General features: G+C 66.2%; 57 protein-coding genes and 1 pseudogene (2 of these 58 cut by a window edge). 17 read left to right on the top strand and 41 right to left on the bottom strand.

What is annotated here, in order from left to right; genetic code table 11:
* Positions 1–679: the 5' portion of a type I glyceraldehyde-3-phosphate dehydrogenase gene (gene gap / locus M1248_RS23040; RefSeq protein ID WP_317149818.1), read on the bottom strand. The gene continues 344 nt to the left of window position 1, outside the view; 679 of the gene's 1023 nt are visible here — the first part of the coding sequence; the start codon lies at positions 677–679; its stop codon lies beyond the left edge, outside the window.
* 196 nt (positions 680–875) lie between these two features.
* Here gap and M1248_RS23035 point away from each other — a divergent pair, with 196 nt between their 5' ends.
* On the top strand, positions 876–1157 hold the full coding sequence (locus M1248_RS23035) for a hypothetical protein (RefSeq protein ID WP_163727378.1): 282 nt from the start codon (positions 876–878) through the stop codon (positions 1155–1157).
* Positions 1158–1170: 13 nt separating this feature from the next.
* On the opposite strand, the gene M1248_RS23030 is transcribed toward M1248_RS23035, so the two are convergent.
* The 6 genes from M1248_RS23030 to uvrC form a co-directional block, all read right to left on the bottom strand.
* Entirely contained in the window at positions 1171–1881 is a 711-nt protein-coding gene (locus M1248_RS23030; RefSeq protein WP_317149817.1) for an ABC transporter substrate-binding protein, read from the bottom strand.
* Positions 1882–1969: 88 nt separating this feature from the next.
* Complete coding sequence (locus M1248_RS23025) at positions 1970–4615, bottom strand: adenylate/guanylate cyclase domain-containing protein (protein WP_410506724.1); 2646 nt, start codon at positions 4613–4615, stop codon at positions 1970–1972.
* Positions 4616–4710: 95 nt separating this feature from the next.
* Positions 4711–5688: a DNA-binding protein WhiA gene (gene whiA, locus M1248_RS23020; RefSeq protein WP_083123731.1), complete on the bottom strand. Its 978-nt coding sequence runs from the start codon at positions 5686–5688 to the stop codon at positions 4711–4713.
* Positions 5685–6707 (bottom strand): uridine diphosphate-N-acetylglucosamine-binding protein YvcK, encoded by a 1023-nt coding sequence (locus tag M1248_RS23015; RefSeq protein ID WP_163727369.1) that lies wholly within the window; start codon positions 6705–6707, stop codon positions 5685–5687. The genes whiA and M1248_RS23015 overlap by 4 nt, the downstream gene beginning before the upstream one ends.
* The gene (rapZ, locus tag M1248_RS23010; RefSeq protein ID WP_163737044.1) at positions 6704–7615 is read right to left on the bottom strand and encodes an RNase adapter RapZ; all 912 of its coding nucleotides are present in this window, start codon (positions 7613–7615) and stop codon (positions 6704–6706) included. The genes M1248_RS23015 and rapZ overlap by 4 nt, the downstream gene beginning before the upstream one ends.
* An 11-nt stretch (positions 7616–7626) precedes the next feature.
* Positions 7627–9609, bottom strand: a complete 1983-nt coding sequence (gene uvrC / locus M1248_RS23005; RefSeq protein ID WP_317149816.1) for an excinuclease ABC subunit UvrC — start codon at positions 9607–9609, stop codon at positions 7627–7629.
* Between the two features lie 53 nt (positions 9610–9662).
* On the opposite strand from uvrC, the gene M1248_RS23000 reads away from it, so the two are divergent.
* Positions 9663–11612, top strand: coding sequence for a gamma-glutamyltransferase family protein (locus M1248_RS23000; protein ID WP_317149815.1), 1950 nt, complete (start codon positions 9663–9665; stop codon positions 11610–11612).
* On the top strand, positions 11609–12079 hold the full coding sequence (locus M1248_RS22995) for a GNAT family N-acetyltransferase (RefSeq protein ID WP_163727363.1): 471 nt from the start codon (positions 11609–11611) through the stop codon (positions 12077–12079). Before M1248_RS23000 ends, M1248_RS22995 begins: the two co-directional genes overlap by 4 nt.
* Here M1248_RS22995 and M1248_RS22990 read toward each other — a convergent pair.
* The 4 genes from M1248_RS22990 to M1248_RS22975 form a co-directional block, all read right to left on the bottom strand.
* Entirely contained in the window at positions 12066–12515 is a 450-nt protein-coding gene (locus tag M1248_RS22990) for a PH domain-containing protein (RefSeq protein ID WP_163727361.1), read from the bottom strand. The genes M1248_RS22995 and M1248_RS22990 overlap by 14 nt on opposite strands.
* The gene (gene ribH / locus M1248_RS22985; protein WP_163727360.1) at positions 12512–12997 is read right to left on the bottom strand and encodes a 6,7-dimethyl-8-ribityllumazine synthase; all 486 of its coding nucleotides are present in this window, start codon (positions 12995–12997) and stop codon (positions 12512–12514) included. The genes M1248_RS22990 and ribH overlap by 4 nt, the downstream gene beginning before the upstream one ends.
* 22 nt (positions 12998–13019) lie before the next feature.
* Positions 13020–14351: a bifunctional 3,4-dihydroxy-2-butanone-4-phosphate synthase/GTP cyclohydrolase II gene (locus tag M1248_RS22980; RefSeq protein ID WP_163727357.1), complete on the bottom strand. Its 1332-nt coding sequence runs from the start codon at positions 14349–14351 to the stop codon at positions 13020–13022.
* Between the two features lie 62 nt (positions 14352–14413).
* On the bottom strand, positions 14414–15034 hold the full coding sequence (locus M1248_RS22975) for a riboflavin synthase (protein ID WP_163727354.1): 621 nt from the start codon (positions 15032–15034) through the stop codon (positions 14414–14416).
* Positions 15035–15144: 110 nt separating this feature from the next.
* Between M1248_RS22975 and M1248_RS22970 the strand changes: the two genes are divergently transcribed.
* Complete coding sequence (locus tag M1248_RS22970) at positions 15145–15837, top strand: LppX_LprAFG lipoprotein (protein WP_317149814.1); 693 nt, start codon at positions 15145–15147, stop codon at positions 15835–15837.
* Positions 15837–17540 (top strand): MFS transporter, encoded by a 1704-nt coding sequence (locus tag M1248_RS22965; protein WP_163727348.1) that lies wholly within the window; start codon positions 15837–15839, stop codon positions 17538–17540. Before M1248_RS22970 ends, M1248_RS22965 begins: the two co-directional genes overlap by 1 nt.
* A gap of 6 nt (positions 17541–17546) precedes the next feature.
* On the opposite strand, the gene M1248_RS22960 is transcribed toward M1248_RS22965, so the two are convergent.
* Positions 17547–17699, bottom strand: coding sequence for a hypothetical protein (locus M1248_RS22960; RefSeq protein WP_317149813.1), 153 nt, complete (start codon positions 17697–17699; stop codon positions 17547–17549).
* A gap of 182 nt (positions 17700–17881) precedes the next feature.
* Between M1248_RS22960 and M1248_RS22955 the strand changes: the two genes are divergently transcribed.
* Genes M1248_RS22955 through M1248_RS22945 form a run of 3 tightly spaced genes read left to right on the top strand, consistent with a single transcriptional unit; the run spans position 17882 to position 20585 of the window.
* Positions 17882–18445, top strand: coding sequence for a type 1 glutamine amidotransferase domain-containing protein (locus tag M1248_RS22955; RefSeq protein ID WP_317149812.1), 564 nt, complete (start codon positions 17882–17884; stop codon positions 18443–18445).
* 45 nt (positions 18446–18490) lie between these two features.
* Positions 18491–19540 (top strand): ABC transporter permease, encoded by a 1050-nt coding sequence (locus M1248_RS22950; protein WP_163727345.1) that lies wholly within the window; start codon positions 18491–18493, stop codon positions 19538–19540.
* A gap of 4 nt (positions 19541–19544) precedes the next feature.
* Positions 19545–20585, top strand: a complete 1041-nt coding sequence (locus tag M1248_RS22945; RefSeq protein WP_163727341.1) for an ATP-binding cassette domain-containing protein — start codon at positions 19545–19547, stop codon at positions 20583–20585.
* On the opposite strand, the gene ribD is transcribed toward M1248_RS22945, so the two are convergent.
* The 8 genes from ribD to M1248_RS22905 are packed head-to-tail and all read right to left on the bottom strand — an operon-like array spanning position 20582 to position 29755.
* Positions 20582–21583 (bottom strand): bifunctional diaminohydroxyphosphoribosylaminopyrimidine deaminase/5-amino-6-(5-phosphoribosylamino)uracil reductase RibD, encoded by a 1002-nt coding sequence (gene ribD / locus M1248_RS22940; RefSeq protein WP_163727338.1) that lies wholly within the window; start codon positions 21581–21583, stop codon positions 20582–20584. The two genes, M1248_RS22945 and ribD, sit on opposite strands and share 4 nt — an antisense overlap.
* Positions 21580–22257 (bottom strand): ribulose-phosphate 3-epimerase, encoded by a 678-nt coding sequence (gene rpe / locus M1248_RS22935; protein WP_163727335.1) that lies wholly within the window; start codon positions 22255–22257, stop codon positions 21580–21582. The genes ribD and rpe overlap by 4 nt, the downstream gene beginning before the upstream one ends.
* A 4-nt stretch (positions 22258–22261) precedes the next feature.
* The gene (locus M1248_RS22930) at positions 22262–23635 is read right to left on the bottom strand and encodes an RsmB/NOP family class I SAM-dependent RNA methyltransferase (protein WP_317149811.1); all 1374 of its coding nucleotides are present in this window, start codon (positions 23633–23635) and stop codon (positions 22262–22264) included.
* Positions 23632–24561, bottom strand: coding sequence for a methionyl-tRNA formyltransferase (fmt, locus tag M1248_RS22925; protein ID WP_317149810.1), 930 nt, complete (start codon positions 24559–24561; stop codon positions 23632–23634). Before fmt ends, M1248_RS22930 begins: the two co-directional genes overlap by 4 nt.
* Before the next feature lie 34 nt (positions 24562–24595).
* Complete coding sequence (locus M1248_RS22920) at positions 24596–25132, bottom strand: LemA family protein (RefSeq protein WP_163727326.1); 537 nt, start codon at positions 25130–25132, stop codon at positions 24596–24598.
* Complete coding sequence (locus M1248_RS22915) at positions 25126–26943, bottom strand: DUF2207 domain-containing protein (protein ID WP_410506723.1); 1818 nt, start codon at positions 26941–26943, stop codon at positions 25126–25128. The genes M1248_RS22920 and M1248_RS22915 overlap by 7 nt, the downstream gene beginning before the upstream one ends.
* 37 nt (positions 26944–26980) lie before the next feature.
* The gene (locus tag M1248_RS22910; RefSeq protein ID WP_317149825.1) at positions 26981–28927 is read right to left on the bottom strand and encodes a primosomal protein N'; all 1947 of its coding nucleotides are present in this window, start codon (positions 28925–28927) and stop codon (positions 26981–26983) included.
* A gap of 54 nt (positions 28928–28981) precedes the next feature.
* Entirely contained in the window at positions 28982–29755 is a 774-nt protein-coding gene (locus tag M1248_RS22905; RefSeq protein ID WP_410506722.1) for a lysoplasmalogenase, read from the bottom strand.
* A gap of 50 nt (positions 29756–29805) precedes the next feature.
* On the opposite strand from M1248_RS22905, the gene M1248_RS22900 reads away from it, so the two are divergent.
* The 4 genes and pseudogenes from M1248_RS22900 (at position 29806) to M1248_RS22885 (ending at position 32280) form a co-directional block, all read left to right on the top strand.
* Positions 29806–30006 (top strand): hypothetical protein, encoded by a 201-nt coding sequence (locus tag M1248_RS22900; RefSeq protein WP_317149809.1) that lies wholly within the window; start codon positions 29806–29808, stop codon positions 30004–30006.
* A 143-nt stretch (positions 30007–30149) separates the two neighbouring features.
* Positions 30150–30346: pseudogene (locus tag M1248_RS22895) on the top strand (cytochrome P450); the annotation flags it as partial.
* Complete coding sequence (locus M1248_RS22890) at positions 30343–31824, top strand: NAD(P)/FAD-dependent oxidoreductase (protein WP_317149808.1); 1482 nt, start codon at positions 30343–30345, stop codon at positions 31822–31824. The pseudogene M1248_RS22895 and the gene M1248_RS22890, both read left to right, overlap by 4 nt.
* 99 nt (positions 31825–31923) lie before the next feature.
* Positions 31924–32280: a hypothetical protein gene (locus M1248_RS22885; RefSeq protein WP_317149807.1), complete on the top strand. Its 357-nt coding sequence runs from the start codon at positions 31924–31926 to the stop codon at positions 32278–32280.
* On the opposite strand, the gene metK is transcribed toward M1248_RS22885, so the two are convergent.
* The 5 genes from metK to mihF all read right to left on the bottom strand — a co-directional run bounded on the left by metK (position 32277) and on the right by mihF (position 36169).
* Entirely contained in the window at positions 32277–33485 is a 1209-nt protein-coding gene (gene metK, locus M1248_RS22880) for a methionine adenosyltransferase (protein ID WP_083123462.1), read from the bottom strand. The genes M1248_RS22885 and metK overlap by 4 nt on opposite strands.
* Positions 33486–33614: 129 nt before the next feature.
* Positions 33615–34868 (bottom strand): bifunctional phosphopantothenoylcysteine decarboxylase/phosphopantothenate--cysteine ligase CoaBC, encoded by a 1254-nt coding sequence (gene coaBC / locus M1248_RS22875; RefSeq protein WP_163727311.1) that lies wholly within the window; start codon positions 34866–34868, stop codon positions 33615–33617.
* A gap of 40 nt (positions 34869–34908) precedes the next feature.
* Positions 34909–35223: a DNA-directed RNA polymerase subunit omega gene (rpoZ, locus tag M1248_RS22870; RefSeq protein ID WP_163727306.1), complete on the bottom strand. Its 315-nt coding sequence runs from the start codon at positions 35221–35223 to the stop codon at positions 34909–34911.
* Between the two features lie 19 nt (positions 35224–35242).
* Entirely contained in the window at positions 35243–35839 is a 597-nt protein-coding gene (gmk, locus tag M1248_RS22865) for a guanylate kinase (protein WP_163727303.1), read from the bottom strand.
* 15 nt (positions 35840–35854) lie between these two features.
* Positions 35855–36169, bottom strand: coding sequence for an integration host factor, actinobacterial type (mihF, locus tag M1248_RS22860; protein ID WP_006244838.1), 315 nt, complete (start codon positions 36167–36169; stop codon positions 35855–35857).
* 546 nt (positions 36170–36715) lie between these two features.
* On the opposite strand from mihF, the gene M1248_RS22855 reads away from it, so the two are divergent.
* Positions 36716–37714: a DUF2330 domain-containing protein gene (locus M1248_RS22855; protein WP_317149806.1), complete on the top strand. Its 999-nt coding sequence runs from the start codon at positions 36716–36718 to the stop codon at positions 37712–37714.
* Here M1248_RS22855 and M1248_RS22850 read toward each other — a convergent pair.
* Genes M1248_RS22850 through pyrR form a run of 8 tightly spaced genes read right to left on the bottom strand, consistent with a single transcriptional unit; the run spans position 37711 to position 46891 of the window.
* Complete coding sequence (locus tag M1248_RS22850) at positions 37711–38199, bottom strand: hypothetical protein (protein ID WP_317149805.1); 489 nt, start codon at positions 38197–38199, stop codon at positions 37711–37713. The two genes, M1248_RS22855 and M1248_RS22850, sit on opposite strands and share 4 nt — an antisense overlap.
* Positions 38196–39014 (bottom strand): orotidine-5'-phosphate decarboxylase, encoded by an 819-nt coding sequence (gene pyrF / locus M1248_RS22845; protein ID WP_163727293.1) that lies wholly within the window; start codon positions 39012–39014, stop codon positions 38196–38198. Before pyrF ends, M1248_RS22850 begins: the two co-directional genes overlap by 4 nt.
* A complete protein-coding gene (gene carB, locus M1248_RS22840) occupies positions 39011–42349 on the bottom strand; it encodes a carbamoyl-phosphate synthase large subunit (protein ID WP_317149804.1) in 3339 nt (1112 codons plus the stop codon). The genes pyrF and carB overlap by 4 nt, the downstream gene beginning before the upstream one ends.
* Positions 42349–43485, bottom strand: a complete 1137-nt coding sequence (carA, locus tag M1248_RS22835) for a glutamine-hydrolyzing carbamoyl-phosphate synthase small subunit (protein ID WP_163727287.1) — start codon at positions 43483–43485, stop codon at positions 42349–42351. Before carA ends, carB begins: the two co-directional genes overlap by 1 nt.
* The gene (locus M1248_RS22830) at positions 43482–44018 is read right to left on the bottom strand and encodes a transporter (protein WP_317149803.1); all 537 of its coding nucleotides are present in this window, start codon (positions 44016–44018) and stop codon (positions 43482–43484) included. The genes carA and M1248_RS22830 overlap by 4 nt, the downstream gene beginning before the upstream one ends.
* Before the next feature lie 31 nt (positions 44019–44049).
* Entirely contained in the window at positions 44050–45342 is a 1293-nt protein-coding gene (locus M1248_RS22825) for a dihydroorotase (RefSeq protein ID WP_317149802.1), read from the bottom strand.
* Positions 45339–46322, bottom strand: coding sequence for an aspartate carbamoyltransferase catalytic subunit (locus M1248_RS22820; RefSeq protein WP_163727282.1), 984 nt, complete (start codon positions 46320–46322; stop codon positions 45339–45341). Before M1248_RS22820 ends, M1248_RS22825 begins: the two co-directional genes overlap by 4 nt.
* Complete coding sequence (pyrR, locus tag M1248_RS22815; RefSeq protein WP_286201636.1) at positions 46319–46891, bottom strand: bifunctional pyr operon transcriptional regulator/uracil phosphoribosyltransferase PyrR; 573 nt, start codon at positions 46889–46891, stop codon at positions 46319–46321. The genes M1248_RS22820 and pyrR overlap by 4 nt, the downstream gene beginning before the upstream one ends.
* A gap of 134 nt (positions 46892–47025) precedes the next feature.
* Between pyrR and M1248_RS22810 the strand changes: the two genes are divergently transcribed.
* On the top strand, positions 47026–48231 hold the full coding sequence (locus tag M1248_RS22810; protein ID WP_163727276.1) for a serine hydrolase domain-containing protein: 1206 nt from the start codon (positions 47026–47028) through the stop codon (positions 48229–48231).
* A 15-nt stretch (positions 48232–48246) separates the two neighbouring features.
* The gene (locus M1248_RS22805; RefSeq protein WP_317149801.1) at positions 48247–49452 is read left to right on the top strand and encodes an FAD-dependent monooxygenase; all 1206 of its coding nucleotides are present in this window, start codon (positions 48247–48249) and stop codon (positions 49450–49452) included.
* A 7-nt stretch (positions 49453–49459) separates the two neighbouring features.
* Here M1248_RS22805 and M1248_RS22800 read toward each other — a convergent pair whose 3' ends face one another.
* The 4 genes from M1248_RS22800 to M1248_RS22785 are packed head-to-tail and all read right to left on the bottom strand — an operon-like array spanning position 49460 to position 52253.
* On the bottom strand, positions 49460–50014 hold the full coding sequence (locus M1248_RS22800; RefSeq protein ID WP_163727270.1) for a hypothetical protein: 555 nt from the start codon (positions 50012–50014) through the stop codon (positions 49460–49462).
* On the bottom strand, positions 50015–50584 hold the full coding sequence (gene nusB / locus M1248_RS22795) for a transcription antitermination factor NusB (protein WP_232076087.1): 570 nt from the start codon (positions 50582–50584) through the stop codon (positions 50015–50017).
* Positions 50577–51140: an elongation factor P gene (gene efp / locus M1248_RS22790; protein WP_163727267.1), complete on the bottom strand. Its 564-nt coding sequence runs from the start codon at positions 51138–51140 to the stop codon at positions 50577–50579. Before efp ends, nusB begins: the two co-directional genes overlap by 8 nt.
* 18 nt (positions 51141–51158) lie before the next feature.
* Entirely contained in the window at positions 51159–52253 is a 1095-nt protein-coding gene (locus tag M1248_RS22785) for a M24 family metallopeptidase (RefSeq protein WP_163727263.1), read from the bottom strand.
* Positions 52254–52286: 33 nt separating this feature from the next.
* Between M1248_RS22785 and M1248_RS22780 the strand changes: the two genes are divergently transcribed.
* On the top strand, positions 52287–52835 hold the full coding sequence (locus tag M1248_RS22780) for a B-4DMT family transporter (RefSeq protein ID WP_163727260.1): 549 nt from the start codon (positions 52287–52289) through the stop codon (positions 52833–52835).
* A 40-nt stretch (positions 52836–52875) separates the two neighbouring features.
* A complete protein-coding gene (locus M1248_RS22775) occupies positions 52876–53775 on the top strand; it encodes a hypothetical protein (RefSeq protein ID WP_163727257.1) in 900 nt (299 codons plus the stop codon).
* Here M1248_RS22775 and M1248_RS22770 read toward each other — a convergent pair.
* The 4 genes in view from M1248_RS22770 to M1248_RS22755 are tightly spaced (each overlapping or abutting the next) and all read right to left on the bottom strand, a layout consistent with a single transcriptional unit that may run on beyond the window.
* Positions 53772–54455 (bottom strand): 3-oxoacid CoA-transferase subunit B, encoded by a 684-nt coding sequence (locus M1248_RS22770; RefSeq protein WP_317149823.1) that lies wholly within the window; start codon positions 54453–54455, stop codon positions 53772–53774. The genes M1248_RS22775 and M1248_RS22770 overlap by 4 nt on opposite strands.
* Positions 54455–55150 (bottom strand): 3-oxoacid CoA-transferase subunit A, encoded by a 696-nt coding sequence (locus tag M1248_RS22765; RefSeq protein ID WP_317149800.1) that lies wholly within the window; start codon positions 55148–55150, stop codon positions 54455–54457. The genes M1248_RS22770 and M1248_RS22765 overlap by 1 nt, the downstream gene beginning before the upstream one ends.
* On the bottom strand, positions 55147–56331 hold the full coding sequence (gene pcaC, locus M1248_RS22760; protein ID WP_317149799.1) for a 4-carboxymuconolactone decarboxylase: 1185 nt from the start codon (positions 56329–56331) through the stop codon (positions 55147–55149). Before pcaC ends, M1248_RS22765 begins: the two co-directional genes overlap by 4 nt.
* A protein-coding gene (locus M1248_RS22755; protein ID WP_317149798.1) for a lyase family protein crosses the window boundary here: on the bottom strand, positions 56328–56362 show its 3' portion. 1168 nt of this gene lie beyond the right edge of the window; only the last 35 of its 1203 coding nucleotides appear in the window; the start codon falls outside the window, past its right edge; its stop codon occupies positions 56328–56330. The genes pcaC and M1248_RS22755 overlap by 4 nt, the downstream gene beginning before the upstream one ends.

Genomic DNA, 56362 nt, shown 5'->3' with positions numbered 1-56362 from the left:
GCACCAGGCCGATGGCCTTCGCGGCGCCGGTCGAGGTGGGCACGATGTTCAGCGCGGCGGCGCGGGCGCGGCGCAGATCCTTGTGCGGGCCGTCCTGCAGGTTCTGGTCCTGGGTGTAGGCGTGGATCGTGGTCATCAGGCCCTTGACGATGCCGAACTCGTCGTTGAGCACCTTGGCCAGCGGCCCGAGGCAGTTCGTGGTGCAGGACGCGTTGGAGATGATGTTCTGGCTGCCGTCGTACTTGTCGTCGTTGACCCCGAGCACGATGGTGATGTCCTCATCACTGGCGGGTGCGGAGATGATGACCTTCTTGGCGCCGGCATCGAGGTGGCCCTGCGCCTTGGCGCGGGCGGTGAAGATGCCGGTCGACTCGACCACGACATCGACACCGAGGTCACCCCAGGGCAGCGCGGCCGGCCCTTCCTTGACCTCCAGGGCCTTGATCTTGGTGCTGCCGATCACGATGGTGTCCTCACCCTCGAGGCTGATCGCCTCGGGGTAGCGACCCAGGATCGAATCGAACTTCAGCAGGTGCGCCAGGCTCGCGTTGTCGGTGAGGTCGTTGACCGCGATGATCTCGACGTCGGTGCTCTTACCCTCGGCCTTCTGCGCCGCCAAGGCCCGATAGAAGTTGCGCCCGATACGGCCGAACCCGTTAACGCCAACCCGGATGGTCACCTGAATCTCCCTTTTTCGCCCTGATACTCAACGGCCAGCCTAGTGGTGTGATTGGCGCCACGCGCGGCCTGGTCAGATTGGTGACGTCGGGCAACGATGCTGGTGACCTAGGTCCCTGCCGTTCGGCACGGGTCGCGGTGATCATGGCCATATCGCCTGCACGACGACAGGCGGAAACCGCGCCGAAGGTAGGCACATGACGGCGACCGAGGGAATTCCCGGCGGCGACACACAGGTGTTGACGCAACCCGTTCAAAACACCCACGCCCGGATGCGCCAAGCGCACTTGGTCGCCGCCGCGCGGCATCGATGTGAAGCCAAAGCACACGATCAGGCCGTGCGGACACACCGCGCCGCCGCAGCGGCGGGTATCGGCGACGTTGCCACGCACCGCCGAGCGGTGCGGGTGTATGAGGCCGCCCGTGACGAGCACCTCCGCGCCGCCGCGTTGGCGGAGCGGATGGCGGGCGACCCATAGCCGGTCGCCATCGTCAGTGCACCGCCAGATTCTGGTCGGCGTACGGATTGCCCAGCCATTTCCCGCGGATGCGCTGCAGTGTGCCGTCCTCCTCCAACTCGGCCTGCGCGACGGTGAGGCGGCCGAGGAGCGTCTGGTCACCGAGCGCGACGGCGATGGCGATGTTCTCGACCGAGATGCCACGTTGCACGACTTCGACGCCGGGTATCGGCTTGACGAGCTCGTTGAGCACGGGCGCGAGCTTCATGAACGCGTCGCATTCACCGGTCGTCAGGTCGGCCAGCGCCGAGCGGATCGAGCCGTAGTCGTAGACGCGGACGGCGGCGGCCTTGCCCTGGGCGACCAGCCGCTCGGCGATGGGTTGGCTGGTGTTGCCCTGTTGTACGCCGATGGTCAGGCCCTCGAGGTCGTCGATGGAGGTGACGTGCGGCAGTCTTCTGGTGTCGACGGCCAGCGACTGTCCGGAGATGAGATACGGCGGGACGAACTGCGCCTTCTTCTCGCGTTCGGGTGTGACGGTGGTGCCGGCGGTGACGCAGTCGTACCTGGCGCCGAGTCCGTCAAAGATGCCGTTGAAGTCGACGCCCTCGTAGGCGATGAATTGGACTGTCGCACCGATCTTCTCGGCAATAGCCGTCATCAGGTCGATGTCTAGCCCGGTGTCGTCCGGCATGCCGTTGAACGGCGGATCGGGAAAGGCCGCACCGACTCTCAGGGTTTCCATGCCGTCACATCCTCCAACTTCCGCCGAACGTGGGTTACCCGCACGCTCCGCGCTTCGAACACGTGCGTCAATCCCACACTCGGCCCACTCATGTTGAACGCTCGAGTGTGGTTCGCAACTCCTCGACCTTTTCGAGGGCGTAGGTGGCGATGGCCGCGGTGGTCATGGACGCGCCTTGACGCGCTAGCGCTTCATACGTGTCGTCGCCGAGCACACTGCGCAGGCGTGTGAGGGTGCTGCGGAACTCTGGAAAGACCACTGCGGTCAGCTCGCTATCCGCGAAACCGGCAATGACGGCCGCATGGTCATGGAGTTGCAGCCGATCCAATATGTTCGCGAGGATCGCGAGTGGGCTCCGAAGCGCAACGATGGCCCCCGAACTGTGATTGATGCGAATCCCCAGCTTCAAATGGTTGAGCGCAGCGACCATGTCGCCTTGGGATGCCTCCAGCCGTCCGATGTTGTTGGCCAGGTACGCCTCATTGGAACGGGCACCGCTTTCGTGTGCGATGACCAACCCGCGCCGCATGCCCTCGAGCGCGGCCTCCGGATCCGCCTCGCGGAAGGCGATGCCGTACGCCAGTAGCGCGAAGGACAGCGCGTAGGGGTTACCGCTGGCCTCGGCGACATCGACGACATCGGGCGCTGCGGCGATCGCCTCATCGACACGACCGGCCAGCGCAAGTGCAAGGACCCGATTCGCCCTGACAATGCCGATCGAGTCCTCGTTGTGCTCGAGATAGGTGTCGTACCAGTTGATGCCACTGTCGACGTCACCAAGAGATACGTACAGGCCACCGAACAAGCCATCCGAACTGAAGGGCACCGCGCGGTGCTCGGACCGCATCGCAATACTGCCGGCATCTGCGTACGCAAGCGCATCCTCGAAACGGCCAGTCAACCAGCAGAGCGCGGCAACGACATACAAGCCCACCAGACGGGGATGGGCAGCGGTGCGCGCGGAGTCTATGAGTTCTTCCGCCCACGCGATGGGCTCTTGATTCTCCAAGGGGTAGGCCAAGATTCCCAGGAAGGTGACGATGGTGGCGGCCGTGTCGAGGTCACCGGTATCGGCTGCCCACCGAAAAGCCGAACGCAGATTGCCCAATTCGGTCATGTACCAGACGTAGGCCTCCCGCTGGCGTGGGCTGTTCCACAGTTCCAGAATGGCGGCTTCGCGACCGGCGAAGTGGCGTGCGTGTGCGTCACGCGCCCGCGCGACGTCGCCGCGGCCCGCGAGCTGTTCGTCGGCGAACTCACGGATCGTCTCGAGCATTGAGAAGCGCGTCCGTCCCGACGAATGTTCGGCCACGATCAGGGATTTGCGCACCAACGCGTCAAGCAGATCCACGATCACGTACCGATCAGCATCCGGTCGTCCCGCTACGGCACACGCGGCGTCGAGATCAAAACCACCGGCGAACACCGAACACCATTCCAGTAGCCGCTTCTCGGGGTCGTCCAGCAAGTTATAGGACCACGCCACCGCGTGGCGCAACGTCTGATGGCGCCCCAGAGCACGCCTGGATCCGACGAGGAGTTTGAGGCGGTGATCGAGATGGTCCCGAACCTCCACCGCAGTCATCGAAGACATGCGCGACGCGGCCAGTTCGATGGCCAACGGAATGCCGTCAAGCCGTCGGCAAATCTCCGCGACAGCATCGGTGTCATCGAGCATTGCCCCTGGCGCCACCCGGTGGGCTCGTTCGCTGAACAGCTCCACGGCTGCGTCGAGATCCAGCGAGCGCACGGGCCATACCTGTTCGACAGCAAGAGCGAGCCCCTCGCGGCTGGTCGCAATGATTCTCACGCTATCGGCGGACCCGAGTATGGCTTCGGCGAGATCCGCGGTCGCGTCGAGCAGGTGTTCACAGTTGTCGAACAGCAGAAGGCGGGACCGGCCCTCGAGCGCGGCAGCTATCGACTCGGTCATGGACAGACCAGGCTGCTGCGTGATGCCGAGAACGCCGGCCACCGCATCCGGCACCGCCTTCTCATCGGTGACGGCGGCCAGTTCGAAATACCAGACCCCGTCGGGAAACCGATCGGACACGCACGCGGCGGCCTCCACCGCTAATCGGGTCTTCCCGACCCCACCGACGCCGGTGAGCGTGACCATCGGCCGAGACTCCAGCGCCGCAACGATTTCGGCGAGGTCGGCATCGCGGCCGACGAAAGCGGTCGACGACCGCGGAAGATTTCCAGGAGTCGGATCGACCGTTCGCAGAGGTGGGAAATCTGTGCGCAATCCGAGGCACTGAACCTGAAACACGTTGAGGGGATTGGGGACGTCGCGCAGTTGTCGTCGTCCCAGATCGGACAACTCCACTCCGCTCAGGAGGCCTGCGGTCGATTCGGCGACCAAGATCTGACCGCCGTGGCCAGCAGCCATCAGCCGCGCTGCGCGATTGAGCACCGTCCCGAAATAGTCGTCATCACGTAACTCGGCTTCCCCGGTAGCGATCCCCATCCGCACCGGCAACTGCAACTCCCGCTGCGCATCGATCGCCGCCCCCACTGCAGACATCGGCGACGAGAACGCCGCAGCCATCCCGTCACCGCTGTGACTGAAGACGTACCCCCCATGGGCATCGATCGTGGTGCGCAGCACCTTGTCATGCGCCGCCAGCGCCGCGCGCATCGCATCCGCGTCCGACTCCCACCGACGGGTCGAACCCTCGATATCGGTGAACAAGAACGTGACCACGCCACTGGGCGGGTCCCCCGCGGGCACCTGCACAGAATCGCACACCAAGTTCGCTGAGTGGCTAGTTACGACACGTTTTCTGCCACCGGTTCACGTGCGATAACTCCACATTCGGCGACGAGCTAGGCGTCTTCGAGCAGATCCGGTGTGACGGCCGACTCGGTGTCGGGAATACCGTCCTGCTTGGCCTTGCGGTCTGCCATGGACAGCAGCCGTCGAATACGGCCCGCCACGGCGTCTTTCGTCATCGGTGGATCGGCGAGCCGGCCCAACTCTTCGAGCGACGCCTGCCGATGCTCGACGCGCAGCTTGCCCGCTGCGGCCAGATGGTCCGGAACGGTGTCGGCGAGGATCTCCAGCGCCCGCTCCACGCGCGCGGCCGCAGCGACCGCCGCCCGCGCCGAGCGCCGTAGATTCGCGTCGTCGAAGTTTGCCAGCCGGTTGGCGGTGGCACGCACCTCGCGGCGCATCCGCCGCTCCTCCCACGTCAACCTGGTGTCCTGGGCACCCATGCGCGTCAGCAATGCGCCGATGGCCTCGCCGTCGCGCACCACCACCCGGTCGGCGCCCCTGACTTCACGGGCCTTCGCGCTGACCCCGAGTCGGCGTGCCGCGCCGACGAGCGCCAGCGCCGCCTCGGGCCCTGGGCAACTGACCTCGAGCGCCGAGGACCGGCCCGGTTCGGTAAGGGATCCGTGCGCCAAAAACGCGCCACGCCAAGCAGCTTCGGCGTCGGCGACGCTACCGCCGACCACTTGTGCGGGAAGGCCACGCACCGGCCGTCCACGCAGATCCAGCAGACCGGTCTGGCGGGCCAGCGCCTCACCGTCCTTGGCGACCCGCAGGACATACCGGGTGCTCTTGCGGATACCGCTCGCCGACAGCACATGCACCACAGCGTTGTAGCCGTACAGGTCGTAGATGTCCTTACGCAGGCGCCGGGCGATGATCCCCAAATCGACCTCGGCCTCGACAACCACCCGGCCGGACACGATGTGCAGTCCACCGGCGAACCGCAGCAGCGATGCCACCTCGGCGCGGCGCGCACTCACCGAATTGACCTGAAGACGGCTGAGCTCGTCTTTGACCTCGGCTGTCATCGCCACGAGTCGTCACCTCTCGGTCCGTTCGCTGTCGGTGTGGGCACGGTCGGCGTTGGAGACGCAGGCGGCGCCGCACCACGCAACCGCACACCCTCCAGAGCCGCGGCCAACCTCGCCGGGTCATGTAAAGGTGTACCAGGTCTGGACACGTCAGCAAACTCCACTTGGGCATCCAAGATTTTCGCGGTTCGGCGCAATTGCTCACGCTCCCGCTCGGTCGGGACACGGCTGGCGTCGACGATGACCTCGTGCATCGTGAAACCCGGCGCGTGCTGCGACAACACATGGATATGACGTTCGGCCGAGAACTCCGCGGTCTCCCCGGGTTCTGCCACCAGGTTCACCACCAGCGCCCGACGTGCGGCCGTCGCCTGCAGCGCCGCCACCAGCTGCGGAACGAGCACGTGCGGGATGACGCTCGTGAACCACGACCCAGGACCGAGCACGACCAGGTCGGCGGCCATGATCGCGTCCACCGCCTGCCTGGTGGCCGGCGGGTCACCCGGTATCAACCGGACCCTGCGCACCTTCCCGACGGTGGTCGCGATCGCCACCTGCCCCCGGATCACCCGGCTCATCCGCGGATCGGATTCCAGGCCCGCCACGTCGGCCTCGATGCTCAGGCCCATCGGGCACATCGGCAGGACCCGGCCGTGGATGCCGAGGACGCGGCCCAGCTCGTCGAGCGCCGCCACCGGATCGGCGAGCACCTCGTTGAGACCCGCGAGCATCAGGTTGCCGATCGGGTGCCCCGCGAGCGCACCGTTGCCACCAAACCGATGCTGCAGGATCGTCGCCCAGAGTCGCCCATGCGGTGTGTCGGATGCCAACGCGGCCAAAGCCATTCGCAGATCACCCGGCGGCACGACATCGAGTTCGCTGCGTAGCCGGCCGGAGGAACCACCGTCGTCGGCGACCGTGACGATCGCGGTGACGTGCGGGGTGAGTCTGCGGGCCGCCGACAGCGTGGCGTAGAGGCCGTGCCCACCTCCGAGGGCAACGATCCGCGGACTCATTCGCGCCCCAAATCCCGGTGCAATACCCGCACCGTGAGGTCGTCACCGCCCTGCAGTCTGGCCGCCAGCGCCTCGGCGATCGCCACGCTGCGATGCTTACCTCCGGTGCAGCCAATAGCAACAGTCATATAGCGCTTACCCTCGCGACGGTATCCGTCGATGACGAAGTCCAGCAGACGATGGTAGGTCTCCAAGAATTCTCCGGCGCCCGGTTGGCCGAGTACGTAGTCGCGGACGGCCGGGTGCTGTCCGCTATGAGGTCGTAGCTCGTCCACCCAATGCGGATTTGGCAAAAAGCGCACATCCATCACCGTATCGGCGTCCATGGGCAACCCGTACTTGTATCCGAAGGACTCGACGGTGACATTGGTGTGAGCGACGGTTTCGCCGCCGAAGGCGCGCTCGATGCTTTCCCGCAACGCGGGAACGGGCAGTGTCGACGTGTCGATGACCAGATCAGCGGCCGCCCGGATGGGCGCGAGCATGGTGCGCTCGGCCGCAATGCCTTCTGCAAGAGTCTGATTCCCCTGCAATGGATGGCTGCGCCGGTTTTGCTCATAGCGGCGGACCAGGATGTCGTCGGACGCTTCGAGAAACAGCACCCGCGGGGTGATGTTGCGGGTGGCCAGGTCCTTGCGGACCCAGTCGAGATCGCCGGTGAACCCGCGGGACCGCACGTCCATGACCACCGCCAGCTGGGTGATCCGCGAGCCCGCCGCCAGTCCAAGCTCTACCATCCGAGCGATCAGCTCGGGCGGTAGATTGTCGGCCACATACCAGCCGAGATCCTCCAGCACCTTGGCCGCCGTACCCCGGCCTGCGCCGGACAGCCCGGTGACCAGTACGACATCGATGCCGGATCCCCCACGTTCGCCGTTGCCGGCGCCATCCTGCAATTCTTTTTGCATGCCCTGATCTGTCATCCGGATGCTCTGCTCTGATCATTGCCGATAACCGGTTCGGGCGCTCCGGAATCGGGCGGGACGCCGAGAGCTTCCAGAACGGCCTTCGCCGTCGCCGCACCGATGCCGGGCACGGCGGTGATCTCCTCGACGCTGGCCTCCTTCAAGCGAGCGACCGATCCGAAATGGGTGACCAGCGCCTTACGACGATGCTCGCCGAGCCCGCGGATCGAATCCAGGGCCGACGCCGTCATCCGCTTCGACCGCTTGCTGCGGTGATAGGTGATCGCGAACCGGTGCGCCTCGTCGCGTACCCGCTGCAGCAGATACAAGCCTTCGCTATTGCGCGGCATGATCAGAGGGTCAGGCTCAGCCGGGACCCACACCTCTTCCAGCCGTTTCGCCAGCCCAATGACGGCGACATCGCTGATACCCAGCTCATCGAGCACCGCCTGCGCGGCGTTGACCTGCGGGGCGCCCCCGTCGACCACGAACAGGTTCGGCGGATAGGCGAATTTGCGCGATTTTCCTTCCAGTGCAAGCTCTGTCGGATGTTGCAGGTCGTGCAAGAGCCGGTGGAAACGTCGCCGGGTTACCTCGGCGATCGACGCGACGTCGTCGGAGCGCCCCTCCCCCGCAGCGCCCCTGATCGCATAGTGGCGATAGTCGGACTTGCGCGGTAGCCCGTCCTCGAACACCACCAGCGAGGCCACGACATCGGTGCCCTGAACGTGGCTGATGTCGACGCACTCGATGCGAAGCGGCGCGTCGGCCAGACCCAGCGATTCCTGAATGCTCTGCAATGCAGCGCTTCTTGCGGTGAAGTCGCCCGCTCGCCGGAGTTTGTGCTGCGTCAGCGCATCCTGCGCGTTGCGTTTGACCGTCTCGGCCAGCGCGCGTTTGTCACCGCGCTGAGGGACCCGCACCGACACCCTCGAGCCGCGCAGCTGTGACAACCACGTCTCGATTTCTTCGGCGTTGTCCGGCAGACACGGGACCAGCACCTGCCGGGGCACCGGCGTCAACGACATATCGGCGGCGCCGTCGAGGTCGGCCTGATCGCCGTAGAACTGCGTCAGGAACTGCTCGACGAGGTACTCAAGGCCGGATTCACCAGGCTCACCGGACTTTTCGACGATCCAACCGCGCTGGCCGCGCACCCGGCCACCCCGCACGTGGAACACCTGCACAGCAGCTTCCAGATCGTCGTCGGCGAAGGCCACCACGTCCGCGTCGGTGCCGTCTCCGAACACCACGGCCTGCTTCTCCATGGCCCGCTTCATCGCGGAAATGTTGTCCCGCAACCGGGCCGCCCGCTCGAAGTCCAGCAGCTCGGCAGCACGGTTCATCTCGTGTTCCATGTCACGGATCAGCCGGTCGGTCTTGCCCGCCAAGAAGTCGCAGAAATTCTCGACGATCTGCCGGTGCGACTCGGCCGTCACCCGCCCGACGCAGGGTGCCGAGCACTTGTCGATGTATCCGAGCAGGCAGGGCCGGTCGATCTGCCTGTGCCGCTTGAAAACTCCCGCCGAACAGGTGCGCGCCGGAAAGACCCGGGTCAGCAGGTCGAGCGTTTCGCGGATCGCCCACGCATGCGAGTAGGGCCCGAAATAGCGAACCCCCTTGCGCCGCGCGCCGCGATAGACCATCAGCCGCGGGTACTCCTCGTTCAGCGTCACGGCGAGCACCGGGTACGACTTGTCATCGCGGTAGCGCACGTTGAACCGCGGATCGAACTCCTTGATCCAGTTGTACTCGAGCTGCAGCGCCTCGACTTCGGTGTTGACCACGGTCCACTCGACGCCGGCCGCCGACGTCACCATCTGGCGGGTGCGCGGCGCCAGGCCGGACAAATCGGCGAAGTACGAGTTCAGCCGGCTCCGCAGACTCTTGGCCTTGCCGACGTAGATCACCCGACCGTGCGGATCCCGGAACCGGTAGACACCCGGCTGGATGGGGATCGACCCGGGAGCGGGTCGGTACGTCGCTGGATCGGGCACGGATTCCAGGTTACTGCCGTCCCCGGACGAGTCCGATGAACTACCGTCGGGTGATGCGGTTTTCGGCGCTGACCAAGGTAATTGCCCCGCTGACCGGCGTCGTCGTGGTGCTTGCCGGATGTGCGGCCGACGAGAACGCGGAGCCCGACGCCGCCGGACCGTGCGCAATCGTCGCCAACGGCACCCCGGCGCCCAAGGCCCCGGCCAGCCCGACCGTCACCACGTCCCGAAATATCTCCACCAATCCCGCAGTCGCGACCGGATACCGCAAGGACATGACCGCCGTCCGGACCAGCACCTACTCCGTGGCCACCGCCAATCCGCTCTCCACCCAAGCCGCATGTGAGGTTCTTCGCGACGGTGGCACGGCCGCCGACGCGCTGGTCGCCGCGCAGGCGGTGCTCGGTCTGGTCGAGCCGCAGTCGTCCGGCCTCGGCGGCGGCGGCTTCCTGCTGTACTACGACGCGGCGGCGGATTCGGTCCAGGCCTACGACGGCCGAGAGGTCGCACCGGCGGCGGCAACGGAGAACTACCTGCGCTGGATCTCCGACACCGACCGCACCGAACCCAAGCCCGACACCCGCGCATCCGGCCGTTCCATCGGCGTGCCGGGCATCGTGCGGCTTATGCAGAAGGTGCACGCCGAGCACGGGAAGACCGGTTGGCGCGACTTGTTCAGCCCTGCGGTCACCCTCGCCGACGACGGCTTCAAGATCAGCACGCGAATGGCGGCCGCCATCGCCGGCGCTGCCTCGCAACTGAAAATGGATCCACCGGCGGCCGAGTACTTCCTGAACCCTGACGGCAGCGCGAAGTCCGAAGGGACAGTCCTGACCAATCCCGCCTACGCAAAGACGTTGGGGGTCATCGCATCTGATCCGCAATCGTTTTACACCGGTGCGATCGCCGGCGATATCGTCGACGCGGTGGCCGACATCTCGGGCGGGCGCACCCCAGGCGTGATGACCCGCGAAGATCTTGCCGGATATGCCGTCAAAATGCGCGAGGCGCTGTGCTCGCCATACCGCGGCAAGGTGATCTGCGGCATGCCACCTCCCTCGTCCGGGGGCATCGCAGTCGCCTCCACGCTGGGCACCCTCGAACACTTCGCCATGGCGGGCCATAAGCCCACGGACATCGATCTCAACGGGGGCAGACCATCCGTGATGGGCGTGCACCTGATCTCCGAGGCGGAGCGGCTAGCCTACGCCGACCGGGACAAGTACGTGGCCGACACCGATTTCGTCCCCCTGCCCGGTGGCACGCCTAATACCTTGATCAACACTGACTACCTCGCGGGCCGCGCGGCACTGATCTCCGAGCAACGTTCGATGGGCACTGCGAAACCAGGAGAATTCGGCCCGCCGACGACCCCGGTTCCGCCACCCCCGGAGCACGGAACGAGTCAGATCAGCATCATCGACGCGCGCGGAAACGCCGCATCGATGACCACGACGATCGAGTCGTCGTTCGGCTCATTCCACATGGTGGACGGCTTCATCCTCAACAACCAACTCACCGACTTCTCGGCCGAACCCACCGGACCCGACGGCGCTCCGGTCGCCAACCGAATCCAGCCCGGTAAGCGACCGCGCAGCTCGATGGCGCCCACGTTGGTCTTCGACGCGGCAGACCAGCCCGGAACGCGAGGTCCCCTGTACGCGACACTCGGATCGCCGGGCGGCTCGGTCATCATCCAGTTTGTCGTGAAAACCATTGTGGGAATGGTGGATTGGGGCCTGGACCCGCAGCAGGCGGTGTCCATGGTCGACTTCGGCGCGGCCAACACTCCGAAGACCAACGTCGGCGGCGAGCATCCCGTCATCGACACATCCGACAACGGCGACCACGACCCGCTCGTGATCGGTTTGCGTAAACTCGGACATCAGGTCGACCTGGCCGATCAGACGAGCGGATTGTCCGCGATCATCCGTGACAACGACGGTTTCATCGGTGGCGCTGATCCTCGCCGTGAGGGGCTGGTGATGGGCGACACCGGATGACCGCGAAGGTCATCCGTTTCGCCGAGTCCGATTGGAGGGTGTTCGCCGCGATTCGGTTGCGGGCTCTGATCGACGCGCTCGGAGAGCGGGATCCGCAATACCAAAAGGAAGCCGGGTTCACCGCGGCGCAGTGGCGGCGACGGCTACGCAACCACGCGCAATTCGCGACGCTCGTCGACGGTCGCCCCGTCGGGTTGATTGCCGCACAGCAGGAGAATCCGGACTCGGTGTATCTCTATTCGCTGTGGTTGGACCCGATCGTTCGTGGTCGGGGGCTGGCACGCCCGCTGGTGGCCGCTGCGGTGGACTGGGCTCGCAGCGAAGGCGTCCAGACCATCACGCTGCGGGTGGCATCCGGCAATCTGGCGGCGCGGGCCGTTTACGAGAGCCTGGGTTTCAGGTTTGCCGCCGTGTCGGACAACGCGAAACCCCGAGACGAAGTCGCGATGACGCTCAGCGTGAGTTGATGCCCTTGTAGCGTGCGAGCAGTCCACGAACGGTCTCCATCGCCTCGACTGCCCGTTCTTTGTCGACCGCCTGAATCGCCAGCACCGGAACGTACTCATCGTCTGGCAGATCCACCCGAGCCCAACGAGCGCCGGGATGGAAGGACACGTCGACGACGTCCGACCATCCAATGAGTCGATAGGTCAACAGGTTCCGCACCGCAATCCCCTGTGCACCGACTCGGACCCGCGGACGCGCGAACATCAGCACGAGCGCAGCGATGACGACACCGAGCAGGGCGATCGCCACCTGATCGGCGGTCTGGAAGATCACACCCGTCGACGCGATCTTCAGCAGTGCTCCGACGGTGACGTGCGCCGCCAGGATGAGCGCTGCTGCGCCGTACGCGAAATACGGTGTCAGATGAGGCCGTATCTCGACGTCCCAGTCGCTCATGATCGCGGCCGCCGCAGGTCGCGCAGCGTCATCGCGGTGGATATCGCCGCCGCCGCCGCCTGCGCACCCTTGTCCTCGGCCGAACCGGGCAGCCCGGCGCGATCCAGTGCCTGCTCCTCGGTGTCGGTGGTGAGCACGCCGTTGGCCACGGGGGTCGAAGCATCCAACGACACCCGGGTCAGACCCTGCGTAACTGCGTCGCAGACATAGTCGAAGTGCGGTGTTTGCCCGCGGATCACCACGCCCAGCGCTACCACGGCATCGTGAGTGGCAGCCAATGCCTGTGCGACGACGGGGATTTCGATGGCACCCAGAACGCGTACGACCGTCGGGTCGCTGATCCCGGCATCTGTGGCGACCTTGCGCGCACCGTCGAGCAGCGCGTCGCAGATCGTTCCATGCCACGTGCTGGCGACGATGGCAAGTGTCAGATCCGAGGCGTCGAGCTGAGGCAGATCGGGAACGCCTGCGCCTCCACTCAATTCAGGACTCCGTCCCGGCCGCTCACAGGGCTCCGCCGAGATCGCGCTCGGTTGGGGTGCGATCACGATCACCCAGCAGGTACACACCCTCTTCGTACGAGTCCATGGTCACGGCCTCGTGGTACTCATCCAAACCGATGAGGTCGTGGCCCATCCGGTCGCGTTTGGTCATCAAATAGCGGATGTTCTCCGCGTTGGCGCGGACTGGAAGCGGAACACGCTCGATGATGTGCAGCCCGTAGCCGTCGAGGCCGACACGCTTGGCCGGGTTGTTGGTCAGCAGCCGCATCGACCGGACCCCGAGGTCGACGAGAATCTGTGCGCCGATGCCGTAGTCGCGCGCGTCCGCAGGCAGGCCGAGTTTCAGGTTGGCGTCGACGGTGTCCTCGCCGGCGTCCTGCAGCTGGTAGGCCTGCAACTTGTGCATCAGGCCGATGCCGCGGCCTTCGTGACCGCGCATGTACAGCACGATGCCGCGACCTTCGCGAGCCACCATCGCCAGCGCGGCGTCCAGCTGCGGACCGCAATCGCAGCGCCGCGACCCGAACACGTCGCCGGTCAGGCATTCCGAGTGCACCCGGACGAGGACGTCGTGCCCGTCACCGTGCGGTCCGGCGATGTCGCCGCGCACCAGCGCCACGTGCTCGACGTCTTCGTAGATGCTGCTGTATCCGACCGCGCGGAATTCGCCGTGTCGCGTCGGGATGCGTGCCTCGGCGATGCGCTCGATGTGCTTCTCGTGCTTGCGACGCCACTCGATGAGGTCAGCGATCGAGATGAGCGCCAAGTCGTGCTCGTCGGCGAAGACCCGTAGCTCATCGGTCTGCGCCATGGCGCCTTCGTCCTTTTGGCTGACGATCTCGCAGATCGCCCCGGCGGGCTGCAGACCGGCGAGCCGGGCCAGGTCGACGGCGGCCTCGGTGTGACCTGGACGGCGCAGCACGCCACCGTCTTTCGCGCGTAGCGGCACGACGTGGCCGGGCCGGGTGAAGTCGTCGGCAATACTGGTGGGATCGGCGAGCAACCGCATGGTGGTCGCCCGGTCTGAAGCCGAAATACCGGTTCCGACACCCTTTTTCGCGTCGACGGTCACCGTGTACGCGGTGCCGTGCTTGTCTTGATTGACCGCGAACATGGGCAGCAGGCCCAGCTTGTCGCAGACCGCACCATCGAGCGGGACGCACAGATAGCCGGACGTATAGCGCACCATGAAGGCCACCAGCTCGGGGGTCGCCTTCTCGGCGGCGAAAATCAGATCGCCCTCGTTCTCGCGATCCTCATCGTCGATGACCACCACGGCCTTGCCCGCGGCGATGTCGGCGACCGCCCGCTCCACGGTGTCAAGCCTCGTCACCACATCAGTATGAACCACCCGGGCCGAAGTCTTATTCTCGCGCCCCTGACCTGGGTTTTCGGTTAATCTCCCGAGGCTTCGATCGAGCCGTCTCTGGCATCCAACAGCCGCTCGACATATTTGGCGATGATGTCGACCTCGAGGTTGACCGAGGTGCCGACGCCGGCCCGTCCCAACGTCGTCAGCTCGAGCGTCGTCGGAATGAGCGAGATCTCGAACCAGTCGTGTCCGACGGCGGAGACGGTCAGCGACACACCGTCGACGGTGATGGAGCCCTTCTCGACCACATATCTACTGAGGGCCATCGGCAGTGCGATCCGCACCACCTCCCAATGCTGCGCGGGGGTGCGCGCGATGACGTGACCGGTTCCGTCTACGTGGCCCTGCACGATATGACCCCCGAGGCGGCTGTTGACCGCTGCCGCGCGCTCCAGATTCACCCGGCTCCCCACGCCGACACCGCGCAGGCTGGATCTGTTCAGCGTCTCGCCCATGACATCGGCGGTGAACGCACCGTCGGAACGCACCTCGACCACGGTGAGGCATACACCGTTCACCGCAATCGAGTCACCGTGGCCGGCATCTGAGGTGACGATGGGCCCGCGGATGGCGAACCTCGCGGAGTCGCCCAGGTCTTCCTTGCCGACGATTTCGCCCATTTCTTCGACGATTCCGGTGAACACGCCGCCAGACTAATCCCCCATACAAGAAAGTCCAGCTCATCGGCTACTTCTCCGCTCCCGCGCGCGCCCGGCTAAAGGTTGCTGATGCCCCCACCCACTACGATGCAGTCATGCCGACCCGCCTCTTGGCGATCTTCGCCGCGCTTTTCACTTCCGTCGCTCTGCTCGCAGGGTGCTCAAGCTCCGAGGACAACTCGAACCTGCCCGACGCCGCGACGCTGCTGCAGCAGTCCGCCGAGACCACCAAGAGCCAGACCAGCGCGCACCTGCTGCTGACGGTGCAAGGCGAGATCGCGGCTCTTCCGATCGAGTCGCTCGAAGGCGATCTGACCCTCAAGCCCGCCGTCGCCGCGGAGGGCAAGGCCAACCTCTCGTTCCTGGGCACCCGCCTCGAGGGCGTCGGCTTCGTCGTCCTCGACGGCACCTTGTACGCCGCCATCACGGCCGGCACCTACCAGGACTTCGGGCCGGCCGCCGATATATACGACGTCTCGGCGCTCCTGTCGCCTGAGAAGGGTGTGGGCAACGTCATATCCAATTTCTCCGACCCCAAGGCCGAGGGCCGCGAGACCATCAACGGCGTAAAGACGGTCCGCGTGACCGGAAAGATCAGCGTCGATGCCGTGAACGCGATCGCGCCACAGCTCGCGGTGACAGAGCCGGTGCCCGGCACGGCGTGGATTGCCGAAGAAGGCGATCACGAACTGGTCCAGGTCAAGATGGAGCCCGCCCAGGGCCAAGCCGTCACGATCGCGATCTCGGACTGGGGTAAGCCGGTCACCGTCAACAAGCCGACGGTCTGATGCAGGCTTCGACCGAAACCGCGCAGCCGGAGACCGCCGGTCGGCGCATCGCGATCAGCGCAGGCAGCCTTGCCGTGCTGCTCGGTGCTCTCGACACCTATGTCGTGATCACGATCATTCGCGACATCATGAACGATGTCGGCATCGCGGTGAACCAGATCCAGCGGGTCACTCCGATCGTCACCGTGTACCTGCTCGGCTACATCGCGGCGATGCCACTGCTGGGCCGCGCGTCGGACCGGTTCGGTCGAAAGATGTTGTTGCAGGTCAGCCTCGCCGGTTTCGCCGTCGGCTCGGTGGTCACGGCGATGTCGACGGATCTCGACATTCTCGTCATCGGGCGGTTGATCCAGGGCATTGCCAGCGGTGCGCTGCTCCCGGTCACGCTGGCGCTCGCCGCCGACCTGTGGTCGAGCCGCAAACGTGCCGCGGTGCTCGGAGGTGTCGGCGCTGCCCAGGAACTCGGCAGTGTGCTCGGACCCATCTACGGCATCCTGCTGCTCTGGGCGTTCGGCCATTGGCAGTCGGTGTTCTGGGTCAATGTGCCGCTCGCGATCATCGCCATGGTGATGATCCACTTCAGCCTGCCTGCTCGTCAGAAACCCGAGAATCCAGAGAAGGTCGACGTCGTCGGCGGTCTGCTGCTCGCGTTGACCCTGGGCCTGGCGACCTGGGGCCTCTACAACCCCGCCCCGGACGGCAAAGAGGTATTACCGCGCAACGGTGTCATTTTGCTCATCGGCGCTCTGATCGCGGCCGTGGCGTTCTTCGTGTGGGAGCGGTTCGCCAAGACCCGGCTGATCGAGCCCGCAGGCGTGCACTTCCGGCCGTTCCTCGCGGCGCTGGGCGCGTCCCTGGTCGCGGGCGCCGCCCTGATGGTGACGCTCGTCAACGTCGAGCTGTTCGGTCAGGGAGTGCTGGACAAGGACCAGATCGAGGCCGCCCTGCTGCTGCTGCGGTTCCTCGTCGCGCTGCCGATCGGGGCTCTGCTCGGCGGCTGGATCGCCACCAAGGTCGGCGACCGGATCGTCGCGTGCGCCGGACTGTTGATTGCCGCAGGCGGTTACTACCTGGTCTCTGGTTGGCCCGCGGACGTGCTTTCGGCCCGCCATGACCTCGGCTTCATCTCGTTGCCGATGCTGGATACCGACCTCGCGATCGCCGGTCTGGGATTGGGTCTGGTCATCGGCCCGCTGACGTCGGCGACGTTACGTGTGGTACCCGCCGCCCAGCACGGCATCGCCTCGGCGGCCGTCGTGGTTGCCCGCATGATCGGCATGCTGATCGGCGTTGCGGCGCTGTCCGCATGGGGCCTGTACAAGTTCAACCAGTACCTGCAGGAGCGTCTCGCGGCACTGCCGCCCGCGGACGCCGACTCCCCCGGTGGGCTGATAGTGGCCGCTACCGCGCGGGTGAGCGAGGCATCACGTCAGGCCTACGTCCTGCAGTACGGCGAGATCTTCAGGATCACCTGCATGGTGTGCATCGTCGGGGCGGCCATCGCCCTGCTGATCAGCGGTCGTGACGAGCACGCTGACGAGCCCGAACCCGTCGAAGACGTCCCGAAGCGGGTGCGGGCCGGTTCACCGGCCGACGACAACCCGACTCAGGCATTCGAGACGCCGACACACCGCATTTCGAGTCAGTCTGCGGATGAGACGGCCCGCCTGGAACAACCGCGGGGCCACCGCCGGGCCGATTGATTCCGGTCAGCAGCGCTCGAGTCCCCGGCCCATCAGGGTGTGCTCGGGTACTGATTGCGGCTCATCGACCGACAGGCCCTTGATCGCGTCCCAGATCAACCCCTTGAGGTTGCGGGGATCCATTGTCCGATCATTGAGCCAGTCCTGCAATGCAGTCATGCTCGCCGTCCTTCGTTCGTGCTCACCCGCGCAGCTCGTCGGTGAAAGCGCGATATCCGGCAGAAAACGCAGCCGGACCAAAATGGCCAGCTCTGGTACGAGTGTACCGACCTGAACGGCCCTGTTTGTTGCTCACCACGCCGGGTATGCGTGAAAAAGCGACGATCAAAGGACAAAAATTCATGGCAACTTCACTGAATGGCAAGACTATTGCGTTCCTGGTCGCGCCCGAAGGCGTTGAGCAGGTCGAGTTGACGGAACCGTGGAAGGCGGTGGAACAGGCGGGCGGGACACCTGAACTCGTGTCGACCGAAGTCGGCAAGGTCCAAGGCTTCAACCATTTGACTCCGGCCGACACGTTCGAGGCGGACAAGGCGGTGGGCAGCGTGTCCGCATCCGACTACGCCGCGCTGGTCCTGCCCGGCGGTGTCGCCAATCCCGACTTCCTACGCACGAACAGCGACGCCGTCGCCTTCGCCAAGGGCTTCTTCGACGAAGGGAAACCCGTCGCGGTCATCTGCCACGGGCCATGGACGCTCGTCGAGGCCAATGTGGTGCGCGGCCGCACGATCACCTCGTGGCCCAGCGTCAAAACGGATCTGGTCAACGCCGGCGCAAATTGGGTCGACGATGAAGTCGTCGAATGCTCGCGCGGCCCAAACACATTGGTTTCGAGTCGCAAACCCGATGACCTACCCGCCTTCTGCAAGTCGTTGGTCGGGGTCATTTCGAAGGTCACATCGTAGCCAAACCCGACCCGCGGACGCGCAACCGTCGGTAACGTCGCCAGCATGCTGATGGCCGCGCTGCGCGACATGCAGTGGCGACGACGGCGATTCGTCATCGCGATCCTGTCCACCGCGATCATCTTCGCGATGACACTCGTTCTCACCGGTCTAGCCAACGGGTTCCGCGTGGAGGCCGACAAAACCGTCGATTCTCTCGGCGTCGACCTCTTCATCGTCAAGGCCGGTGCGTCAGGTCCATTCGTCGGAGCGACGCCGTATGCGCCGGTGGAACTGCGCAGGATCGCGAACGCGCCCGGCGTGGAGGCGGCCGCTCCCCTCGCCTACGCAGGCGGAACGGCCACACTCGATGGTTCGACGCGCAACGTGGACATCTTCGGGGCGCCGGAGAACGGTCCGGGCATGCCCGCGGTCTCGGAGGGCCGGCCGCCGTCGGCACGGTACGAAGTGGCGGTTTCGTCCACGCTCGGCAAGGCCATCGGCGACGAGGTCGAAATCGCCTCGCACAAGCTGCGCATCGTCGGCATCGTGGAAAACTCCACCGCGCTGGCGAATCTGCCCAACGTGTTCCTCACCACCGAGGGCGCGCAACAACTGGTGTACGCAGGCGAACCCCTCGTCGCATCGATCGGCGTGCGCGGCGGCCTCGACGAGGCGCCCCCCGGATACCGTGCCATCGACCGCAACGGTGCCGTCGAGGATCTGCTGCGGCCGCTTAAGGTGGCCGTCAACTCGATCACGATCGTCGCTGTGCTGCTCTGGGTGGTCGCCGCCCTCGTCGTGGGCTCGGTGATCTATCTATCAGCGCTCGAACGTCTCCGAGACTTTGCGGTGTTCAAGGCGATTGGAGTGCCCACCAAAGCCATCGCCGCCGGGCTCGCGATGCAAGCGATCATCGTGGCGTTGCTCGCCGCCCTTGTCGGCGCCGGACTTTCCATGTTGCTCGGGCCGCTGTTCCCGATGCAGGTCATTGTTCCCGCCGAGGCGTTCATCGCGCTGCCCGCCATCGCGATCGTCATCGGATTGATCGCTAGCGCAACTGGTTTGCACCGTGCCGTTTCGGTCGATCCCGCCCTCGCGTTCGGGGGTCCCTGACATCGTGGGCGATCTCAGTATTCAGAACCTGGTGGTCGAATACGCCAGCGGCGCCGACACCGTGCGCCCCATCGACGGCTTCAACCTCGATGTGTCTGCCGGCTCACTCGTGATCCTGATGGGCCCGAGCGGGTGCGGAAAGACGACACTCCTGTCGTGCCTCGGCGGCATCTTGAAGCCGAGTTCAGGCGCCATCAAGTTCGGTGACGTCGACGTGACATCGCTTGAGGGTCATGAGCTTTCGAATTACCGTCGCGAAACCGTGGGCATCGTGTTTCAGGCGTTCAACCTCGTGCCCAGCCTCACCGCGCTCGAGAACGTCATGGTGCCGCTGCTCGCGGCGGGCCAACCGCGCCGCGCGGCCCGCAAGCGCGCCGGGCAACTGCTCGCACGCGTCGGACTCGAGGAGCGAATGTCCCACCGGCCGGGCGATCTCAGCGGCGGTCAACAGCAGCGGGTGGCGGTCGCGCGGGCGATTGCACTCGATCCGCCGCTGATACTGGCCGACGAACCCACCGCGCACCTGGATTTCATCCAGGTGGAGGAGGTTCTGCGACTCATCCGCGAACTCGCGAGCGGTGACCGGATGGTCGTCGTCGCGACCCACGACAGCCGGATTCTGCCGTTGGCCGATCGTGTCGTCGAGCTCGTTCCCGATTTCGCGTCGACGGACCGCGCTCCCGACACCGTCGAGTTGGAGGCCGGAGATGTGCTGTTCGAGCAGGGCACGATGGGCGAACTGATCTACGTCGTCGCGGAGGGCGAGCTCGAGATCGTCCGCGAATTGGCCAGCGGCGGTGAAGAATTACAGAAACTGGCCAAGCGGGGCGACTATCTCGGCGAGATCGGTCCGGTGTTCCACCTCCCCCGCTCGGCGACTGTGCGCGCTCGGACCGACGCGACCGTCATCGGCTATACCGTGCGGGCGTTCCGGGAGCGCCTTGGCATTGGCGGTGTGCGCGATCTGATCGAGCACCGGCCACTGAGCACCGATCCCGATTCCGAACCCGAATCCGATCCGGACCCCGAACCCGAATCCGACTAGTTCGGCACCAGGCTGAGCAACACGTCGGGCCCGATCGACTCGACACCGTCGAACCGCCAGCGCTGCGCATGCGCGATCGACAGCACGCCGACATCATCGATCGCGGTGATCGGGCCGCCCAAGAGGATGGGGCCGATGTAGGCCAGGATGCGGTTGATAACGCCGGCGCGGAGAAACGCGCCCGCCAGCGTCGGTCCGCCCTCGAGCAGCACATCGGTCCGGTCCGAGAGCGCCTTGATGACCTCGTGCGGATCTCGGGTCCTGATCACCATCGTCCGCGAGTCGTCGTTCAGAACCTTTGCCTCAGAGGAAATTTCGCGCTCCCCAACCACCACCCGCAACGGCTGGCGTTCCGCCAGAGAGCCATCCGGCAGCCGCGCGGTCAGCAGCGGGTCGTCCACGAACACCGTGCCGGTACCGACGAGCACCGCGTCGGCCACGGCGCGCCTGCGGTGCACGTCGGCGCGCGCCGCCTCACTGGTGATCCACTGACTGGAGCCGTCCGCCGCGGCACTTCGACCGTCGACACTCGTCGCGAATTTCCATGTCACATGCGGCTGCCCGGTCCGCTGTTTGTGCAACCACTCCCGCAGCGGTCCACCGGCAACCTGATCAGCCAGCACGCCGGCGGTTACCTCGAGTCCGATGTCAGCCAGCCGCGACGCCCCGCCCGCCGCTACCGGGTTCGGATCCGCGACGGCGTAGGCCACCGCCGAAACACCGGCCGCGACAAGCGCATCCACGCAGGGCGGAGTGTGGCCATGGTGATTGCACGGTTCCAGCGTCACCACCGCCGTGCCGCCGACGGCGCGCTCCCCCGCTCTGCGCAGCGCCAGCACCTCGGCATGCGGGCCTCCCGGCGGCTCGGTCGCCCCGACGCCGGCGACGTCGTTGTCGCTGTCCAGGATCACCGCGCCCACGGGCGGATTGGGATATGTCGCACCCTTGACCCGGTCGGACTGTTCGATCGCCAGCCGCATCGCGGCCTCGAGGTTCATAGCTGAAGATGCGGGGATGCGTCTGCCGCCCGGCGCCGCAACGACTCCACAGCGACGGCGGGGTCCGCCGCGCTGTAGACCGCCGAGCCGGCCACGAAGCAGTCCACTCCGGCCAGCGCCGCCTCTTCGATGGTGTCGGCGTTGATGCCGCCGTCGATCTCGACCACGATCGTCAGCTCCCCCGCGTCGACGAGTCGGCGGATGGTCCCGACTTTCGGCAGCACCTCGGGGATGAACTTCTGGCCACCGAATCCTGGCTCGACAGACATGATCAGCACGGTGTCGAACTCGCGCAGGATCTCGAGGTACGGCTCGATAGGCGTGCCGGGTTTGACGGAAAGTCCGGCCTTGGCCCCCGCGGCGCGAATGTCGCGCGCCACGCCGACGGGGTTGTCGGTCGCCTCGGCGTGAAACGTCACGTTGTAGGCACCCGCCTCCGCGTACGGCGGCGCCCAACGCTCGGGGTTCTCGATCATCAGGTGGCAGTCCATCGGGATGTCGGTTCGCTTGAGCAGGGCTTCGACGACCGGCAACCCGATGGTCAGGTTCGGCACGAAGTGGTTGTCCATCACGTCGACGTGCAGCCAGTCCGCACCGGCCACTGCGGCGGCCTCGTCGCCCAGCTCGGCGAAGTCGGCGGCCAGAATCGACGGCGCGATCAGCGGCTTCGGCATGGCCTCACCCTACTTTGAGCGCCGCGGCGAACATCGCATCGGTGCCATGCCGGTGCGGCCACAACTGCACGTGGGGACCGTCACCGAGGCCGTCGACCGGATCGAACAGCGGCCGGGTGTCCAGCGCCGTCACAGGGTGGCGACGCAGCGCGTCCGCGACGACGCCCACGGTCTCGGCGAGATGCGGCGAGCAGGTGGCATACAACACCACACCGCCCGGCCGGGTGAGCCGGATCGCCGAGGCCAACAGCTCGCGTTGCAGTTTGGCCAGCTGCGGGACATCGCCGGGCATCCGACGCCAGCGCGCCTCGGGCCTGCGCCGCAGCGCCCCCAGCCCGGTGCAGGGTGCATCGACCAGCACCCGATCGAAGCCGGGATCCAGCCCCGGATCCCGGCCGTCGACGCGAAGCACATCGACCGGCAGCCCCTTGGTGTTCTGCTCGACGAGTTCGGCGCGGCGTTCGGCCGGTTCGATCGCGGTCACCCGGCCGCCGTCGGCAAGCGCCGCCAGCAGCGCCGTCTTGCCGCCGGGCCCGGAACACAAGTCCAGCCAGCGTCCGGTGTCCGGGCCGTCCAGCTCGGCACGTGTCAGGGCGAGGGCCACCAGTTGGCTGCCCTCGTCCTGAACGAGCGCGGCGCCGTCTCGGATCGCGGCGAGCCGGCCTGGATCGCCGCCCGGTAGGTACACCGCATACGGCGAGTAGCGGCCGACGGTGCCGTCGACCTGCTCGGCCAGCTGTGCGGCGGTCAGCACATCGGGGCGTGCGGCCAGATGGACGACAGGCCGTTCGTCATCGCTGCTCAACAGTGTGTTCAGCTGTCCGGCGTCGGCGCCGAGCGCGTCGGCGAAGGCCTGCGCGATCCAGCGGGGATGCGCGTGCACGAATGCCGCATGACCGATGGGATCGGTGGTGGCTTCGGGGGCCAGCTCGCTCACCCAGCTCGCCTCGTCGCGGCCCGCGATCGTGCGCAGCACACCGTTGACGAAACCTGCTCGTGCTGAATCGAATTCGATACCAGCCTGTTCGACCGCGGTCGACACCGCCGCGTGCGGTTCGACGCGGGTTCGCATGAGCTGGTAGGTGCCTAGGCGAAGCAGATCCAGCAACACCGGATCGATATTGTCCGGGGAACGTCCCGCTGCCGCAGCGATGATCGCGTCGAGTAGGCCGCGGGTGCGACAGGTGCCGTACGTCAGTTCGGTCGCGAAGGCGGCGTCCCGCCCGGTGATTCCGCGGTCGCGCAACATCGCGGGAAGCGCAAGGTTTGCGTAGGCATCCTTCTCCGACACCGCGCGAAGAACGTCGAATGCGGCGCGACGGGCCGGGTCGAGCGGCTTACGGCGCGTAGGACGCTTGTTGTTTCGAGGCCTGGTCATTGTGCCCGCGCGTTTTCGTCGAGACGTGCGCCGCGGGCCCAGTCCACGGCATTCATCGGCTTCTTTCCCGGGGCTTGGATGACACCGAGCGCGACGGGCTGCGAACCGGTGCCGATGTGCACGCCCTTACGTTCAACTCGGATTGTCCCGGGTGGCAGCGTGTCCGCGGACTGCTCGATGCTGACGGGCCCGACCTTCACTCGCAGATCCCCGATCATGGTCCACGCGCCGGGGTTTGGCGTGACCGCCCGGATACGGCGCTCGACGACGTGCGCGGGCAGGTCCCATCGCACCCGGGCCTCCTCGACGGTGATCTTGGGCGCGATGGTGATGCCGTCGGACGGTTGCGGCACGGCCGTCAGCGATCCGTCGGCGATGCCGTCCAGGGTTGTGGCCAACAGCGCCGCACCCGAGATCGACAGCCGCTCAAGCAATTCCCCCGCAGTATCGGTGGGCCGGATGGTTTCGGTGACCACGCCGTACACCGGTCCCGAGTCGAGCGCGGGTTCGATCTGAAAGGTGGTGGCGCCCGTCACGGTGTCGCCGGCGGCGATGGCTGCTTGCACGGGGGCCGCACCGCGCCATGCCGGCAGCAGCGAGAAGTGCAGGTTGATCCAGCCATGCTTGGGCACGGCGAGCAGTCCCTCGCGCAGCAGGGCACCGTATGCGACCACCGCGCAGCACTCGGGTGCCAGCGCGGCCAGCTCTTCGATGAACTCCTCGGAGTTGGGCTTGGTCGGCCGCAGCACGGGGATGTCGTGGTCCATGGCGAATCGTGCCACCGGCGACGGCGACGGTGTGCCCCGCCTACCGACGGCGGCGTCGGGACGGGTCAGCACGGCGACTACATCGTGACGTGGTGATTCGACGAGCCACGCCAGCGAGGGCAGGGCGGGCTCGGGGGTGCCTGCGAAGACAAGACGCACCGCGCCAGTCTAGAAGCGCCCCACCCGGAAAAATTCAGCGAGGCGTTTGGTAGTACTCCTGCTCACTCACACCGGTCAGCGGTGCGACGAACATCCAGGGGATGGTGGTGATCAACCCGTTCAGGGTGGCCACCGAATCGTTGTAGTACTGACGCGCGAAGGCCAGCTTGTTCTCGGTGTCGGCCAGGTTGTCCTGCAGGTTCAGGAAGTTGTTCGACGAGTTGAGCTGCGGATAGCTCTGGCCGAGCGCCAGCAGCGGCGCCAACGCGGAATCCAGATCCTTCTCGGCGGCGCTGCGCTGGGCTACCGACGTGCCGCTTGTCGCCGACGTCAGCGCGGCGCGTGCGTTCGTGACGTGGTCGAGAATGCCCTTTTCGTGGACGGCGAACGTCTGCACCGTGTGCACCAAGCTCGGGATCAGCGACGCCCGCCGGGTCAGCTCGACATCGATGCCGGACAGTGCTTCGGCGACCCGTACGTGCGCCGAGCGGATCCTGTTGTAGCCCAACACGAAGATGATCAGTGCCGAAAGCGCCAGCACCAGCACGATGACGAGCAACAACCTCACCATGATCCGCCTCCTCCTCCACCGCCGCCGCCACCGCCACCGCCGGAGCTGAAGCTGCTGCTACTGCTGCCCCCGCTGGAGGACGACGACTGCGACGCAGTGTATGCACCGATCGATGACGACAACGCGGACTCGAAGCTGTCGAAGTCCGGGCCACCGGAGCCCCCGACAAAGCCCGAGCTCCTCGCCGACGACGAGTGATACCAATCGGGTTGCGGTGCAACGGTACCCGTCGTCGTCTCGTATTTCTTCGCCCACAACGCCGCGGCGCCGGCGGCCACCGCGAACGGAACGTAGGCCATGTAGAGGTCCTTGCGCGCCCCGAAGTCGAACCGCGCCTCGGACGAGTCGGTGGTCAGCATGCGGTGGAATCCGCCTGCACGCGACCATAGTTCGCGGCCGGCCTCGGTGCGCCTGGTACCCACACCGTCCTTCCAGGACGCCGAGGAGAACAGGAAGAATGCCGCGAACGGCAGCGCCCACATCGTGGTCGGGAAGCCCCAGCGGAAGAAGCCGAACAGCATCAGGATGAAGGCGATCGCGTTGGCGGTGCGCACCCACATTTCCTTCTTGCGCTTGACCATCAGCCCGTTGTCGAAGGCCCACTTCCGGACCTCCTCGGCCATATCCGTCTTGGCCTTGCTGAGCTTCTTTCCCGCTTTGGCAGTCTGCTTGGCCTCGAACTCCCGGCCGGGGCCCTGCACGTTGAGCGCCTTTGCGACCGCGACGCTGACCGGATCGATGTTCGCCCACGCGTCCCAGTCCGCAGCCCTGCTGCGGATGTTCCACTGTTTGTCGTTGACCTGCCGCATGTCAATCAGGCCGCGGTCGGCGAGATAGAACAGCGTGGCGGTCAGGCCGCTCTTGGGCACGCTCTCGGTGCGGATGTATTCGGTTTGCACCGGACCCAGTCCGGGCGGCGGCCCATATTGCAGCGGGAAACCGGGTGAGGGTTCAACGGTGGTGCGGTAGTACAGGATTGCGCCGAGCGCGCCGGCGACGGTGAGCGCGAGCACCCACAGCACGCCGCCCATGGACTGGCCGAGGACGCGATCCCAGGCAAAGGACCACGGCACCTCGTTGCGCGGCGGGGTCGGCACGTCCACGCCGGCGCGCAGCGTCACCGGGGTCCGCGGCGCCAGGTTCGACGCCGACAACTCGACCCGCTTCCCGCTGACGGTCAGATCGTCGCAGGCCCGGCCGATGCCGAAGCCGACAGAGCACTGGGCGCGTCCGACGTCGCCGGGCAGAGTCACCGAAATCTGGGCACGATCGATCTCGTTGTTCCACGCCTGCGCGATGACATTCCAGAAGAACACAGAGGGCGATCTCGAGTCGTTGCCGGTGGAGTCGGCGAACTTCTTGTCGGCGCCGGTTGTGCCCGGATCAAGGACACCGTCGATGTTGTAGCGGATCTCGAAGACATGCGTGCCGTAGCTGAGGTATTCGTCCGGATCGCCGATCTTCGCCACGCGGAATCGCTCGCCGCCTTCCCAGAGCATCTGGTAGGGCGCCGGTTCGCCGTCGAGCAGGATCGACGTGATCTCCGGGATCTGCCGCACCCCCGGATCGTTCTGATTGTCGACCGCCCAGTACTTGAAAAGCCCGTGCCGACCGCCCGGGAATTCGGCAGTGATCGTCTCCACCGCATCGAGGCGCCCGCCGGCACTGACGATGAGATCCACGTCGTAGTTGCTGAAGACCACGGGGTCGTCGGCGTCAGAAGCCTCCGCCGATGGGCGGAACACGACCGGCCACAGCACACCAACGGCGATGAGCGCCAACGGAATAAGCATCAGAAAGAAGCGACGCACGCCAACCTCCTGTCCACCACACGCCGGGCTGCCCGCATTACCCTATGTGCAAGGGGTCGATTTGCACACGCACCGGCTCGTTCTCGCGTCGCGCACTGAGCACACCGGCGGCGCGCCGCAGCGCCGCCGCGAGCGGCAGTCCGGCGTCGCGCGGCACTCGCACCAGCATCCGATTGACCGGCTTCTCCGGCGGCGTGCCGGGCGGTCGACGTGCGCCGGGTGGCAGGTCGACGGGCCCGAGCAGGTCGGCGTCGTCGGGCAGTTCCGCGGTGTCGATCATCGCGCGCACAGCGTCGGGCGCTCCGTCGATCGCGGCCATGTGCACCGCGGGGGGCAACCCGACCTCCGCGCGGGCGTCGAGCTCGGATTCGGCGTGGCCGACAGGATCCCACCGGATCAGCGCCTGCACAGTGGGGATGGCGGATTCGGCGACCACCGCCACGACGCCGCCGTCGGCACGGCTGCGGACGAGAGCGGCGGCGGCCATCCAGCGGCGCAACGCGTCCTCGGAAGCCCGCAGATCCTGCCGTCCGAGCAACGCCCACGTGTCGAGGAGCAGGGCGGCGCCGTAACGACCTGCAGCGAGCGGTTCCGCGCCGGGTGTCGACACGACCAGGGCCGGCTCCGCGGGCACCGCGGCGACCATCGCGTCGCCACCCGACGTCACGACGGTGACACCGGGAAATGCGCGGCCCAATTCCTCGGCTGTCCGACGGGCACCGACCACGACGGCCCGCACCGCGTCGGATCCGCAGCGCGTGCAGCGCAGTGCGGGTTCCTCTCGGCCGCACCACCGGCACATCGCGCCCGCGGCGTCGCGTGCGGGCAGCGACAGCGGGCCCGTGCAGTGCCGGCAGCGGGCGATCGTGCGGCAGCAACTGCACGCCAGCGCGGGCACATAGCCGCGGCGGGGCACCTGGACGAGTACGGGCAGCCCGGACGTCAGCGCCGTACGCGCGGCCTGCAGCGCCATCGAAGGCAGCCGCGCCGTCCGTGCCGCCGGATCGCGTTCCTGGGCGAAACCGCTGTCCTCGATCGCTATCACGCGCGGAGACCGTGCCCGCACCTCCTGTCGGGTGGCCACCAGATCGTGCGCCCAGCCGGTGCGGACCAGCGCCTGCGCCTCGGCGGTACGCGCGTAACCCCCGATGAGCGACGCGCAGCGCAGCTGGTGAGCCCGCAGCATCGCTACTTCTCTGGCGTGCGGGTAGGGCGCTCGCGGCTCGGCGAGTGTGTCGTCGCCGTCGTCCCACACCATCACCAGTCCCAGATTCGCCACCGGCGCGAAAACCGCGCTGCGGGTACCGATGACGATGCGTGCCCCGCCCCGCAACACCGACAGCCATCGCCGATAGCGTTGTGCGGGGCCAAGACCCGCGGACAGCGCCACCACATGGGTCTCGTCGATCAGGGCGATGGCCGCGGCGTGCATCGCGTCGACGTCACGCTGGTCGGGCAGGACGATCAGGGCGGCGCGGCCGGTGTTCGCGGTCGCCGCGGCCAGCTCGGCAAGACGTTCGGGCCAACCTTCCCCGGGCAGCGCCTGCCACACCGCGCGTGCGGCGCGGCCGTCGTACAGAGCGGCGACGAACTGCTGGCCGCCGCGGTACGCGGCCCACGCTGTGGTGTCCACGGGTTCGACGGTCAACGGTTTCTGCTGCGGTGGAGGCTGCTTTTCGACGTTGGCGTGTCGCGGTGGGACGGCGAGCCGCAATACGTCGGCCCGGGTGCCCCCATACCGGGCGGCGACGGCGTCGGCGAGCCTGCGCACGTCTGGGGTCAGCACCGGCTCGGCGGAGACAACCCGATCCAGCCAGCCGAGCTTCCCGACATGGTCCGTCTCCGAACGCCTTTCGAGCACGAATGCGTCGACCAGTCGGCCGTGGAACCGCACCCGCACACGCACCCCGGGTTGCGCGTCGTCGGACTGTTCAGCAGCGACCAGATAGTCGAATTCGCGGTCGAGATGCGGCACCGACAGCATCGGGAGCACGCGCGCGATGGGCTCGTGCTCGGCCTGCTGTCGCGTACTCGTCACCTATGCAGATGTAGCAGATGACGCCGACGGATCTGACGCACGACCGAAGAAGAAGCCCGCGGTGATGAGCAGCAGCGACGTCGCGTACGCCCACCAGATCGGTACGGCAAGCATCTCTGTGTCTGTCGGCGTCAATACGAACTTCGAAATGCCGATCATGCCGTCGGACACCGCGAAGCACACCGCGCCGAGCGCGGTCCACGGCGTCGGCAGCCGGGCCATCAGCGCGGTACACACCATGGCGCCGAGCACCGCGATGTAAAGCGTCACCGGTACGGCCATCCCCTCGGCGATCAGCCGTGGCCAGAACCACACCAACAGGGCGATGCAGGCGCACACCGTGATCGCCGCAGCCGCCAGCCGGGGCCTCGACCGCGCCGCCAGCGGGAGCAGCGTGGCCAGGAAGCACAGGTGCGCAACGAGGAATGCGCCGAGGCCCAGCACGAACGACGGCTCCCACCACGGCATCGCCAAGAAAAAGTCGCCCGCCGCCGAGAACAACAGCGCCGCCAGTAACCAACGTCGTTCACGAGCGATGGGATGAGTCAGCGCGGCGGCGGCGAGCAGCACCGCCGTCGCCGCCTTGACCTCGGGTTGTAATGCGAACTGGCCGGTCAGCTCGGCGCCGACCGGCAATCGAAGCGCCGTCACGATCAAAAATGCGCCGTAACAGGCGCCGACGACCGCGGCGCTCACCCACAGAAGCCTGGTTCGTGGGTGTGCGTGCCGTGTCCCCATGTCCGCTTCTGGGGAGAAGCCGGCCGTCGACGCCATCCTGCAGAAGGTAGTGGAAGCCGTCGCGTTTCAGTTGACAACCGACGGAGGTGTTGAAGAAGCCGGTCGACAGGGACGCGGTGTGGAACGCCCACGACTCGTCGGCCGTAGAGCGCTTCGGCTTCCTCGCCACGATCGATGACCTGCATTTGGAGGTCATCGAGTCCGTCCAGAAGGCGGACGGCAAGCTGCTGAGCAACCACGTAAAGCGGGCCGCGTTGGAGCAGTATCAGCGCTTGAGTGCGGGATAGGCGCTCGGCGGCACCCCATGCCACCGTTTGAGGTATGACAGAACGTTGATGTGTCGTTGTAGCCCAACCGCTTTGACACCTCCTCGGCGACCTTCATGCTCGCCGGCCACGAAACGACCGCGAATGCGATGGCGTGGCGCTGGGAGCGATCACGGTCGGCGTACCTGCCGTTCGGCGGAGGACGACGAATCTGCGTCGGGCAGAGCTTATGACAGCGTTCATGAGCCAACGCATCACATTCGACGTGAGCCCCAGCCATGCGGTAGAACTCGAAGCAACGCTGACGCTGCGGCCAGAGAACGGATTGCACGTCATCGCCCAACGACGGGAGGCTCTATGACAGCGCCGCAGTACGACACCGTCATCGTCGGCGCCGGTTTCTCCGGCATCGGCACCGCGATCAAACTGGACAAGTCCCGGATGGGCAATTATCTGGTGATCGAAGCGGGTGACGGGCCGGGCGGCACCTGGTACTGGAACACGTATCCCGGTATCGCCGTCGACATTCCGTCGTTCTCCTACCAGTTCTCCTTCGAGAAGAGCCCGAACTGGACACGCACCTATGCGCCGGGACGGGAACTGAAGGCCTACGCCGAGCACTGCGTCGACAAATATGGCCTGCGCCGCAAGATCCGATTCAACACCAAGGTGCTCGGTGCGACCTTCGACGACGACGACCGCCTATGGCGCGTACACCTCGACACCGGCGACGCGGTGACAGCCAGGTTCCTCGTCAACGCCAGCGGCGTGCTGATCACGCCCAATATGCCCGACATCGACGGTGTCGACTCGTTCGCCGGCGTGACGATGCACACCGCACGCTGGGATCACGAGCAGGACCTCACCGGTAAGCGTGTCGCCATCATCGGGACCGGCGCGTCCGCCGTGCAGGTCATCCCCGAGATCGCGCCGATCGTGGAGCGCCTGACGGTTTTTCAGCGCACCCCGATCTGGTGCCTCCCCAAGCCTGACGTGCCGCTGTCGCCCAGGACCCGACGTCTGATGCGACTCCCCGGTGGGCCGACGGTGCAGCGTCTGCTCAGCCAGGCGTACGTCGAACTGACCTTCACCTTGCCCGCCCAGTACTTCACCCTCAACCCGATGGCCAAGAACATGTCGCAGATCGGCAAGTCGTATCTGCGCAAGCAAGTCCACGACCCGGAGGTGCGCGACAAGCTCACCCCGCGCTACGCCGTCGGCTGCAAGCGCCCGGGTTTTCACAACACGTATCTCTCGACGTTCAACCGAGACAACGTTGAACTGGTGACCGAGCCGATCGACAAGATCACCGGATCGGGCGTGGCGACCGTCGACGGTGAGACCCGCGACGTCGACGTGCTGATCCTGGCGACCGGGTTCAAGGTGATGGACATCGAAGACAACCCGACCTACCCGGTGACCGGGGCCGACGGCCGTTCCTGGAGCGAGCATTTCAGCGAGCGGCGCCTGCAATCGTATGAAGGCGTCGCCGTGCCCGGTTTTCCGAACTTTTTCACGGTGTTCGGCCCTTACGGGTACGTCGGCAACTCGTACTTCTCACTCATCGAGACCCAGACGCACCACATCGTGCGCTGTCTCAAACATGCTCGCAGTAAGCGCGCCAACCGCGTCGAGGTCAAACAAGAGGCCAACGACCGCTACTTCGCCGAAATGATGAGCAAGCGGCACCGGCAGATCTTCTGGCAGGACACGTGCAAGGCCGCCAGGAGCTACTACTTCGACAAGAACGGCGATGTGCCGCTGCGGTCGGCCAGCACACTCCAGACATATTGGCGCGCTCGCCGCTTCCCGCTCACCGATTACGAGTTCAGCGCTTAGCCGCGCGTCTGGCACGGAGATACTTCTCGATTCTCGGCTGATAGGCGCTCGGCAAACCTACGCTCGAGACATCATTCGATTACTGAGTGGGGGCCCGACATGCAGAGTTTGACGTTTGAAGGCATCCCGGTTGCCGTCAACGGGGAGGGCGTGGACTTTCGCAGCCAACCAGTAGGCGAGATGTCCATCGCGTGGGTGAAGCTCGGCGCCGGTGCGGACCTGCGGCCGGCGCTGGCGGGACTGCCCGGCGACATGTGCCAGTGTCCGCACTGGGGTTACATGCTGAGCGGGCAGCTCCGCATGCACACAAGCACCGGTGAGCAGACCTACAACGCGGGTGAGGCGTTCTACTGGGCCGCCGGGCACGCGCCGGAGGCCGTCACCGACTGCGAGTACATCGACTTCTCGCCGACCGAAGAACTACAGACGGTCCTGCGCCACGTCACCGGCGGTTAGACGGCCGCCTTCAGCTCGTCGACCTTGTTGACCTGTTCCCAGGGCAGCTCGACATCCGTACGACCGAAGTGGCCGTAGGCGGCGGTCTGCGCGTAGATCGGCCGCAGCAGATCGAGATCGCGCACGATCGCGCCGGGCCGCAGGTCGAACACCGAGGTGATCGCCTTTTCGATGCGGGCCGGGTCAACCGTTTCGCTGCCGAAGGTCTCCACGAACAGCCCGACGGGGGCCGCCTTGCCGATTGCGTAGGCGACCTGCACCTCGACCCGCTCCGCCAACCCGGCTGCGACCACGTTCTTTGCCACCCAGCGCATCGCATACGCCGCGGAGCGGTCGACCTTGGACGGATCCTTGCCGGAGAACGCGCCGCCGCCATGACGGGCCCAGCCGCCGTAGGTGTCGACGATGATCTTGCGACCGGTCAGACCCGCATCACCCATCGGACCACCGAGCACGAACTTGCCGGTCGGGTTGACCAACAGCCGGAAGTCGGACGTGTCCATCGAATCGTGGTTGAGGTCGGCCAGGACGGTGTTGACGACCTTCTCCCGGATGTCGGGCGCGAGCGTGGCGTCCAGGTCGATACCGGCGGCATGCTGCGTCGAGAGCACCACCGTGTCTAGGCGCACCGGAGTAGTGCCGTCGTATTGCACGGTGACCTGGGTCTTACCGTCGGGACGCAGGTAGTCCAGCACGCCACTCTTGCGAACCTCGGTCAGCCGGCGCGACAGCCGGTGCGCCAGCGCGATCGGCAGCGGCATCAGTTCGGGGGTGTCCCTGATGGCGTAGCCGAACATCAGGCCCTGGTCACCGGCGCCCTGGGCGTCCAGCGGGTCACCTGCGCCTTCGACGCGCGTCTCGTGAGCGGTGTCGACGCCCTGCGCGATATCGGGTGACTGCGCGCCGATTCCGATGTTGACGCCGCAGGTCTCGCCGTCGAAACCCTTCTCCGAGGAGTCGTAGCCGATGTCGAGGATGCGAGCCCGCACCGTGTTGGTGATGTCCGCGAACGCTTCCTTGGCCGTCGTCGTGACCTCGCCGACGACGTGTACCTGGCCGGTGGTGACCAACGTCTCGACCGCGACGCGTGATTTGGGATCGTCCGCGAGCAACGCGTCGAGCACCGAGTCGCTGATGGCGTCACAGATCTTGTCGGGGTGGCCCTCGGTCACCGACTCACTGGTAAACAGCCGAGCTTCACTCACGGTGTGATCCTTCCACCCAAGTCACCTTGAGATAGTTAGTTAGTCAAATTATATGCTTGCTCGTTTTGCACCCAAGCGTGTGCAAAGGTTCCGCACAACCCTTTCACGGCCCCGGAGTCGTGATTCGCGTTACCCGCTACCGTCCTGCAGCACCGCCACGATCGCGTCCACGATACGGCTGGCCATCAGAGTTTTCGAACCGTGCTCCAATGCGGACTCCGTGCCGTCGGCCGCCAGCAGCCACCCGTCGTTGTTGTCCACTTCGAACGCCCGATTCTCGCCGACGGCGTTGACCACCAGCAGATCGCATCCCTTGCGCCGCAATTTGGTTCGGGCGTGGAACAGCACATCGCCGTTCGCGTCGCCGGTCTCGGCGGCGAACCCGACGATGGCGCGCATGTTGGGCAGCTGGCCGTCGGTCCGTGCCCGGACGGCGCCCGCGAGCACGTCGTCGGTGCGGGTGAGCTCGATGACCGGTGCCGCCGCATCGGGGTCGGCGGACTTCTTGATCTTGTTGGTTTCCACCTGAGACGGACGGAAATCGGCGACCGCGGCGGCCATCACCAACACATGCGCATCGGGTGCGTGCTTCGAGACGGCGTCCCTGAGCTGCGCAGCCGAGCCGATGTGGACCACGTCCACCCCCGCCGGGTCGATCAGGCCCGCGGTATTGCCTGCGATGAGCGTGACGTCGGCCCCGCGCTGTGCCATCACCCGCGCCATTGCATAGCCCTGCTTGCCCGAACTCCGGTTGCCGATGAATCGCACCGGATCGATCGGTTCGCGCGTGCCGCCGGCGGTGACAAGGACCTTGACGCCAGCCATGTCATACGGCAGGGCGTCTCCGCGCTCGAGTAGCAGGTGGGCGAGGGTGGAGATCTCCTCGGCCTCCGGCAGTCGGCCCGCGCCGCTGTCGGCGCCGGTGAGCCGCCCGGATGCCGGCTCCAACACCACCGCGCCCCTTCGCCGCAGCGTGGCTACGTTGTCCACGGTGGCCGGGTGCAACCACATCTCGGTGTGCATCGCGGGAGCGAAGAGCACGGGACATCGCGCGGTGAGCAATGTGGCGGTCAGCAGGTCGTCGGCACGGCCGGCGACAGCTCGCGCCAAGAGATCGGCCGTCGCCGGGGCGACCACGACGAGGTCGGCCTCCTGCCCGATCCGGACGTGGGGCACCTCGTGCACGTCATCCCAGACGCCGGTGTGAACAGGGTTACCGGAGAGCGCTTCGAACGTCGCCGCACCGATGAAGCGCAGGGCGGACTCGGTGGGAACGACGCGAACGGCGTGGCCCGCCTCGGTCAGCTGCCGTACGACGGTGGCCGCCTTGTAGGCGGCGATGCCACCGGCGACGCCGACGATGATCCGCTTGCGTTCGGTCACTTCAACCCTTCGCCCAAGGACTCATCGCCGGGCTCCTCCGCTACTCGCCTTCGGTGTGCTCGAGTAGGTCGCCGTGAATCTCGCGCATCGCGATCGACAGCGGCTTCTCCTGCAGACCGGGCTCGACCAGCGGTCCCACGTATTCGAGGATGCCGTCGCCGAGCTGGTTGTAGTAGTCGTTGATCTGGCGCGCGCGCTTGGCGGCGTAGATCACCAGCGCATACTTGCTGGACGCGCGGTCGAGCAGCTCGTCGATGGGCGGATTGGTGATACCCAGCGGGGTGTCATAGGCGCCGGCGCCGGGTGCGATGTCGTCGACAGCGGTCAACTGGGCGTCGGCGTGGGGGGTGGTCACGTAGAGGATCTCCAGACGGTTATGCGTGAAATTCGGGTGGCTCACCGCGGGCCACCAGCAAGGATACCAATTCAGAGCAGGCAGACTCCAATTCGCTGTTCACGACGACGACATCGAAGTCATTCTGAGCTGCCAGTTCGTCGCGTGCGGTGGCCAGTCGGCGGGCCATCACTTCGGCGCTTTCGGTGCCGCGCCCGATCAGCCGGCTCTCCAGGGCCTCCCAGCTGGGCGGCGCGAGGAAGACCGTGAGGACTTCCGGCATGGACTTCTTCACGGCTCGAGCGCCCGCCAGATCCACTTCGATCAGAACGGGACGGCCGGCCTCGATGGCCTCGCAGACGGGCGCCGCCGGGGTGCCCGACCGATGCAGACCGCCGTGGATCTCAGCCCATTCCAGCAGGGCCCCGCTGTCGATCAGCTCCTGGAACCGCTCTGCTGTGACGAACGAATAGTCGATGCCGTCGACTTCGCCCGGCCGCGGGGCCCGAGTGGTGACGGAAACACTGAAGTGCAAGTCGGGAACGCGGTCACGCAGACAGCGGACAACAGACGATTTCCCGACGGCAGAGGGGCCGGACAACACGATTGCCCGCCCGGCCCCCCGGCCGGCGCTCAACTTATGCGCCCGGAATTACTGGTCGAACTTTTCCAGCAGCGCCTTACGCTGGCGATCTCCCAGGCCACGCAGGCGGCGGGTCGGGGCGATCTCGAGTTCGGTCATGATTTCCTGCGCCTTGACCTTGCCCACCTTGGGCAACGCCTCCAGAAGGGCAGAAACCTTCATCTTGCCCAAGACCTCATCGGTCTCGGCATCCTTCAGCACCTGCTTGAGGTTGGTGCCGCCGCGCTTGAGCCGGTCTTTGAGCTCGGCACGTATGCGTCGTGCGGCAGCAGCCTTCTCCAACGCTGCCGCGCGCTGCTCGTCGGTCAACTGGGGAAGGGCCACGGGGTTCCTCCGTCTCTCACACCATCATTGTTTCTTTATCGGCCGCTATGAAAATTCCACAACAGCCAGCGACGACGACCGTACCCACGCAACCTGACGAAAGCGAACCCCACCCCCTGGTTCTGACGCCAAAAGCCCAGCGTGTAAGGCAGGGCCGCCGTGAGAGCCGATGCGCCCAAAACGGCGCGAAAGCGTCGATTTGAGCCGTAGAGGGGCCGGATTCGCCTGCGTATCAAGGCCTTTCAGTCCGCTTGGAGGGGCTTACCGACCCACTCAGCCTGTGGCCTGGACCACACCTCGTCAGCGGTTCACGGTCGGTCAAGAAAATTTTGCCTGGTCACCGCATGTCGGGCGTGTCGCAGCCGCCTTACGGGCCGGTTCGGGCGGCTACGCGAGCGTCAATATTCGGATTGAATGCAAAACTTCGGTTTGGGGACGTGGCGGACGGTGCCTATGAGGCTGATGTTGCTTGTGTCGTCACTGTTGTTCGCTGTTTGGTGGCTCGTCCGAGGCCGGCAACGAAATAGGATTCGCCGCGAGGAGGTCGTGAACGTCGCGAGCCCGGCGTGGGCCTGTGGCTGTGGGGCCTACGTCCCCCACAGCCCCGGCTCGTCAGTGGCCGACGAGCGCGCGCTGATCGCCTGGGACGGCAGCACTGAGGACATCTTGATGTCGCTGTCGGTGACCGGTTCGTCGGACCGGGCCGCGTGGGTCATGCCGGTGCCGTCCGCCGCGCGTATCACCCTCGGCGATACCGAGGTATTCGAAGCACTCGGCGAGCTCACTGCACCGAGGATCGAGTACCGCGATTCGTGGTGGCCGACCATTCCCTGGCTGGTGTGGGCGGGATCGCCGCCGGACACTGCGGGCGCACCGTCGGGCGCGGTCAGCGTGCTCGGCCGCCAACGTCTCGGGCCGTTCGACGTCACCCGGTTGGCGGCAAACGATCCGTCTGCGCTAGCAAAGTGGTTGAGTGACAACGGCTTTCCTCATCCGGACGGACTTAATGACAACCTGGCACCGTATGTCGCCGACGGTTGGGAGATCGTCGCAGTTCAGCTGGTACCCGCCGACGCGGGCGGTGCACTGACGGGGCCCCTTCAGCCGCTGCGACTTTCGTTCGAGACCGACACCGTCGTCTACCCGATGCGGCCGTCCCGGTCGGCGACGATGTCACAGCACATCGACCTGTACGTGCTGGCTCAGCATCGGATGGATCCGTCGACGCTTCCCGTGCGCGGCGACAAGCCGACTCTCGAATTCGCGGGCCGGATCGATCGCAGCGCCTCCCCCGCTTTGGCCGACTACGCCGGGGACGCAGCGTTTCTGACGAGGTGGAAGAACACGATCTGGGACCCCGCCTCGATCGAAAGTGACTACATCTTCGAGCAGGCGCCCGCCGATACGCCCTTCCAGCAGGTCGTCTATCGCACGCGCGACCGCGGCGACCTGACGTACCTGTTGCTCGGCATACTCGGCGTCGGTGGCGTGGTGGCGATCGTCTTGCTGACGCGGCTCCTGCCCCGTAAGTCGGCGAAGCGTTAGCGCTTGAGCTCGACGACAAGCACCCACGCGTTGGCGGTCGCCGCGACGAAACCCGTCGTCACAGCGGCGGTGACCCAGTACAAGCCGCCGCCACGCTGACACCACAGCGATACGGCCGCGACCATGAGCATCAGGTTGGGCAGCAGCAACATCAGCATCGAGGTCAGCACCTGAGTCCGGTGCGGGCCTGCCCGCTGGTGCCGCATCGCCACCACCACCATGGCGGCCGTCGCGACGCCGAGCACCGCCATTTCGATCGACAGCGCGTGCCTGCTCTGTCCGGGAGTCGCGACGAAGATCGCGGTCAGAAGAATCGCCACCGTCAGGCCCAGCGTCGCCGCGGCACGCGACGGCACGCCCGGATACTCGAGAACCTCCGACAGATTCAGCGACAACCCGACGAACAGCAGCCCCGCCAGTGCAGCCGCCCCGCCGGCGACAGTGTTGGCGAAATCGGTCCACGCCGCCAGGTCGTACGCGCTCATGCCAGGTAGGCCACCGCGTCGCGGAATTTCTCGGCAGCCGACCGCAGTTCGGCGACACCGGGTCCGGCACGCAGTATTTCCCGCGACACCGCCGGAAGCAGTTGACCGGCACGTGCCCCGCCGAGTCCGCCCAGCGCGTCCGGTCGTCCGCCCTGCGCCCCGACACCCGGCACCAGCACCGGACCGCCCAATGCGCTGACATCGGGCGGTTCGGCGAGCGTCGCGCCGACGACGACGCCGACAGAACCGGGTCCCGGCAAGCATTCGCGGTTGACCGCGGCCGCGGCGGCCACAATCGACTGCGCGACGGTTCGACCACCGGTCTCGGCGCGCTGCACGGTCGCGCCCTCGGGGTTGGATGTCGCGGCGAGGACGAAGACACCGCGACCGTTCGTCTGTGCGGTGTCGAGCAGCGGCTGCAACGATCCGAAGCCCAGATACGGCGACGCGGTCACGGCGTCGGCGGCCAGCGGCGAATCACCCGCCCACGCATTGGCGTAGGCGGCCATCGTCGAGCCGATGTCCCCTCGTTTGGCGTCCGCCAGCACCAGCACACCGGCGTCGCGTAGCGCGGCAATGGTGTGTTCCAGCACCGTGAATCCCGCGGCGCCGTACGCCTCGAAGAATGCCACCTGCGGTTTGACGATCGCGAAGCCGGCGAACGCCTCCACACAGATATCGCAGAACCGTGACAACCCGTCGGTGTCGGCCCTCAACCCCCAGGCGCTCAGCAGCTCGGGATGCGGATCGATACCGGGACACAACGGCCCTCTGGCAGCGATCGCCTCGGCCAGCCGGGCCCCGAAAGCCGTCACGTCCCCAGCACGCTGTGCAGCTCCTGCAGCGACATCACGCCGATGTCCCCGCGGATGCCGGCCTCGATGCCCTGTACCGCAGCCGAGGCGCCCTGCACGGTGGTCACGCACGGGATGTTCATCGACACTGCGGCCGAGCGGATCTCGTAGCCGTCGATGCGCGGACCCGAGTTTCCGTACGGGGTGTTGATCACCATGTCCACTTCGCCCGAGCGGATCAGGTCGACCGCCGACGAGGCGGGTCGGCCCTCCCCTGGCTGCTCGAAGTGCTTGCGTACTTCGTCGCACGGAATGCCGTTGCGGCGCAGCATCTCCGCGGTGCCCGCGGTGGCCAGCACCCGGAATCCCAGATCGGCGAGCCGCTTCACCGGGAACACCAGCGAGCGCTTGTCCCGGTTGGCGACGGAGACGAAAACGGTGCCCTCGGCTGGCAACGACCCGTAGGCCGCGGTCTGGCTCTTGGCGAAGGCGCTACCGAAGTCGTGGTCGATACCCATCACTTCGCCCGTGGACTTCATCTCGGGGCCGAGCAGCGAATCGATCTGCGAACCGTCGGCCTTCCGGAAGCGATGGAAGGGCAGCACCGCCTCTTTGACCGCCACCGGTGCGTTACGTGCGGTCGTCGCACCGTCGCCGGTGGGCGCAAGCACACCTTCTTCGCGCAGCTGGGCGATGCTGGCGCCCAACATGATTCGTGCACAGGCCTTCGCCAGTGGAATCGCCGTCGCCTTGGACACGAATGGCACCGTTCTGCTGGCGCGCGGATTCGCCTCGAGCACGTAGAGCACGTCGTCCTTGAGCGCGTACTGCACGTTGAGCAGGCCGACGACGCCGATGCCGTGCGCGATCGCCTCGGTCGCACGCCGCACGGACTCGACGTCACTGCGGCCCAGGGTCACCGGCGGCAGCGCACAGGCCGAGTCGCCGGAGTGGATGCCGGCCTCCTCGATGTGCTCCATGACGCCGCCGATGTACACCTCAGTTCCGTCGCACAGCGCGTCGACGTCGATTTCGATGGCGTCCTCGAGAAATCGGTCCACCAGCACCGGATGTTCCGGTGAAAGTTCGGTGGCCCTGGTGATGTAGCCCTCCAGGGTCTCCTCGTCGTAGACGATCTCCATGCCCCGGCCGCCCAGGACGTAGGACGGCCGAACCAGCACCGGATAACCGATGTCGGCGGCGATGCGGCGGGCCTGCTCGAAGCTGGTCGCGGTGCCGAACCGGGGCGCAGGCAGTCCGGCGGTGTTGAGCACCTCCCCGAACGCACCACGGTCTTCGGCCAGGTCGATCGCCTTGGGGCTGGTGCCGACGATCGGCACACCAGCCTTCTCCAGACGTTCCGCGAGGCCGAGCGGCGTCTGGCCGCCGAGTTGCACGATGGCGCCTACGACACCGGGGCCTCCTGCGCCGGAGGCGGATTCGGCGTGGTAGACCTCGAGCACGTCCTCGAATGTCAGCGGTTCGAAGTATAGGCGGTCAGCGGTGTCGTAGTCGGTGGAGACCGTTTCCGGATTGCAGTTGACCATGACGGTCTCGAATCCGGCCTGGCTCAGCGTGGTGGCGGCATGGACGCAGCTGTAGTCGAACTCGATGCCCTGCCCGATGCGGTTGGGCCCGGAGCCCAGGATCAGCACCTTGGGCTTATCGGTCTGGGGGGCGACCTCACTCTCGGCTGCGGGGTCGAGTTCGTAGCTGCTGTAGTGGTAGGGGGTCTTGGCTTCGAACTCTGCCGCACAGGTGTCGACCGTCTTGTACACGGGATGAATGCCCAGCCGGGTGCGCAGGGACCGCACACCGATTTCGCCGGCCAATTCCGGTCGCAGGGCTGCGATTTGACGATCCGAAAGGCCGTGGTACTTGGCGCGCCGCAAAAGGTGCTCGTCGAGCACCGGGGCGTCGACCAGCTCGGCGCGCAGCGTGACGAGCCCGGCGATCTGTTCGACGAACCACGGATCGACACCGGAGGCCTCGGCCACTCGCTCGACGGTGGCTCCCTTGCGCAGCGCCAGTTCGAGGTCGTACAGCCTCCCGTCGGTAGGCGTCCTCAGGCCCGTGAGCAGGTCATCGACGGAAACGTCGGGGTCGGGCTTCGTCCAGAACCCGGCGCGACTGGTTTCCAACGACCGCATCACCTTGCCAAGCGCTTCGATGAAGTTGCGGCCCAACGACATCGCCTCACCGACGGATTTCATGGTCGTGGTGAGTGTGGGGTCTGCGCCGGGAAACTTCTCGAAGGCGAAGCGGGGCGCCTTGACGACGACATAGTCCAGGGTCGGCTCGAAGCACGCCGGCGTTTCCTTGGTGATGTCGTTGACGATCTCGTCGAGGGTGTAGCCGATCGCCAGTTTCGCGGCGATCTTCGCGATCGGGAAGCCGGTCGCCTTCGACGCCAGCGCACTGGAACGCGAGACGCGGGGGTTCATCTCGATGACGATCAGGCGCCCGTCGGCTGGGTTGACGGCGAACTGGATGTTGCACCCGCCGGTGTCGACACCGACCTCGCGCAGGATGTCGATGCCGAGACTGCGCATCTTCTGGTACTCGCGATCGGTCAGCGTCATCGCCGGCGCCACGGTGACCGAATCGCCGGTGTGCACGCCCATCGGGTCGAAGTTCTCGATCGAACAGACGACCACCACGTTGTCGTGGCCGTCGCGCATCAGCTCGAGCTCGAATTCCTTCCAGCCGAAGATCGATTCCTCGATCAGGACGTTGGCGCTCGGCGATGCCGCCAGCCCTTCGCCGGCCATCCGGTCCACATCCTCTGCGGAGTAGGCCATGCCCGAACCGAGCCCGCCCATCGTGAACGAGGGCCGCACCACCACCGGCAATCCGAGCTCGGCGACCGTCTCGCGGACCTCGTCCATCGTGAAACACACACGGGAGCGGGCAGATTCGCCGCCGACCTTGCTGACGATGTCCTTGAACTTTTGTCGGTCCTCGCCCCGCTGGATCGCCTCGAAATCCGCGCCGATGAGCTCGACACCGTAGCGTTCGAGCGCGCCGTTCTCGTAGAGAGCGACAGCGGTGTTCAAGGCGGTCTGCCCGCCGAGGGTGGCTAGCAGTGCGTCGATCTTGTTGCCGCGCTCGGCCTGTTGGGCGATGACCCGTTCGACGAACGCCGGGGTGATCGGTTCGACATAGGTGTGGTCGGCGTACTCGGGGTCGGTCATGATGGTCGCAGGGTTGGAGTTGACCAGGCTGACCTCCATGCCCTCGGCACGCAGGACACGACAGGCCTGCGTTCCCGAGTAGTCGAACTCACAGGCCTGGCCGATGATGATCGGTCCGGAGCCGATCACGAGCACGTGGTTCAGGTCGCGGCGCTTGGGCATCAGCGGCCCTCCGCCATCAGGTCGACGAACTGGTCGAACAAGTAGTTCGCATCGTGTGGGCCCGCAGCGGCCTCGGGGTGGTACTGCACCGAAAACGCTCTCCCATCAACCAGTTTGATGCCCTCGACGACGCCGTCGTTGGCGCAGGTGTGACTGACGATCGCGGTACCGAAGTCGGTGTCGAACGTCTCACCGGCCTCACCTTCGAGTGCGAACCCGTGGTTCTGCGCGGTCACCGCGACGCGGCCGGTGGCGTGGTCCATGACGGGCACGTTGATGCCGCGGTGACCGAAGACCATCTTGTATGTCGAGCGTCCCAGCGCGCGGCCGAGGATTTGATTGCCGAAGCAGATCCCGAAGAGTGGTATCCCCGCGCCGAGGACTTCCCGTGTCACACCGACGATGTGGTCGGCGGTGGCCGGATCGCCGGGCCCGTTGGAGAGGAACACTCCGTCAGGTTTGAGGTCGGCGATCTCGTCGTACGTGACCGTCGACGGCAGCACGTGGCTGCGGATGCCGCGGCTGGCGAAGTTGCGCGGCGTGTTGGTCTTGATGCCCAGGTCGATCGCCGCGACCGTGAAGCGTTGGGCGACATCGGGTTCGACAATGTAGGTGGTGTCGGTGCTGACCTCGCCGGCCAGGTTGGCGCCCAGCATCGACGGCTGATCGCGGACACGCCCGAGCAGTTCGTCGACTCCCCCACCTGCACTGGCGAGCGCATCTCCGGAGAACACTCCGGCCTTCATCGAGCCGAGGCTGCGCAGGTGCCGTACCACGGCGCGGGTGTCGATGCCCGCGATGCCGACGATGCCCTGACGGACGAGCTCATCGTCGAGAGTGCCTGTCGCGCGCCAGTTCGAGGCCCTCGGGGACGGATCGCGTACGGCGTAGCCGGCCACCCAGATCTTGTCGCCGCGGCTCTCGGCGTCCTCCTGGTTCCAGCCGGTGTTGCCGATCTGCGGGGCGGTGGCGATCACGATCTGCCCGTGATAGCTCGGGTCGGTCAACGTTTCCTGGTATCCGGACATACCGGTGGAGAACACCGCCTCACCGAGCGTCTGGCCGATGGCTCCGAACGCGGTGCCGGTGAAGATGCGCCCGTCCTCGAGCACCAGCACCGCCCTGCTCGTGCTCATGCGGTCTCCAGCCACGGCTCGTATGCCGCACGGTTGTCGGCGCGGAACCCGGTGTCGATCTCGGTGCCCGATGGCAACCGCCACCGGATCGCGAGAATGCCCTCGTGGGGCTGCGCCTTCCCCCGGGTCCCTCCGCTCCTGCCCCCAGGGATGACCCTACCGGCGACGCCCCGTTCGGTGCGGATCGCGGTGATCGACTCTTCGGGTATCCAGATCGGTCCTGCGCCGCTGCGCTGCAACATGATCCCTTCGGGGTAGCGGGTCAGCACCGCCTTGTGGCGGAATGCGAGATCTCCGACGGCGACGCGGTCATTCCAGTGCGGGACGAGCGTGCTGCCGACGTACAGGCCTTTGGTGGCAGAAACAATCGCCGACCCCACCGTGTCGGGCAGTGGCGGCAGCGTGCCGATCAGTTCGGCCTGCCGCTCGGCGCGGCGACGCCAGCCACGCAGCATCGCCTGGATGATGATGGCGATCAGCACGGCCAGCACCGCGGCCATGATCAGCGACCCGGCAAGGGTTCCGGTGTTCATGCGCGATCCACCTGCGCTACTCGCTGGCCGTTCATGCCGGACTCTTTCCGTCGCGCGCGGTGACCTTGCCCCGCAACAACGTCAGCGTCACCGTCGCAGGCAATTCCATCGATTCGTACGGCGTGTTGTCGGAGCGGCTCGCCAACTCTGACCCCTCCACCGTCCACGTAGCGTCGGGATCGACGACGGTCAGGTTGGCGGGCTCGCCTATCTCCAGCGGCCGGCCCTGATCCGGCAATCCGACGATGCGGGCGGGGTTCTCGCTCATCACCCGGGCTACGTCGCGCCAGGTGAGCAGGCCGGGACGCACCATGGTCTCGACGACCACCGACAGCGCGGTCTGCAGGCCGAGCATGCCCGGGCGCGCGTGGGCGAACTCGCACATCTTCTCGTGCTCGGCATGCGGCGCGTGGTCGGTGGCGACGCAGTCGATCACCCCGTCAGCGAGCGCCTGACGTAAGGCCTCGGCGTCCGACGCTTCGCGCAGCGGTGGGTTCACCCGGTTGCGGCCGTCGTAGGAAGCCAGGCGCGTGTCGTCGAGCAGAAGGTGGTGCGGCGTCACCTCGGCGGTGATCGAAATACCTTGCTCCTTGGCCCATCTGACGATCTCGACGGTGCCCGCCGTGGAGGCGTGGCAGATGTGTACCCGCGCGCCGGCATCGCGGGCCAGCAGCGCGTCGCGGGCGACGATGGATTCCTCGGCCGCACGCGGCCAGCCCGCCAGACCCAGCAGTGCGGCGTTGGGCCCCTCGTGCGCGACGGCGCCGACGGTGAGGCGGGGCTCTTCGGCGTGCTGGGCGATCAAGACACCGAGGCCCGTCGCGTATTCGAGTGCGCGGCGCATGATCAGCGGGTCGTGGACGCAGATGCCGTCGTCGGAGAACATCCGTACCTGTCCGGCGCCGTCGGCCATCATGCCCATCTCGGTGAGCTGGGCACCGGCCAGACCCATCGTCACCGCACCGACGGGATGCACGTCGACCAGCCCGACCTGCTGGCCGCGGTGCCAGACGTGGTCGGTGACGACCGGGCTGTCCGCGACCGGGTTGGTGTTGGCCATGGCGAACACCGCGGTATAGCCACCCAAAGCCGCTGCAGCCGAGCCGGTTTCGATGTCCTCGGCATACTCTCGGCCGGGCTCGCGCAGATGGGCGTGCAGGTCGACGAATCCGGGAAGAAGAATCTGACCGGTGGCGTCGACGACATCGGCATCGTCGGGAACATCGAGCCCGGCCCCGATGTCGGCGATCTGGCCGTCCGAGACGAGCACGTCGACCCGGTCACTCTCGCCGTAGAGCCGCACCCCGCGGATCAGGACGCTCATACGCTGACCGCTTCCAGCTCAGCGCCCACCAGCAGGTGGAACAACACCGCCATTCGGATATGTACACCGTTGGAAACCTGCTGCAGGACAGCCGATTGCGGCGAATCAGCGACGGAGAACGCGATCTCCATACCGCGCACCATCGGGCCGGGGTGCAGGACTACCGCGTTACCCGGAAGCAGTGCCTGGCGCTTCTCAGAGAGGCCGTAGAGCACCGAGTACTCGCGCGCGGATGGGAAGAATCCGCCGGTCATCCGCTCAGCCTGCACACGCAGCATCAGCACCGCATCGGCGACGGGCAACTCGGCGTCAAGGTCGTGCGACACGGTGACCGGCCAGTCTGTCACCCCGACCGGTAGCAGCGTGGGCGGGGCGACGAGCACCACTTCTGCGCCGAGCGTGTCGAGCAGCAGCACGTTGGACCGCGCGACCCGGCTGTGCAGCACGTCGCCGACGATGACGACGCGCTTGCCTTCGATGTCGCCAAGCCGTTGGCGGATGGTCAGCGCGTCGAGCAGTGCCTGCGTCGGGTGCTCGTGAGTGCCGTCGCCGGCGTTGATCACCGACGGGCCGGACCCTTCCCCCGGTCGCTTCGCTCCTGCCCCCGGCAAGTGCTCGGTGCGTGTCCACTCGGCAAGCTGCTGGGCCGCTCCGGAGGCGGGGTGGCGGATGATCAGGGCATCGGCCCCGGCGGCACGCAGGGTGAGGGCGGTGTCACGAAGCGACTCACCTTTGGAGACAGAGGATCCCGATGCGCTGACATTGATGACGTCGGCACTCATCCACTTGCCTGCGACCTCGAATGACACCCGCGTGCGGGTGGAGTTCTCGTAGAACATCGTGATGATGGTGCGGCCGCGAAGCGTCGGCAGTTTCTTGACCTCGCGGCCGAGCAGCGCCTGGCTGAACCGGTCGGCGTTGTCGAGAATCGCCAGCGCTTCGGTCCGTGACAGGTCGCCGGCCGAGAGCAGGTGCTTCATCTTGGGGGCCCTCCCTGCGGTGCGATCCAGATCCCCTCGACGTCGTCGTCTTCGGTGAGACGGACCTTGACGTTCTCGGCCCGCGAAGTCGGCACGTTCTTGCCGACGTAGTCGGCGCGCAGGGGAAGCTCCCGGTGACCGCGGTCGACGAGGACTGCGAGCTGGACGGCCCGGGGCCGACCGATGTCACGCAGTGCGTCGAGCGCCGAGCGCACGGAGCGACCGGTGTAGAGGACGTCATCGACCAGGATCACGAGCGTGCCGTCGATGCCGCCCTCAGGTATCGAGGTGTCCTCCAACGGCCGGGGTGGCTTGCTGCCGAGATCGTCACGGTAGAGCGTGATGTCGAGCCCGCCGCGGGCGACGGTGACGTCGGAGAATTCCTTGATCTTCTCGGCCAGCCGAGCGGCGATGGTCACGCCACGGGTGGGAATGCCGAGCAGGATGACGGTCGGAGCATCGGGACCGTCGAGTGCGGTCTTCTCGATGATTTGATGGGCCATGCGGGAAATGGTCCGGCTGACGTCCGCAGCGGACATCAGTTCCCGGTCGGTGCCAGGCGCGCCCAAAGACCCTGACCTCCTTCTCCGCCTCTCAGGACGGCTCTTTAAAGGATGTCGAAACTGCGGGGAGCTTAGCACCTGCATTTCGGCCGGCCACACACGACACCATCGGTCCCCGGTGCTTCAGTACGCTGACGTCGATGAAGCTCGACGGTAACCAGACATCCATCCAAGAGGCCATCGACGCCGGGTTGCTCGCCGGGGCCGTCACGCTGGTGTGCCGCGCGGGCGAGGTGCTGCAAGTCAACGAGCTCGGTTACCGCGACGTCGACGCGGGCCAGCCGATGGAAAGGGACACGATCTTCCGTATCGCGTCGATGACCAAACCCGTGACCGTCGCCGCCGCGATGAGCCTGGCCGAAGAGGGCAAGCTGTCGCTGTCCGACCCGGTGTCGACATGGCTGCCCGAGCTGGCCGATATGCAGGTGCTCGTCGACCCGCACGGCCCGCTCGACAAAACCACTCCCGCCCGCCGGCAGATCACGATCGACGATCTGATGACCCACCGCAGCGGGCTCGCCTACACGTTTTCCGTCCTGGGTCCGCTGAGCAAGGCGTACGGGCGGATGTCCTTCCGCCAGGATCAAGACCGCTGGCTGGCCGAGCTTGCGACGCTGCCGCTCGTGCACCAGCCCGGCGATCGCCTCACCTACAGTCACGCCACCGACGTCCTGGGCATCGCGCTGTCCCGGATCGAGGGCAAGTCACTGTCCGATGTGTTGTCCGAGCGCATCTTCGGCCCGCTCGGGATGGTCGACACCGGCTTCTCGGTGGGCACAGCGGGACGTCGTCGTGCCGCGACGATGTACAAGCTCGACGCGAATATGGCGCTGCAGCACGACGTGATGGGTCCGGCGCCGATCACCGATCCGCCGTTCTGCACCGGCGGCGCCGGTCTATGGTCCACCGTCGATGACTACCTTCGGTTTGCCCGGATGCTGCTCGGCGGCGGCACATTGGACGGTGTACGGGTGCTGTCGGAGAAATCGGTCGAACTGATGCGCACCGACCGGTTGACCGATGAGCAGAAGCGGCAACCCTTTCTTGGATCCCCGTTCTGGGTGGGCCGCGGTTTCGGTCTCAACCTCTCCGTCGTGACCGACCCCACCAAGTCGCGCCAGCTGTTCGGTCCCGGCGGACTCGGCACCTTCAGCTGGCCCGGCGCGTACGGCACCTGGTGGCAGGCCGATCCGAGCGCCGATCTCGTCCTCATCTACTTGATCCAGAATCTCCCTGAAATCAACGCCGACATGGCAGCGGCCGTCGCGGGCAACACCTCGTTGGCGAAACTGCAAAGCGCACAACCCAAGTTCGTCCGGCGGACGTACCAAGCCCTCGATCTCTGACGCGGCGGTGATGGCATGACCCAGCCCACGGTGGTGATCAGCGGCGCCGGAATCGCGGGCCCCGCACTGGCATTCTGGCTGACCCGCAACGGATATCGGGTCATCGTCGTGGAGATCGCGCCCGGGATCCGACCCGGCGGTCAGACTGTCGACCTGCGTGGCGCCGGCGGCGAGGTCGTCGAACGGATGGGCCTGATCGACGAGATGCGCGCCCGGGCAGTCAAGCAAGCCGGCGCCGCCTGGGTGAAGCGCGACGGCAGCAGACGCGCCGAGATGCCGGTGACCGCGTTCGACGGCAACGGACTGGTGTCCAAATTGGAGATCCTGCGCGGCGATCTCGTCGACGTGTTGTACCAAGCCACTCGGGAAAGTGCCGAATACCGCTTTGGAACAAACATTTCGGAGGTGAAGCAGTCCGACAACGCGATCGAGGTGACCTTGGCCGACGCAACGACGGTGCGTGCGGACCTCGTCGTCGGCGCTGACGGCCCGCATTCCGCGGTGCGGCGGCTCGTCTTCGGGCCGGAGGAACGGTTCGTCAAGCCGGTCGGCGGCTACAACGCTTGGTTCTCGGCCCCCGATCGTGTCGGACTGGGCGGCTGGTTCCTGATCTACCAGGCGCCCGGCGGCATCAACGCCTCGATGCGCCCGTCACGCGACCCGGCGATCGCCAAGGCCGGGTTCACGTTTCAGTCAGAGCCTCTTACGTTCGACCGACGTGATCTCGATGGGCAGCGCCAAATTCTCGTCGAACGATTCGCCGGAGCGGGATGGGAATGCGACGCGCTACTGGCCGCCGCCCAGGAGGCCGACGACTTCTACTTCGATTCCCTCGCCCAGGTCCACATGCCGTCCTGGTCGTCGGGCCGCGTCACCTTGGTCGGCGATGCGGGGTACTGCGCATCACCGCTGAGCGGCATGGGCACCAGCCTCGCGCTCGTCGGCGCGTACGTCTTGGCGGGTGAACTCGGGCCCGCGGATGGTTTTGACGGCGAGCGTATTCAGGAGTCCCTTCGACGCTACGAATCCGTCATGCGCCCGTATGTCGACAGGTGTCAGGACCTGCCGAACAGCCTCGCACGGTTCGCGCCGAAGACGGAATCCGACATCGCGATCACCGCCCTGGTGATGAAGTGGATGCAACGCTGGCCGTTCCGACCGATCGCCGCAAAGCTCTGGTTCAACACGGCGGAATCGATTGAGCTTCCGGACTATTCCTGACGGAGCGCTATTCGATGCAGCGCGAGAGCACCCGGCCGAACTGGAGTAGACGCTGCATCTGGGCCAGGCCACCGTTGTCGACCGACTTGTAGTAGCGGAACGACTCGCAATAGATGTCGGTCTCGGTCACCGACTTCTGCCGCGATCGGGTGACGAGTTGGGTGTACATCCGCAGTCGGACCTCCGAAAGCCTGCGGGTGCCGTCGTCAAGCGCCTCGTACTCGGTGGTGAGCACATGGTCGGTGATGGTCGACAGCAGGATCGTGCGCACAGACGCGTTGAGCACCCGACGCTCGCGCTCGTCGACAATCGACGACTCGTCGTCCGCGCGCCAGATGATCAGCCGGTGCCCGTCGGTGAGCACCACCTCCTGCCACACCGGGTTTTCGTCGGTGTCACCCCACGATCCGTCGCTGAATCCGCGCGACATGATGAACGACTTGATCGCGGGAAGGTCGATGACAGAACGCAATTGGTCCAGCGCCAGTTCGGGATCACGCAGGTATACCTTGGCCGCCTCGTCCATACTCGAGTACGGCGCCCAGTCCTGCGGTACTCCCATTTACGTCCCGACGCCCGAATCGCCCGTTCCCCGAACAGCTTCTGCGGCCGCCCGGATCTGCGGTGTCACCAACATCACCTGACCCAGCACACCGTTGACGAAACCCGGTGAGTCGTCGGTGGACAACTGCTTGGCCAGTTCGACGGCTTCGTCGACGGCAACCGGTTCGGGAACATCCTCGGCGTGCAGCAGTTCCCACACCGCCACCCGCAGGATCGCCCGGTCGACAGCCGGCAGCCGGTCCAGCGTCCACCCCTGCAGATGCGCAGCGATCAGTTCGTCGATGTGCGCGGTGTGTTCGGTGACCCCGCGCGCCACCGTCACCGTGTACGGATTCAGCGGTGAAACGTCGGACTGCGTCTGAGACAGGGCGCTACGCGACTCGGCGACCTCCGCGGGCGTGATCCCGCGCGCCTCGGCTTCGAAGAGCAGGTCGACGGCGCGCTTCCTGGCCTGATGGCGGCCACGGTCGGATCGCCGATTTCTCCCATCCCCCCGGGGATTTTTCCCGTCGCTTCGTCCCCCTGCGCTTCGCGCGGGAGGTTCCCCCACGCCCCGGAAGTCAGGCATTCACCCTTCCCAGGTAGCTGCCGTCACGCGAATCCACCTTCAGCTTGTCGCCGGTGTTGATGAACAACGGCACCTGGATCTCCGCACCGGTCTCGACGGTGGCGGGTTTGGTGCCCGCGCTAGACCGGTCGCCCTGCAGGCCCGGCTCGGTGTGGGTGACCTCGAGTTCGACGGTGACCGGCAGTTCGAGATACAGCGGCGCGCCGTCGTGGAAGGCGATCTGCACGGGAAGGCTCTCGAGCAGGAACTTGGCGGCATCGCCGACGAGTGACTCCGGCAGCGGGTGCTGCTCGTAGTCCTCGGAGTCCATGAACACGAAGTCCGAGCCATCGCGGTACAGATAAGTGGCGTCGCGGCGGTCGACGGTGGCGGTCTCGACCTTCACACCGGCGTTGTAGGTCTTGTCGACGACTTTGCCCGAAAGTACGTTCTTGAGCTTGGTACGCACGAACGCGGGGCCCTTACCCGGCTTGACGTGCTGGAATTCGGTGATCTGCCACAGTTGGCCGTCAATCTGGAGGACGAGCCCGTTTTTGAAGTCGGCGGTCGATGCCACGGTTGATTGTTCTCCTGTTCAGAGGATCGCCAGTTCCTTGGGGAACCGGGTGAGCAAGTCAGGGTTCGGGTGTGAGTCACTGCCGACGACAAGCGTGTCCTCGATTCGGACGCCGCCGCGGTCTGGCAGATAGACACCGGGTTCCACGGTCACCGCGGAGCCAGCAAGGAGTGTACCGGCGGATGACGCGCTGATACCCGGCGCTTCGTGTATCTGCAAACCGACGCCGTGCCCCAATCCATGACCGAAGTTCTCGGCATAACCTGCGTCGGCGATGATCTGTCGCGACGCCGCGTCGACATCGGAGAGCGTGACCCCGGGCGCGAGCGCCTCTCGGCCGGCCCGCTGCGCGGCCGCCACCAGTTCGTAGAGGTCGAGCTGCCACTGGGCGGCCTGCGACAACACGAAGGTCCGGGTCATGTCGGAGTGGTAGCCGCACACCAGCGCCCCGAAGTCGATCTTGACGAAGTCCCCCGCGGCCAGCACCGCGTCGGTCGGCCGATGGTGCGGGATTGCGGAGTTCGGCCCGGCGGCCACGATGGTTTCGAACGACCTGCCGTCGGCGCCGTGATCCAGCATCAGCGCCTCGAGTTCGCGGCCGACCTCTTTCTCGGTACGGCCCGGACGCAGCCCACCCCGCTCGACGAGATCGTGCAGCGCCGCATCGGCGGCCTCACAGGCCAACCGCAACAGCGCGATCTCGCCGGCGTCCTTGACCTCGCGTAACGCCTCCACCGTTCCCGAAGCCCGGACCAGTTCGGTCCGGTCTCCCGCAGCCTTGCCGAGCACGCTGAACATGTCGACGGTCACCACATGACTTTCGAAGCCGACGCGGGACAGTCCGTCGGCCGCCGCGCGCGCAACCAGGTGCGGCCCGCAGGCCCGTTCGATGACGAGTTCGGAGTCGGGCGCCTGTTGCGCGGCCTGGGTGCGGTAGCGCCCGTCGGTGGCCAGCACCGGTGTCGGGTCCTCCGCGCGTATCAGCAGAGCTGCGTTGGATCCCGTGAAGCCGGACAGATATCGGACGTTGACCAGGTCCGATACCAGCATGGCGTCCAGGTCGTCGGCGACCAGTCGCTCACGCAGCCGGTCCCGACGCTGTGAAATAGTCACGGTTGTTGAACCTACTCGCTAAGGTGTGGCCTCATGAGTAAGTGGTTGCTGCGCGGACTGGTGTTCGCGGCCCTGATGGTGATCGTGCGATTGCTGCAGGGAGCGATGATCAACGCGTGGGAGACCAGGGCCGGGCTGATCAGCCTCATTCTGGTGATCATCTACGCCGTCATCGTGTTCGTGTGGGGCCTGGCTGACGGCCGCGCGGACGCCCGCGCCAATCCCGATCCGGACCGCCGCGGCGACCTGTCCATGACGTGGCTGCTGGCCGGCCTGTTCGCCGGCATCGTCAGCGGCGCCGTCGCGTGGTTCATCCACCTCTTCTACAAGTCCCTCTACGTCGAGGGGCTGATCAACGAGCTCACCACCTTCGCGGCGTTCACCGCCTTGCTCGTGTTCCTGGTGGCCCTCCTTGGCGTCACCATCGGCCGCTGGCTCGTCGACCGCAACGCACCCCCGGTCACCCGGCACCGTTCCGGAGACGACGAGCGCGCTGACACCGACGTGTTCGCCGCCGTCAACCAGCCCGAGGGCGAGCGCACCGGGGAGTACGAGACGGTCGAGACCCGTCGCGACAACTAGTCCTAGCGCCGTCTGACGACCTGAGCTCCTCAAGTCGATCGTGAATCCGGACGAATTCTGCACGTCCGATCAATGGAGCGTGCTGTCGTCGGCGGCCTCGCACTCCCAATTCGCAGGCGTGCTCGGTGGCTTCCTGATCACCGCGATCGCTCTGCTGATGGACAAGAAGAGCCGCGAGAGCATTCACACGCTCGCACTGTTCTCCTCCGCGGTGCTGATCCTGATGCTGTCCAGCTTCCTGTTCAGCCTGATCACCGGCAGCCAGGTGCCTGCCGAGGGCGATGCGCGCGGCATCTGCGCGATCGCGTGGACGCAGGGTGCAGTGTCGACGGGAATGCTCGCGGCGGGCGCGACGGCCCTGTTCGGCGGACTGGGCTGGATGCTCGCAAGTCATGCGGTCAACAGGGTGTCCGAACAAGACCCCGAGGACGTCGGCGCCTACTGCTTTCTCGCCGATCTGGGTGGCTGGCTGACGTTCGCGGCGGCCATGACGACGACGCTGATCCTCTCCGAAACCGCCGTCGACTATTTGCGTTTCATGTACGGCCGCAGGCCCGAGATCTGGGTCACCGGCATCATCATCGCGACTGCCGCGCTGGTCATCATCTCGGATTTCGTGCTTGTGTACGTCCGGACCAAGACGCTGCGCAGATCGTTGGCCGACAGCGGCGCACCGACCCGTCTGGCACTCCGCTCGATCAAGGTCGCCACCATTGCCACGGTGATTCTGGCGATCGGCGCGTCCTGGCTGGCGGTCAGCCTCGCCCGAATCCCCAAGCCCTGGTTGACAGATCCGGCCGCCGGTCTGATCGCGTTCGTCCTGACCTTGACGTTCGTGCTGCCCACGATCGTCGCGACAGCAATCTGCTACTCGGTGGCCAGCACCGACGAGCGGGTCTCCATCCGAGGAGCTCGAGCCGAAGCAGCGCCGCGACGTTAGTTGAGCGGCACCGACATTCGTTCGGCCAGCGCCTCGACGGTGGACCCGAATGTCTCCAACACACGTATGCCGCCGTTATCACCGGAGTCGATCGCGAACACCGCGTGGTCGGTGTAGACGCGGCTGACGCACCTGGTGCCGGTGAGCGGATAGGTGCACTGCGGCACCAGCTTCGGCTTGCCGTCCTTGGCGAACAAATTCATCATGACGAACACACTTTTCGCGCCGATGGCCAAATCCATGGCGCCACCGACCGCCGGAATGGCGTCGGCCGCACCGGTGTGCCAATTGGCCAGATCGCCGTCCTGACTGACCTGAAATGCACCGAGCACGCATACGTCGAGATGGCCGCCGCGCATCATCGCAAACGAGTCGGCGTGATGAAAGTACGATGCGCCAGGGGTTTCGGTGACCGGCACCTTGCCCGCATTCGTCAGATCCGCGTCGATCTCATCACCGACCGCTTCGCCGCCCATGCCGAGCATGCCGTTCTCGGTGTGCAGCACCACACCTGCCTCCGGCGACAAGTATTCGGCGACCGTCGTAGGTTGTCCGATCCCGAGGTTGACGTATGAACCGGACGGGATATCGCGGGCGATGACCGCCGCCAGTTCGCGGCGGTCGAGCGGACCGCGATCCAGATGCTCGACGGTGATGGTACGACTTGGGACGTGGAGCATCACGACGCCTCCTCCCTCATACGTCGGTCGGCCGAAAGGTCGAGGATGCGGTCTACGAAGATTCCGGGGGTGACGACGACTTCAGGATCGATCGATCCCGCTTCGACCACCCGGGACACCTCGGCGATGGTGAGCGACGCCGCGGTCGCCATCACCGGACCGAAATTGCGAGCAGTCTTGCGGTACAACAAATTCCCCGCCCGGTCGCCGATATGGGCGCCGATCAGCGCGACGTCGCCCCGAATCGGATATTCCAGTACGTAATCTCTGCCGTCGATGGTTCGGGTCTCCTTCCCTTCAGCAAGGGGCGTGCCGACGCCGGTTGGGCAGAAGAACGCGCCGATCCCCGCACCCGCCGCCCTGATCCGCTCTGCCAGGTTTCCCTGCGGAACCACCTCGAGCGCAACCTTGCCGGCGCGGTACAGCTCGTCGAAGACATACGAATCCGCCTGTCGGGGAAACGAGCAGATGACCTTGGTGACGCGACCGGCGGCGAGCAGCGCGGCCAGGCCGGTGTCGCCGTTGCCCGCGTTGTTGCTGACGATGGTGAGGTCGGTCGCGCCCTGTTGAATGAGTGCGTCGATCAGTGTGGTCGGCATGCCCGCCATCCCGAATCCGCCGACGAGAACTGTTGATCCATCACTGATGCCGGCGACGGCTTGCTCCGCTACATCGCAGATCTCGGTGCGGCTCACGCCCTCTCCCCCTTGTCAATGTCGAAGCCCGGCAGTACGTCAGCGGCGATCCGGAAGGCGGTGTTGGCATCCGGCACGCCGCAGTAGATCGCGGTCTGCATCAGCAGCTCCTTGATCTCGTCGTCGGACAGCCCGTTGCGCCGGGCGGCGAGCAGATGCATCTTGAGTTCCTCGTGGTGTCCACGCGCCACCAACGCTGTCAGTGTGATCAGCGACCGGCTGCGGCGGTCCAGGCCCGGCCGCGTCCAGATTGCGCCCCAGGCATATTCGGTGATGAACCGCTGAAAGTCGGCGGTGAATTCGGTCGTTGCCGCAATGGCCCGGTCGACGTGTGCGTCACCGAGGACCTCACGCCGAACCGCAAGCCCACCGGCGTACACCTCGTCGGTGGTGACCGGAATCGGCGCGGTCGCCGCGCGTGCGTGTTCGGTGATCAGCTGCGCGACTCTTTCCGGCACCTCGGCGGGCGCGAGATGTCCCACCCCTTCCAACACGACCAAACGCCCGTCCTTGACGCCGGAGGCTATGCGCTGCAGGTGATCCGGCGGAGTGGCAATATCCTGACTGCCCGCGACAGCGAGGACCGGTGTGCTGATCTCTGCCAGCCGGTCGGTGACGTCGAATCCACCCAATGCCTCACACACCTGGGCGTAGGAGCCGGAGTCGGCGCTACGCAGAGCATCGAGCAGAGCCGAGCTGGTGGCGGAATCGCGCTCCGCGAAGCCGTTGGGGAACCACCGCTGCATCGCGGCGGCGATCAGGTTCTCGGTTCCCGATGCGCGGACGGTTTCAGCGCGTTCGGCCCACGCATCCGGGGTGCCGATCACCGCGCCTGTGCACAGCAGGGTGGCCGACGCAACACGGTGCGGGGCATCCAACAACAGTTGCAGGCCGACGCAGCCTCCGACCGAATCACCTGCGTAATGGAATGTCTCACGGGTGAACTGGTCGGCAAGCGCCAGGACGCCTGCGGCGAGTTCGGCAAGGGTGAAGGCGTCGGTGATGTCGCCGCGGCCATGTCCTGGAAGGTCCCAGCCGACGACGCGCCATTTGTCAGTCAATTGGGCTGCGGCCCGGCTCCACAAGGTGGTGGCAGAGGTGCCCAGTGATGGCCCGAGAAGCAGCAGCGGGGCGGTGTCCGGTCCGCCGAACTCGGTGGCGACGATGCGCGGGGTACTCATGGCACGTCCTTGAGGTAGTGACTGGCCCGTT

It is taken from the genome of Mycobacterium sp. 29Ha, assembly GCF_032883055.1.
In the GTDB taxonomy this organism is placed as follows: domain Bacteria; phylum Actinomycetota; class Actinomycetes; order Mycobacteriales; family Mycobacteriaceae; genus Mycobacterium; species Mycobacterium gallinarum.
This window is presented reverse-complemented; position numbering and strand designations above follow the sequence as displayed.

Bases quoted from the DNA above. Each gene is read 5' to 3' on its own strand.
- M1248_RS23035 (WP_163727378.1), top strand. From the start codon at position 876: ATGACGGCGACCGAGGGAATTCCCGGCGGCGACACACAGGTGTTGACG.
- M1248_RS23030 (WP_317149817.1), bottom strand. From the start codon at position 1,881: ATGGAAACCCTGAGAGTCGGTGCGGCCTTTCCCGATCCGCCGTTCAAC.
- whiA (WP_083123731.1), bottom strand. From the start codon at position 5,688: ATGACAGCCGAGGTCAAAGACGAGCTCAGCCGTCTTCAGGTCAATTCG.
- M1248_RS23015 (WP_163727369.1), bottom strand. From the start codon at position 6,707: ATGAGTCCGCGGATCGTTGCCCTCGGAGGTGGGCACGGCCTCTACGCC.
- rapZ (WP_163737044.1), bottom strand. From the start codon at position 7,615: ATGCAAAAAGAATTGCAGGATGGCGCCGGCAACGGCGAACGTGGGGGA.
- M1248_RS23000 (WP_317149815.1), top strand. From the start codon at position 9,663: ATGCGGTTTTCGGCGCTGACCAAGGTAATTGCCCCGCTGACCGGCGTC.
- M1248_RS22995 (WP_163727363.1), top strand. From the start codon at position 11,609: ATGACCGCGAAGGTCATCCGTTTCGCCGAGTCCGATTGGAGGGTGTTC.
- M1248_RS22990 (WP_163727361.1), bottom strand. From the start codon at position 12,515: ATGAGCGACTGGGACGTCGAGATACGGCCTCATCTGACACCGTATTTC.
- M1248_RS22970 (WP_317149814.1), top strand. From the start codon at position 15,145: ATGCCGACCCGCCTCTTGGCGATCTTCGCCGCGCTTTTCACTTCCGTC.
- M1248_RS22965 (WP_163727348.1), top strand. From the start codon at position 15,837: ATGCAGGCTTCGACCGAAACCGCGCAGCCGGAGACCGCCGGTCGGCGC.
- M1248_RS22960 (WP_317149813.1), bottom strand. From the start codon at position 17,699: ATGACTGCATTGCAGGACTGGCTCAATGATCGGACAATGGATCCCCGC.
- M1248_RS22955 (WP_317149812.1), top strand. From the start codon at position 17,882: ATGGCAACTTCACTGAATGGCAAGACTATTGCGTTCCTGGTCGCGCCC.
- M1248_RS22950 (WP_163727345.1), top strand. From the start codon at position 18,491: ATGCTGATGGCCGCGCTGCGCGACATGCAGTGGCGACGACGGCGATTC.
- ribD (WP_163727338.1), bottom strand. From the start codon at position 21,583: ATGAACCTCGAGGCCGCGATGCGGCTGGCGATCGAACAGTCCGACCGG.
- rpe (WP_163727335.1), bottom strand. From the start codon at position 22,257: ATGCCGAAGCCGCTGATCGCGCCGTCGATTCTGGCCGCCGACTTCGCC.
- M1248_RS22930 (WP_317149811.1), bottom strand. From the start codon at position 23,635: ATGACCAGGCCTCGAAACAACAAGCGTCCTACGCGCCGTAAGCCGCTC.
- M1248_RS22920 (WP_163727326.1), bottom strand. From the start codon at position 25,132: ATGGTGAGGTTGTTGCTCGTCATCGTGCTGGTGCTGGCGCTTTCGGCA.
- M1248_RS22910 (WP_317149825.1), bottom strand. From the start codon at position 28,927: ATGCTGTCGGTGCCGCATCTCGACCGCGAATTCGACTATCTGGTCGCT.
- M1248_RS22905 (WP_410506722.1), bottom strand. From the start codon at position 29,755: ATGGCGTCGACGGCCGGCTTCTCCCCAGAAGCGGACATGGGGACACGG.
- M1248_RS22890 (WP_317149808.1), top strand. From the start codon at position 30,343: ATGACAGCGCCGCAGTACGACACCGTCATCGTCGGCGCCGGTTTCTCC.
- M1248_RS22885 (WP_317149807.1), top strand. From the start codon at position 31,924: ATGCAGAGTTTGACGTTTGAAGGCATCCCGGTTGCCGTCAACGGGGAG.
- M1248_RS22850 (WP_317149805.1), bottom strand. From the start codon at position 38,199: ATGAGCGCGTACGACCTGGCGGCGTGGACCGATTTCGCCAACACTGTC.
- carB (WP_317149804.1), bottom strand. From the start codon at position 42,349: ATGCCCAAGCGCCGCGACCTGAACCACGTGCTCGTGATCGGCTCCGGA.
- carA (WP_163727287.1), bottom strand. From the start codon at position 43,485: ATGAGCACGAGCAGGGCGGTGCTGGTGCTCGAGGACGGGCGCATCTTC.
- M1248_RS22830 (WP_317149803.1), bottom strand. From the start codon at position 44,018: ATGAACACCGGAACCCTTGCCGGGTCGCTGATCATGGCCGCGGTGCTG.
- M1248_RS22825 (WP_317149802.1), bottom strand. From the start codon at position 45,342: ATGAGCGTCCTGATCCGCGGGGTGCGGCTCTACGGCGAGAGTGACCGG.
- M1248_RS22820 (WP_163727282.1), bottom strand. From the start codon at position 46,322: ATGAAGCACCTGCTCTCGGCCGGCGACCTGTCACGGACCGAAGCGCTG.
- M1248_RS22810 (WP_163727276.1), top strand. From the start codon at position 47,026: ATGAAGCTCGACGGTAACCAGACATCCATCCAAGAGGCCATCGACGCC.
- M1248_RS22805 (WP_317149801.1), top strand. From the start codon at position 48,247: ATGACCCAGCCCACGGTGGTGATCAGCGGCGCCGGAATCGCGGGCCCC.
- M1248_RS22800 (WP_163727270.1), bottom strand. From the start codon at position 50,014: ATGGGAGTACCGCAGGACTGGGCGCCGTACTCGAGTATGGACGAGGCG.
- nusB (WP_232076087.1), bottom strand. From the start codon at position 50,584: ATGCCTGACTTCCGGGGCGTGGGGGAACCTCCCGCGCGAAGCGCAGGG.
- M1248_RS22780 (WP_163727260.1), top strand. From the start codon at position 52,287: ATGAGTAAGTGGTTGCTGCGCGGACTGGTGTTCGCGGCCCTGATGGTG.
- M1248_RS22770 (WP_317149823.1), bottom strand. From the start codon at position 54,455: ATGCTCCACGTCCCAAGTCGTACCATCACCGTCGAGCATCTGGATCGC.
- pcaC (WP_317149799.1), bottom strand. From the start codon at position 56,331: ATGAGTACCCCGCGCATCGTCGCCACCGAGTTCGGCGGACCGGACACC.